This is a genomic window from Kitasatospora sp. NPDC114501, assembly GCF_055633695.1.
This window is the reverse complement of the sequence record NZ_JBVKDS010000002.1, coordinates 279,623-337,293: the sequence shown is the minus strand read 5'-3', so window position 1 is coordinate 337,293 and position 57,671 is coordinate 279,623. Positions and strand designations below refer to the sequence as shown.

Here is a 57,671-nt window from a genome sequence, read left to right as displayed (position 1 = left end):
GCCCGAGGTTTGCGAACCTCTACATGGCGATCGGGACACATCGCAGCGACGGCGACTCCGGAACCACAGGAGCACCGACCGCGGGGTGTCCCTCGAATCGCCGAATCCCCCTCAGCACAGACCACCCGGGCCCGGCGGGCCTTTGGTCTCTTTTGCTGTTGCGGGATTCGTGAAAGCGTTCACATTCACAAGCCATTCGATTATGCCGATCGGGCCACCCCCCGCGGCAGGAGGAGTTGGACGACCATGGACTGGCGCCACCGCGCTGTCTGCCGCGAAGAGGACCCGGAGCTGTTCTTCCCGATCGGGAACACCGGTCCTGCTCTGCTGCAGATCGAGGAAGCCAAGGCCGTGTGCCGCCGCTGTCCGGTGATGGAGCAGTGCCTCCAGTGGGCGCTCGAGACCGGTCAGGACGCCGGCGTCTGGGGCGGTATGAGCGAGGACGAGCGTCGCGCGATGAAGCGCCGCGCCGCCCGCAACCGCGCCCGCACCGCCTGATCGCGTCGCGATCACACGCCGTAGCACCCGCAGTAACCGCCGTACCGATCGACACATGATCAAAGGCTTCCCTGCACCTCCTGGTGAAGCCTTCCGCACCAAGGACCTCGCCCGGCCAGGTCCCGCGACACCGACGCGCCCCAGGCACTTGATACTGTTCACTTAGAGCAATATCGTGGAGCTGTGGCGCTCACCGTGTGCAACGCACCGGCGGGGTGTCGCACCACCCAGAGCCCCCGTTCCGGCCGACTCCCCCCGACGGCCGGAACGGGTTGAGAGGCCCTGTCGACCCACCCCCCCGGTCGACAGGGCCTCGTTTCTGTTTCCGCGCTCCGGCTCGCGGAGCGTGCACCCGGCGCTTCCGCCGACCGCACGCCCCCACCGCGCCTTCGTGCGACGGATTCCCAGCGAAATCTCAGCCGCGACCGGGGCCCGTGGACGGGGGCCGTGGGCCGGGGCTCAGCGGACCGGGATCTCCAGGATCACCTTGGTCCCGCCGTTCGGGCCCGCCACCATGTCGAAGGTGCCGCCCAGCTCGCCGGTGGCCAGCGTCCGGACGATCTGCAGCCCGAGGTTGCCCGCCGTCTGGGGGTCGAACCCCTCCGGCATGCCGCGGCCGTCGTCCTGCACCGTGATCAGCAGGTACTCCTCCGGCCGGGCGCCGCCGTTCCAGCTGTCCGACCAGCCCATCCCGGTCGCCGGGGCGCGCCCGCGCAGCGCGCTGACCTCCAGGTTGCCGGAGGCGGTCGGACCGAACGCGTGCTCCAGGGCGTTCTGGAGCAGTTCGGTCAGCACCATCGACAGCGGGGTGGCCACCTCGGCGGACAGGATGCCGAAGCTGCCGGTGCGGCGGGTCGCCACCCGGCCGTCCTGGGACAGCTCCATCGCCATCGCCAGGACCCGGTCGGCGATCTCGTCGAAGGCCACCTGCTCGTCCAGCGCCTGGGAGAGCGTCTCGTGCACGATCGCGATCGAGCCGACCCGGCGCACCGCCTCGTCCAGCGCGGCCCGGCCGGACTCCGAGTCCATCCGGCGGGACTGCAACCGCAGCAGGGCCGCGACGGTCTGCAGGTTGTTCTTCACCCGGTGGTGGATCTCCCGGATGGTGGCGTCCTTGGTCATCAGCTCGCGGTCGCGGCGGCGCAGCTCGGTGACGTCCCGGCAGAGCACCAGCGAACCGGTCAGGGTGCCCTTGGGCTTGAGCGGGATCGCCCGCAGGGTCACCACTCCCCCCTGCGCCTCCACCTCGGTCTGCCGGGGTGCCCAGCCGCTCGCCAGCTTCACCAGCGCCTCGTGGACGGCCGAGCGGGACGGCGGGGCGAGGTCGGCGGTGGCCCGGCCGAGGTGGCTGCCGACCAGGTCGGTGGTGAGGCCGAGGCGGTGGTAGGCGGAGAGCGCGTTGGGGCTGGCGTACGTGACGATGCCGTCCGCGTCCAGCCGGATCAGCCCGTCGCCGACCCGGGGGGCGGCGTCCATGTCGGCCTGCTCGACGCCAGGGAAGGGGAAGGAGCCGGCCGCGATCATCTGCGCCAGGTCGGAGGCGCTCTGCAGGTAGGTGAGCTCCAGCCGGCTCGGGGTGCGGACGGTCAGCAGGTTGGTGTTGCGGGCGATCACCCCCAGCACCTTGCCCTCGCGCCGGACCGGGATCGACTCCACCCGGACCGGGACCTCCTCGCGCCACTCCGGGTCGCCCTCGCGCACGATCCGGCCCTCGTCGAAGGCGGCGTCCAGCAGCGGGCGGCGGCCGCGGGGGACGAGGTGGCCGACCATGTCGTCCTGGTACGAGGTGGGCCCGGTGTTGGGCCGCATCTGCGCCACCGAGACGTAGCGGATGCCGTCCCAGGTGGGGATCCACAGCACCAGGTCGGCGAAGGAGAGGTCGGAGAGCAGCTGCCACTCCGCGACCAGGTGGTGGAGCCATTCCACGTCGGCCCCGGTGAGGGTGGTGTGGCGGCGGACGAGTTCGTTCAGCGAGGGCACATGGCGAGGGTAGCGCCGCCGGTCCGGGCGGGGCGCGGCGGACCGGGGGGCGGGCCTCGCCGGGGGTCCCGGCGGGAGGTTCGCCGGGACTGCCCACCGCCCGGAGTTGTTTAGACCAATGTGCCGAGCGGCCTGGACAACCGAGATTGGTCTAGTCCACAATGAAAGGGCACCAAGGAGAGGCCCCGCGCAACTGCCCTGACCGCGCGCGGCCCCTCCTCGGTCGGACGCCGCCGAACGAGGACCCCGCACAGTTCTCGATCGGTCCCGGTGCCCGACGACAGCTCCGGGCTGCGGTGCCGCATGGGTTGAGGGTCCCGTGTCGGCGCCGTGGCCCGTAGTGTTTTCGGCCCCCGCCGGCTCCTCCGACCTCGGCCCCCTCCGGCCCCCGGGACCATCTCTCCGCCGCTCGGAGACCGGCCCCCGGTCCACAAGCCTGTGGACCGGGGGCCGGCTCGCGTGCGGGACGGGCTACCGCGTCTCGGTGACCTTGGCCAGCGCGCGCGGGGCGTCCGGGTCCTGGCCGCGGGCGATGGTGACCTCGTAGGCCAGCAGCTGCAACGGCAGGATCTCCAGGATCGGCTGCACCTCCTCGGGCACGCCGGCCGGCAGCGCGAAGCCCGCCGAGGCGGCCTCCACCTGCGCCTGCTGGCCGACCACCACCAGGTCCGCGCCGCGCCCGCGCAGGCGGTCCAGCACCGGCTGGAGGGCCTCGCCGCCCTTGCCGTCCGGAACGATCGCGATGACCGGCGAGACGTTGTCCACCATGGCCAGCGGGCCGTGCAGCAGGTCGGCGCCGGAGAACGGGGTGGCCGGGATGTAGGTGGTCTCCATCAGCTTGAGCGCCGCCTCGCGGGCGGTCGGGTAGCCGTAGCCGCGCGAGGTGATGACCAGGCGCTGGGCGAAGCGGTAGCGCTCGGCGAGCGCCTTCACCTCCGCCTTGCGGGCCAGCACTCCGGCGGCCAGCCCGGGCAGTTCCTCGGCGGCCGAGCCGTCTCCCCCGCGCAGCCCCTCGACCAGCAGGTAGAGCGCCAGCAGCTCGGCGGTGTAGGTCTTGGTGGCCGGCAGCGCCTTCTCCGGGCCGGCCAGCACGTCGATGTGGAACTCGGAGACCTCGGCGAGCGGCGAGGCGGCGTTGTTGGTCACCGCGAGGGTGATGGCACCGGCCTCGCGGGCGGCCTTGGTGGAGGCCACCAGGTCCGGCGAGCCGCCGGACTGGCTGACGGTGACGACCAGGACGTCGGTGAGGTCCGGCTTGGCGCCGTACGCGGTGGTGGTGGACATCGAGGTCAGGCCGGCCGGCTTGCCGAGCAGGATCTCGATCAGGTACTTGGCGTACAGCGCGGCGTTGTCGGACGTGCCGCGCGCGGTGAGCAGGACGAAGCGCGGGCGGCGGGCGGCGATCTGCGCGGCGACCTCGCGGATCTTCGGGGCACCCTCGTCGAGGATGCGCTGGAGGACGGCCGGCTGCTCGGCCATCTCCGCCGCCATGATCCGGCCGGGAGCGGTCTGCGGGTCGGACATCTGGGTCTGCCTCCGATGGGACGGTTCGACCCCGCCCGGGCGGCTGCCCGGCGGGGACCTCCACGGCGGCGAGTCCGCACACTCGCTGCGGTTCTGCGTGCCGCAATCCTACGGGTGCGCCTGTCGCCGGGCACCTCCGTCGGCACGCCCTCGCGCCCCTCGGCGCGCCCCGCCGACCCGCCCTCGGCACCGCGCCCGCCGACGCGCCCCTCCTGAGACGGGAGAGGCGCGGCGGAGGGTCAGGACGCCTTGTTGATCAGCTGGTCGATCGCCGCGTCGGCCTCCTTGGTGGCCTGGTCCACCGACTTGCCCTTGAGGATCGAGACCAGCATGTCCGGGATGATCTTCTGCTTCTCGACCGCGCCCCAGCCCGGCGCCAGCGGGGTGAACCAGGCGTCCGGGACGGCGTTGGCCGCGGCGGCGGTGGTCGGCTTGCTCTTCAGCGGGTTCAGCTGGGCCAGGTTGTTCGGCAGGATGTCCTTGTCGGCCAGCGCCTGCTCGGACTTGCTGCTGGTGAACATCCGGATCCAGTCGGTGGCCAGCGCCAGCTGCGGGGACTTGGCGGTGACGGCGAGGTCGGAGCCGCCGATGAAGGTCGGCAGCGGCTTGCCGTCCGGGCCGGGCATGGTGGCCACCTTGACGGCGTCCTTGACGCTCGGGTCGCCGGTGACCGGCGCGGTGACGCTGGCCGCCTCGTAGCCGTTGCCGTAGAAGGACGCGGCGCGCCCGCGGGCCATCGCCTCGAACTGGTTCTGCTCGTTCACCGTCAGGTCGCCCTTGTTGTACTTGCGCACCAGGTCGACGAAGTGGCTGACGCCCTGCTGGGACTTGGGGTCGTGCAGGGTGCCGTGCCAGTTGCCGGAGCTGTCGAACTTGGCGATGCTGCCGCCGTACGCGGCCACGTAGCTCATCGCGGCGTACCAGTACGGGCCGGGCAGGTAGAGCGGGGAGAAGGTCTTGTCGGCCTTGTTCTTGTCCGCGATCTTGTCCAGCGCGGTCAGCAGGTCGGCCTCGGTCTTCGGGAAGTCGGCGCTGCCGGTGGCCTGCTGGAAGGTGGCGGAGTTGTAGATGGCCACCCGGGAGCCCGCGTAGTAGGGCACGCACCAGAGCTTGTCCTGGTAGGTGCAGGTGTTGGCGAGCGCCTTGATCCAGCTGTCGGAGTTGTCGAAGGTGCTGCGGTCCACCGGGGCCAGCGCGCCGGAGAGCACGTACTTCATGGTCTCGGTGTTGCCCAGCTCGACCACGTCGGGGGCGCTGCCGTCGGCGATGGCCTTGTCGAGCCTGCCCACCTTGTCGGCCCAGCCCTGGTAGACCAGCTTGAGGCTGACGTTGGGGTACTTCGCCGCGAACTCGTCGTTGACCCGCTGGACCAGGTCCGGCCAGTTCTTCTGGGCGTCGTCCATCAGCCAGACGGTGACGGTGCCACCGGCCGCCTTCGGGTCCGCGGAGCCACCCGCGCCGCCGTCGCCCGCGGGCTTCGCGGACGAGGAACAGGCCGTCAGACCGACCGCCAGGGCCATGGTCCCGAGCGTCGACACGAGCTGACGCTTCTTCACGCCATCCTCCGAGGGGTGTAGAGCCGTGTTGCCCGCCGGCAGCGTGATTGGCGCCCGCGCGGAGAGTCCGGACAGGGGGCGGCGAAGAGCTTGAGGGAGGGCCGATACCACATCCGGCGAGGTTGAATCTCGAACCGGATGCTTGGACTCTGGCCTAGACCATAGGTGGTGTCAACGATCAACGGCCTTACTCGGGGCCGCCGTTGCAGAGCTGTTGTACCGCGTGGCGGCCAGTCGCCACCCTGTCACCCTCAGTAGATCTTAAGGTGGATTTAAGGCCTACTTGAGGGAACACGGTCACTTGGCGAATCCGCAGGTCAACACCGGGAGAACGCGACGGGCCCGCCATGCGACATGCGCATGACGGGCCCGTGGGCCGACGTCCGCCGGACACGGCCGGTGACGTCTCGCCGGAGGGTTCAGCCGACCGCTCCCGGCTGCCCGGTGAGGACCTCCACGGCCGCCAGCCCGCAGACCCGGGCGGCACCGTGGGTGGCGATGTGGAGTGCGCCGACCGGCTCGGACTGGGGCAGGCCCATCTCGACCACGGCGGCGTCCGGCCGGGCCGCCACCAGGCGGCTCAGCGCGGCGGACATCCACGCGTGCCGGTGGGCGTCCCGGACCACCAGCACCAGGCGGCGGCCCTCGGCGCCGGCCACCAGCTCGCCGACCAGGGCGTCCAGCAGCTCCGGCGCGGCCTCGGCCGCCGACACCTCGCGGGTGCGGGTGCCGGGGAAGCGGTCGGCCAGCATGCCGGCCACGCCCCACGGGGTGACGTCGCCGACGGCGATGTTCGGCTCGTCCGAGAACGAGGCCACGTACGGGCGCTCGCTCACCGGCGGCACCACCAGGCCCGGAGCCCGGACCACCTTGAGCGCCCGGCGCGCGGCCCGCAGGCCGACCGCCAGGTCCGGCTCGATCCGCTCGCCCTGGGCCGCGATCCGGCCCCAGCTGCCCAGCGACCGGACCCGCGCGGCGGCGTCCGCCAGCCGCTCCTCGGCGAGCCGGCCGGAGCGCACGCCCGCCACGATGGCGTCGCGCAGCATCAGCACGGTCTCCTCGTCGGCGAGCCCGCCGCCGACGCAGATCGCGTCCGCGCCGGCCGCCAGGGCCAGCACGGTGCCCTCGCCCATCCCGAAGGTGTCGGCGATGGCGCCCATCTCGATCGCGTCGCTGACGATCAGGCCCTGGTAGCCGAGACCGCCGTCGGCCGGGGCGGCGCGCAGCAGGTCGCGCAGCACGGCCGGGCTCAGGGTGGCGGGCAGCTTCGGGTCCAGCGCCGGGATCATGATGTGGGCGGTCATCACGGCCTTGGTGCCGGCCGCGATCGCCGCCTGGAACGGGATCAGGTCGCGGGCCCGCAGCACGTCCAGGTCGACGTCGATGACCGGCAGGCCGTGGTGCGAGTCCACCGCGGTGTCGCCGTGGCCGGGGAAGTGCTTGGAGCAGGCGGCCACGCCGGCCGACTGGAGGCCCTCCACCCAGGCGGCGGTGTGCCGGGCGCACAGCTCGGGGTCGGCGCCGAAGGAGCGGACCCCGATGACCGGGTTGCGCGGGTTGGAGTTGACGTCCGCGGTGGGCGCCCAGTTGTAGTTGACGCCGGCCGCGGCCAGCGCCCGGCCCAGCTCGCGGGCGACGTCCCGGGTCAGCGCCGGGTCGTCGATCGCGCCGAGCGCGAGGTTGCCGGGCCAGGACGAACCGGAGCCCGCCTCCAGCCGGGTGACGTCGCCGCTCTCCTCGTCGATCGCGATCAGCAGGTCGGGGTTCTCGGCGCGCAGCGCCCGGGTGAGCGCGGACAGCTGGTCGAGGTCGACCACGTTGCGGTCGAACAGCGCGACCGAGCCGAGGCCCGCGGCGAGGTGGCGGCGCAGCCACTCCGGCGGCTCGGTGCCGACGAAGCCGGGCTGGAGGACGGTCAGGGCGTCGCGGTGCAGCTGGTCGCTGTCCGGCACGGTGGGAACGAGGATGCTCACGTGGACTCAGCCCTTCACGGCGCCGTCGGTCAGACCGCCGACCGCCTTGCGCTGGAGGAAGACGAACAGGATCAGCACGGGGATGGCGAACATCGTGGACGCGGCCATGGTGGCGCCCCAGTCGTTGCCGAAAGCCGTCTTGAAGGACGACAGCCACAGCGGCAGGGTCTTGCCCTCGTCCTTGTTGAGGATCAGGACGAGCGGGAACTCGTTCCACGCCGTGATGAAACCGAACAGCGAGGTCGACATCAGGCCCGGGGCCAACAGCGGGAAGATCACCTTCACGAAGGCCTGGGAGCGGGTGCAGCCGTCCACCATGGCCGACTCCTCCAGCTCCTTGGGCACCGCGGCGATGAAGCTGCGCAGCGTCCAGATGGTGAAGGGCAGGACCATCATCATGTAGAAGAGGGTCAGCGGCACCAGGCTGTTCAGCATGTCGTTGTCGCGGGAGATGATGTAGACCGCGATGGTCATGACCTCCCAGGGCGCCATCTGGGCCATCATGATGACCAGCACGAAGGCCTTGCGGCCGCGGAACTTCATCCGGGCGATGGCGAAGGACGCCAGGGTCGCGATCACCAGCGACCCGAGCACCGCGCCGACGGTGACGGTGACGCTGTTGAGGACGTACGTCCAGAAGTTCGGCGCGTTGACCGCGGTGGTGAAGTGCTCGAAGGTCGCGTCGAGCGGGATGAACACCGGCGTCGGGCTGATGATGTCGCTGTTCTGCTTGAACGCGGTCGCGAACATCCAGTAGACGGGGAAGACGAAGAAGACGGCGAGGACGGCCGCGATCGCGTTCAGCCAGGTACGTCCGAAGAGAGAGCGCCTCACAGCTCGTCCTCCTGCTTGATCATGATGCGGAAGTAGTACGCCATCAGCACGCCCAGCATCAGGATGGTGAGCACCGCGATCGCGGAGCCGATGCCGTAGTGCTGGCCGGCCGAGCCCTCCAGGAAGGCGTGCACCGGCAGGGTCCGGGTCAGCTTCTCCGGACCGCCGGCGTTGACCGCGTAGACCTGGGTGAAGGCCTTGAACACCCAGATGACCTCGAGGAAGGTCGTGGCCAGGAAGAACGGCTTCAGGTTGGGGAAGATCACCGCGGTGAAGATCTTGACGGCGCCGGCGCCGTCCATCCGGGCGGCCTCGTAGAGCTCCTTCGGGATCGTGGTCAGACCGGCGTACATGTTGAACGCCACGAACGGGATCGACATCCAGACGATCAGCAGGATGATGATGAAGAACGTCGAGTACGGGTCGCTGAGCCAGTTGTAGTCGCGCATCGAGTGCCAACCCAGCTGGTCCAGGATCCAGTTGACGACACCCCACTGGGAGTCGAACAGCCAGGTGTAGACGGTGGTCGCGGCGACCACCGGCATGGCCCAGGCCAGCAGCAGCGCGATCTGGAGCACCAGCCGCATCTTCTTGCCGAGCTGGTTCAGCAGCAGGCCGATCAGGGTGCCGCCGACCATGATCAGCACCACGTTGATCGCGGTGAAGGCGACGGTCCGGCCGGTGACCGCCCAGAAGTCCGGGTCGGTCAGCTGCTCCTTGTAGTTGTCGAAGCCGGTCCACTCGGTCAGGTGCATGACGAGCTGGCGCCTGTTGAGGTTCTGGAACGACAGCAGGACGGTCTTCAGCAGCGGCCAGCCGAGCAGGGCCAGGGTCGCCACGGTGGCCGGCAGCAGCAGCAGGTACGGCGCGAGGCGTGAGCCCAGGCTGGGGCCGCCCGCCGATCTCGCGCCCTTCGGCGCCGAAGCCTTCGAGCCGCCGCCCGACGCGCTCGTCTCCATACTGGCCACAGCAGCCTCCCCCGGCTCCGGGGACTGTGTCTGCACCCGCTCCGAATGCACAGCCATCGTTCTCACTTCCTCACAACCTGGCCACGACGGACAGGCGTCGCCCACCGGCCCCCCGCCGGGGGTCGGTGAGCGACGCCGCTCAGTGCTTACTGCTTCTGGTTGAGCTTCTTGGCGATCTCGTCGTCGTACTTCTTGGCCGTGGAGGCGAAGTCGCCGCCCTGGAGGGCAGCGGTCAGGAACTCCTTGATCGGGTTCGGGTTGTCCTCGACGCTCGCCCAGTTCGGGGTGTTCGGGGTGATCGCGCCGACCGCGGCGGCCGACTGGGCGGCCTTGGCGAAGTCACCGGTGATCTGGCTGTTCAGCGAGGCCTTGTTCGGGATGTTGCCCGCCGCGGCGACGACGCCCTCGTTCTTGTCGTTGAGGGCGATCTTCAGGAAGTCCTTCGCCATGTCGGTGTTCTTGCTCTGCGAGGCGATCGCGAGGTTCGAGCCACCGAGGAACACGCCGGAGGGCTTGTCGGCGGTCTTGCCCGGGAGCGGGAAGAAGCCGATCTTGTCCTTCGGGATGGCCTTCTCGTCCGGGAGCTCCCAGCCGAGGCCGATCATGGTGCCGACGTTGCCCTGGCCGAAGACGTCCTTCTGCTGCGGGGTGGCCTCGTCCTTGTCCTTCGGACCGGTGGCCGAGTAGCCCTGGAGCTTCTTGTAGGTCTCGAAGGCCTTCTGGCTCTCGGGCGAGCCCAGGCCGCCGACCCACTTGTCGCCGTCCTTCTTGGCGATCTTGCCACCCTCGCTGGTGAGCAGACCGAAGTAGACGTACCACTCCTGGCCGGGCATGTAGATCGGGTCGACGACGCCCGGGGCGGCCTTCAGCTTCTCCAGGTCGGCGTAGAACTCGTCCAGGGTCTTCGGCGTGTCGGTCAGACCGGCCTTGGCCCACAGGTCCTTGTTGTAGGCGACCACGCGGTTGGTGACGTACCACGGGGCGGCGTACTGCTTGCCGTCCAGGATCGTGGACTCGTTCTGGTTGGCGGCCCAGGTCTCGCCGCCCAGCGCGGCCTTGTCCTTGGTGATGTCGAGCAGACCGCCCGAGGAGGCGTAGCCGGCGGTCTGGGTGTTGCCGACCTCCAGGACGTCGACCGAGCCCTCGGACAGCGCGGCGGTGACCTTCGCGCCGATGCCGCCCCACTCCTGGGTCGCGAACTCGACCTTCGAACCCGGGTAGGTGGTCTCGAACTCGGCCTTGACCCCGTCGGTCCAGCCCTTCGGGGCCGAGCCGCTCATGGTCCAGACCTTCAGCGTCTTGCCCTTGTACTTGTCGGCCGCGGAGGCGGAGGACGACTTCGAGTCACCCTCGCTCTTCTTGCCGTCCGAGCTGCAAGCCGCCAGGCCGACGACCATTGCTGCGACGCCGACCGCCGCGATGAGCTGACGCTTCACGCCATCCTCCTGAGGGATGCCTGGGTTGCCCCCGTCGGGCGGCAGCGGCAGACCCACACAAAGCGGGGGGAAAGGTGCCGCGGACCCCTTCGAACGGGTGGGGGGATTCATAGTTACCGGTCTAGTGGTGTAGACCAGATGCCTGGAGCTTGGCCTAGACCAATGGGCCTGTCAACGGCTGTCCGACCGATCTCGACCACCCGTTATCAAGCCGACACCGCACATCGTTCATCGCGTGATGAGGTATTCGTTCCGTAGCCATACATGCAACGATGTGAGCCGTTAACGATGTGGCGGGGTCGCGGAAGGCCTCGCGAGAAGCGGGAGAACAGGTCCGATGAGCAGCGACGGGGGATCCACCGCCCAGGTCGACGACCCCGAGGTGAACAACCTCCCGACGCAGGCCGGCACCGACCCGACCGCGCGCGTCCCCAAGTACTACGGCCTGAAGCGGCACCTGCTGCAGCTCACCGAGACCCAGCCCGCCGGCACCCCGGTGCCGCCCGAGCGCGCCCTGGCCGCCCAGTTCGACACCTCGCGCACCACCGTGCGCCAGGCCCTCCAGGAGCTGGTCGTCGAGGGCCGGCTGGAGCGCATCCAGGGCAAGGGCACCTTCGTCGCCAAGCCCAAGGTCGCCCAGGCCCTCCAACTGACCTCCTACACCGAGGACATGCGGGCCCAGGGCCTGGAGCCCGCCTCCCGGCTGATCGAGATCGGCTACATCACCGCCGACGACCGGCTCGCCCCGCTGCTCGACATCAAGCCCGGCGGCCGGGTGCTGCGGATCGAGCGCCTGCGGCTGGCCAACGGCGACCCGATGGCCATCGAGGTCGCCCACCTGTCCGCCAAGCGCTTCCCGGCCCTGCGCCGCAACCTGGCCAAGCACAACTCGCTGTACGCGGCGCTGCGCGAGGTGTACGGGGTCACCGTGGCCGAGGCCGAGGAGACCATCGAGACCACCCTGGCCAACCCGCGCGAGGCCGGGCTGCTCGGCTCCGACCTCGGCCTGCCGATGCTCCAGCTCTCCCGGCACTCCTTCGACGCCGAGGGCGACCCGGTCGAGTGGGTCCGCTCGATCTACCGGGGCGACCGCTACAAGTTCATCACCCGGCTGAAGCGTCCGGAGTAGCCGCACTCCCCCACCGCACTTCGGGCACCGGCGCGCGCGACCTGCGCGCCGGTGCCCTTTCGCGTTCCGCTCTACGCACTGCCGCGCGTTCGGCTCTGCGCGCTGCGACGACCCGGCGCAGGCCTCCGGCGCAGGCCCGTTTCCGGCCCGTCGGCGGTGGACACCGGTCGGTTCCGTCCGACTGGTGGGAACTTCCGTCAATCCCGGTGACATGGATCACCCCATGCTCTAGATTGCGCAGCCGTAATGATCTGACTGCCGATCACCGATGGTGCTGCTCGGCGGGCCCGTACGGCGCTCGGCGCCGGCCGGGCTGCGGCGCCGACGGGGAACCCCTCCGGAGCGGAGCCGAAGATGCCCTCTGATCGTCCCTTCGTCGAAGATGTCATGCCCGAGCCACCCGGGAAACCCGTCCCGGCCGTGACGCCCGAGCGGGTGCTGGCCGGGCTCGCCCTGCTCGTGCCGATCGTCGCGATGCTCTGGGTGTCCTCGTACGACAAGAACGACCCGGCGGTGGCCGGGATGCCGTTCTTCTACTGGTACCAGCTGCTCTGGGTGCCCGTGTCGGCCGTGTTCACGGTCGCCGCCTACCTGCTGATCACCCGGGACGAGAAGGCCCGCGCGGCGGCCCGGAAGGGCGGTGCCCGATGAAGGACGTCAACGTGCCGGCCCTCGTGGTCTTCGTGCTGTTCTTCGCCCTGGTCACCGTGATGGGCTTCCTCGCCTCGCGCTGGCGCCGCGCGGACGACGCGGCGCACCTGGACGAGTGGGGCCTGGGCGGCCGCAGCTTCGGGACCTGGGTGACCTGGTTCCTGCTCGGCGGCGACCTCTACACCGCGTACACCTTCGTCGCCGTCCCGGCGGCCGTGTACGCGACCGGCGCGGCGGGCTTCTTCGCGGTGCCGTACACGATCATCGCCTACCCGCTGGTCTTCCTCTTCCTGCCCCGGCTCTGGTCGGTCTCCCGGGTGCACGGCTACGTCACCCCGGCCGACTTCGTGCGCGGCCGGTACGGCTCGCGGCCGCTGTCGCTGGTGGTCGCGCTCACCGGCATCCTGGCCACCATGCCGTACATCGCCCTGCAACTCGTCGGCATCCAGGCCGTGCTGGACGTGCTGGGGGTCGGCGGCGGGGAGAACGCCAACTGGTTCGTCAAGGACCTGCCGCTGTTCATCGCCTTCGGCGTGCTGGCCGCCTACACCTACTCCTCCGGCCTGCGCGCCCCGGCGCTGATCGCCTTCGTCAAGGACGCCCTGGTCTACATCGTGATCATCGTCGCGGTGATCTACATCCCGATCCGGCTCGGCGGCTACGGGCACATCTTCGACACGGCCGCGCAGCACTTCAAGGAGGCCAAGGCCGGCTCGCTGACCATCCCCGAGAACAAGCAGTGGACGTACGCCACGCTCGCCCTCGGCTCGGCGATGGCGCTGTTCATGTACCCGCACTCGGTGACCGGCGTGCTGGCCTCCAAGTCCCGCAAGACCGTGCGCCGCAACATGGCGATCATGCCCGCCTACTCGCTGATGCTGGGCCTGCTGGCACTGCTCGGCTTCATGGCGCTGGCGGCGGGCGTCGGCAAGGGCGTCAAGGGCTACAACTCCCAGCTGTCGGTGCCCCAGCTGTTCGCCGACATGTTCCCGGACTGGTTCACCGGCGTGGCCTTCGCCGCGATCGGCATCGGCGCGCTGGTGCCGGCCGCCATCATGTCCATCGCGGCGGCCAACCTGTTCACCCGCAACGTCTACAAGGACTGGCTCAAGCCCGCCGCCACCCCCGCCGACGAGACCCGGGTCGCCAAGCTGGTCTCGCTGCTGGTGAAGGTCGGCGCGCTGGTCTTCGTGCTCGGCATGGACAAGCAGGCCGCCATCAACCTCCAGCTGCTGGGCGGCCTGTGGATCCTGCAGACCTTCGTGGCGATCGTCGGCGGCCTGTTCACCCGCTGGTTCCACCACTGGGCGCTGTTCGCCGGCTGGGCGGCCGGCATGGTCTACGGCACCTGGGAGGCGTACGGGATCTCCAGCAAGGCCACCAAGCACTTCGGCGGCAACGCGGCCGAGATCCCCGGCATCGGCGAGATCGGCTACATCGGGGTGACCGCCTTCGCGCTCAACCTGATCGTCGCGGTGGCGCTCACCCTGGTGCTGCGGGCGGTCAAGGCGCCGGTGCTCCCGGACGAGACCAAGCCGTCCGACTACAGCGCCGAAGCCGGCGACGACGAGCTGAAGAACGCGCCGGAGCCCGTAGCGGCGCACTGATTCGCGCCGTACGCGCCCTGTGATCGCGCCGCCTTCTCCGTGAACACTGGAGAAGGCGGCGCGATCATATGTATGAACAGGCGTGCACGCCGGGCACCACCAGACCGGACCGGCAGACGGCCGGAACCTGATCGACCACGGGGAGCTCGCGGCCATGGCAGAACTCGGCACCACCCTCAACGGCCAGCACCAGTCCACCCAGAGCCAGCACCACCACGTCACCGCACCGGGGCAGCACGGCACCGCCCAGGGCCAGCACCCCGGCACCCAGGGGCAGCACCCCGGTCACGGGCAGCACGGCACCGCCCACCGCCCGGCGGCGGCCGGCCGGCTGCCGTCCGTGCTGATCGCCACCCGGCACGGGGAGTCCACCGCCAACGTCGAGTTCCAGCTGGCCGAGGCCGCCGGAGCGCTCAGCGTCCCGATCAGCTGCCGGGACGCCGACATCCCGCTGTCCCTGCACGGCCGCCGGCAGGCCCAGGCCCTCGGCCACTGGTGGGCCGGCCTGCCCAGCGCCGACCGCCCGCGCAGCGTCTGGTGCTCGCCGTACACGCGCACCGCCGAGACCGCCCGCATCGCGCTCGCCCAGGCCGCCGGACTGGGCGCCGTCCCGGTCACCCTGCCCGTCCGGTACGACGAGCGGCTGCGCGACCGCGAACTCGGCGTCCTGGAGATGCTGCCGAAGGCCGCGATCGAGGCCAAGCACCCGGAGGAGGCGGCCCGGCGGCGCAAGATGGGCGAGCTGTACTACCGCCCGCCCGGCGGCGAGTCCTGGACCGACGTCGCCCTGCGGGTGCGCAGCCTGCTGCGGGACCTCTGCGAGGAGGAGGCCGGACGGCCCGTCCTGCTGGTCGCCCACGACTGCACGGTGCTGATGCTCCGCTACGCGCTGGACCGGCTCACCGAGGACCAGCTCACCGCGCTCGGGCCGGTGGACAACTGCTCCACCAGCCTCTGGCGGGCCCAGGACGGGCGGCTGCGGCCGGACGGCTGGAACGGGGTCGGGCACCTGGCGGTCGAGGCGGACTGACCGCTCCCCGCCTCCCGTACGGCCGCGGCGGCGCCGGGCCCGGGCTTCCCGCGCCGGTCCGTTCGACCCCGGAGCACCGCCCGGCAGGGGGCTCCGGCACACTGGCCCGATGGACTTCCTCATCCGCCAGGCCCTCCCCGAGGACCTCCACGACGCCGGCCGGATCACCGTCGAGGCCTTCGTCGGCGACGGCTACACCAAGCCCACGAGCGGCTACGTCGAGCAGCTGCGCGACGCCGGCCGGCGGGCCCGCGAGGCCGAACTCCTGGTCGCCGTCGACCAGGCCGGAGCCGGCGTCCTCGGCTGCGTGACCTTCGCGGTCGGCGGCACCGAGTGGGCGGACATCGCCTCCCCCCGGGAGGGCGAGATCCGGATGCTCGCCACCGCCGCCGCCTCCCGCGGCCGCGGCGTCGGCGAGGCCCTGGTCCGCGCCACCGTCACCCGCAGCCGCGAACTCGGCCTGGCCGGCATGGCCTTCTCCACCCGCCCGGAGATGACCACCGCCCACCGGGTCTACGAGCGCATCGGCTTCCGGCGCACGCCCGAACGCGACTGGGCCCCGTACCCGGGGATGGACCTGATGGTCTACACCATGGCGTTCTGACGAACGGGCCCGAGCGCCCGTAGGGCGTCGCCGGCCGTCCCACCGGTCGGTGACCGACAGACGATCAACAGACGTCTTTTGATATAAACCACAGATCAAGTCATGCCCTCTGAGCATGTCGCGACAGTCGATCGACCCCGGGGGAACAGACCACATGGACGACGGGCCCGGCCTCGGCGCGCCCTCGAGCGGACCCACGCTCCAGGACATGCGCAGGAGCAGGGGCTACGAAGCCCCCGCCACCAGCCGCTACGCGATCCCCGCACCGACCCCGGAACCCCGCGGTCCGCTGCCGCCCTCCGTCCGCTTCAAGGCGGTCGACGGTCTGCGCGGCCTCGCCATCGCGTCGGTGCTGCTGTACCACACCAACTGGTTCCAGAACGGTCTGTTCGGGGTGGACGTCTTCTTCGTCCTCTCCGGCTTCCTGGTCACCCTGGTGCTGGTCCGCGAGCTGGACCGCACCGACGGCATCCGGCTCGGCGTCTTCTACCGCCGCCGGGCCAAGCGGCTGCTGCCCGGCCTGTTCGCCACCATCATCCTGGTGGTGGGCCTGTCCGCCCTGATCAGTCCGCTACGGGACGTCAGGGACCTCCGTCCGCAGGCGCTGGCCGCGCTCGCCCAGATCGCCAACTGGGCCCAGCTGTCGCGCGGTGACGCCTACTGGCAGCACTTCTCCTCGATCGACCCGCTCGCGGCCATGTGGTCGCTCAGCATCACCGAGCAGTTCTACGCGCTCTGGCCGCTGCTGCTGCTCGTGGTCTACGGGGTCTGCCGACGGTCCGTCCGCGCGGCCGGCCTCGTCACCGCCGGGCTGTTCGTCGTCGCCGCGCTGATCGCCCCGCTGATGTGGAACGGCGACAACAGCGACCGCCTCTACCTCGGCACCGAGACCCGTGCGGTCGGCTTCGCGGCCGGCGCCACCGCCGCCTTCGGGGTCTACCTGTGGCTGCGCCGCAAGGTCCGCGCCGAGTCCTCCGGCGGATCGCGCTCCCGCTCGCGTGTGTCGGCCGGCCCCGTCCTGCCCACCCTGGTGGGCACCGCGGCCCTCGGCGGCCTGGTCTGGGCCAGCCTCTCCGTCGGCAACTACCACGAGCCGTGGCTCTACCAGGGCGGGCTGGCCGTGGTCGCGGCCCTCGCCGCCGTCCTCACCGCCGCGCTCTGCCAGGAGCGGGGTCCGCTGGTGTGGCTGATGTCGCTGCCCCCGCTGCGGCTCACCGGCACCATCTCCTACAGCCTCTACCTGCTCCACCTGCCGGTGTACTGGCTGCTCCAGCACTACGTCGACGACATCTCGCCGAAGCGGCTGCTGCTCATCGGCGCGCCGGTCGCCTGGGTCCTGGCCTGGCTGCTGCACACCGGCACCGAGAAGCTCCGGGTGCTGCGCTGGCGGGCCTTCCCGGCCGTCCCGCTGGTGGCCGTCACCGCCGCGGTGGCCACCGCCGGCGCCTGGTACCTGCCCGCCTGGGTGTCACACGACATGAAGTCCGGGGCGGGCCGGCCGATGGTGCTGCTCCTCGGCGACTCCTTCTCCCAGGACCTCTCCACCGGCCTGTACCGGCACGGCGACCGCTACCGCGTCGTCGACGGCGGGATCAGCGGCTGCGGGGTGTTCGGCTCGGAGAAGGTCCGCACCACCTCCCAGGAGGAGTTCGAGACCAGCCAGGAGTGCCGCGACCGGGCCGCCGCCTGGGACCGGCAGCTCGGCACCGGGCCGCAGGCCGTCGTGGTCCACCTCGGCTGGGACGCCGCCGAGCAGTACCTCGACGGCAGCTGGCTCAACCCGTGCGACGAGGACTACCGGGCCCGGTACGGCACCCGGCTCTCCCAGGCCGTGGACCAGATCCGCCGCCGCGCGCAGGGCGCCCAGGTGCTGCTGATGAACGAGCGGGTCGAGAACGGCGCCATCAACAAGACCTGGGGCACCTGCTACAACCAGCAGGTGGGCGACTTCGTGAAGGCCTCCGGCGGCACCGTCCGGCTGCTCGACCTCAACACCTTCTACTGCCCGTACGAGACCTGCGCCTGGAAGGACAAGGCGGGCCACCTGGTCTCCCCGGCCAACGACGGGGTGCACCTCACCTCGGCCGGCATGCGGTTCGTCACCCCGTGGCTGGAGAAGGAGATCGCGGGCGCGCTGGCCGCACCCGCACCGACCCCCACGCCGACTCCCACCCCGACGGCCGCACCCACACCGACTCCCACGCCGACCCCCACCCCCACCCCCACGCCGACCCCGACGCCGACGCCGACGTCGACCGGCAAGCCGAGCAGCCACCCCCCGGCGAAGCCCACCCGGACCCCGACCGCCAAGGCGACCGCGACCCAGGGCGACGGGCGCTAGCGGGGCGGGACCCCGGGGGGGCGACGCGGCTCAGGAGGGCGGCAGCTCGTAGGTCTGCGCGAAGCAGGTGCGGATCGCCTGCTCGGACGCGGGGCGCCCGGCGAAGTCCATCCGCGGGGTGTCCTGGTTGGTCGGCAGGGTCGGGTCGATGCCGAAGTAGAGCGACCAGAAGTACACCCCGCCCAGCCTGCGCTCCTGCGCCACCTGGCAGACCGCGGTGAACCAGGCGGCCTGGACGGCCTCGTTCAGCTCGCGCTTGGTGTAGAAGTCGCCGGGCGTCTTGTAGGCGCCCTTCTGCGCCGGGATGCCGACCTCGGTGAGCTTGGTGGCCGGCTGCGGCCCCGCGCCCCGCTTGTCGAGCCAGCCCTGCCAGCTGGCCACCAGGTCGGCCACCGGGGCGTCGTCGCCCGCCGACTTGGCGGGGAAGTAGGCGTCCACACCGGTTCCGTCGGTCGGCAGCGGGAGCGGCCCCTTGGACCAGTTGTCCCAGTTGGCGTCGTACACCAGCTGGCCCCGGAAGGTCTTCCGGGCCTGCTCGATCAGGCCGGGCCAGTGCGGGTCGTTCTCCAGCGAGTTGAACTCGGTGCCGATGGTGAACTCGGTCGCGGAGTGCTCCTGGGCGGTCTTCAGGTACGGCGCCAGGAAGGTGGCGTAGCTGGCGAACCAGGCCTCCTTGTCGGCGGGCGCGATGTTGCCGCGCCACACGCCGGTGGCGGAGTAGTTGAACACCTCCTCGTCCAGGATCGGCCGCACGGTGGTGCGCAGACCGGCCCGGTGGGCGGCGTCCAGCAGCAGCGCCAGCCGGTCCGGGGACGGGGTGGTCGGCCGGGCGGCGACGGCGTTCGACTTCGGCCCGGTCGTGTAGTACGGGAACGTCACCGAGAGGGAGTTGGCGTTCAGCCCGACCACGTACTTCACGATGCGGTCGACCTTGCCCTGGACGAAGCTGTCCGGGTCCGCCGGGTCGTCCAGCCAGTACACCTGCACGCCCCACTCGGGGCTGCCCTTGGTCCACGGCCTGGCCACCTTGGGGCCGGTGTCCTCCACCGGCGGCGCGTCCTTGCCGAAGCCCCAGACCCGGCCCTGCTCGGTCGGTGCGCCGGCCCAGCGCACCGTGGTGGGACGCTGGTGGTCGAACTTGATCGGGTGGTCCCCCCAGACCAGCGGGATGCCGACGGTGAGGGCGACCACCACGGTCGGGAGGATGAAGATGACGGGGCGCTTCACTGTCGTGACTTCCGATCAGGCCGGCTTGGCGATGACGACGAACTTGTTCTCCTCGCGCTTCAGGAACTTGATCAGTCCCCTCAGCCCTCCCCAGCCCTCCAGGAAGGAGAACAGCGGAATGCCCGCCACCACCACGATCGGCTCCCACCACTTGCGCCGGTGGTTGGCCGAGGCCACCACGTTCAGCCGCAGGCCCTCCCAGTACGTCCAGATGACGTAGGCGAAGTTGATCGCCCAGACCAGCACCACGGACTGGGTGACCGGCGAGGTGTTCCAGGTGCCGGTGAACCACGCCACCAGCAGCACCAGTCCGACGTGCTGCAACGGGCCCAGCACCCAGCTGACCATGCCCATCCCGATGAACAGCCGGTACCGCAGCGGGATGGTCTTGTTGAAGCAGAGCGCGACCAGGCCCCAGGCCCAGCGCTCGCGCTGCTTGAGGAAGTCCTTGACGCCGGCCGGCGAGGCGCCGTAGCAGCGGCCGTTGAACCAGTCGCTGCGGCCGGGGTAGCGCTGGCAGAAGTTGAGCGCCATCTGCGCGTCCTCGACGATGGTCTTCGGTCCGAAGTCCCAGCCGATGGTGGCCTCCACCGAGGAGCGCACGATCAGCAGCTCGCCGTGCACGCCCGCGATCGGGGTTCCGGTGCCGGTCATCGCGCGGAAGCGGGCGATGTCGTCGGCCGGACGGATCGCGTCGGCGAGCCAGGTGAAGGTGGAGACGGCGTTCTCGCGCGGGTACGTCAGGATGCCCTGCGCCATGTGCTTGGCGTCGTCCCCGGCCCGGCGCTGCCGGTTGACGAACTGGGCGACGGCGGCGGCGGTGTCCGGGCCGACGCCGGTGTCGTCGTCCATGTGCAGCACCCAGACGTCGTCCTCGGCCTCGCCCTCCTCGATCCGCAGCTCGTGCGAGTAGTGGTTGGCGCGGGCCTTGAACTTGGTGCCGTTGGGCGTCTCGTACGCCTTCGGCACGGTCACCACCCGGATCAGCGGGTGGCGCTCGGCCAGCTCGTCGATCTTCTCCGCGGCGGCGCAGCCCTCCTCGGTGAGGATGTCCACCCGCATCCACGGGAAGTACGGTGGCAGGTGCTCGACGTACGAGAGCACGGAGCGCTCCAGCGCCGGGTAGGTGTCGTGGCGGCCGATGGTCGGCACCAGCACGATCAGGAAGTCGTCCTCGACGGGTGCGGCCGGGGTCATCCGGCTGACCTGGCGCAGCCGGCGGCGGACCATCAGCACGCCCTGGAAGCCGATCAGCACGCCGAACACCGGCATGCCCCACAGGATGGTGATCGCCCAGCCGAGCGGGGTGGGGTTGGGCACGTACGCCCACACCGAGAACGCGAAGATGATCACGAAGGAGATGTAGAACGGCGCCACCCGGGGCTTCCACGACATCTGTCGCTCGGCGAGCCGGGCGGCCTCGCGGGACGTGGTCAGCACCGTCCGCTCGGCGGTTGTCGATGACATGGCGAAAGTGGTTCCTCGTCTGGTGTCGGCTCAGCCCCGAGCGGGGCAAGGGTCGTTCGTGAGCGGTCGGTCCGGTGGCGTCAGCCCTGTGGCGTCAGTCAGCCCTGTGGCGGACGGTCCGCGGGCGGCGGCACGACCGGGCCGGGCTGCGGCTGGACGCCGGGCCACGGCTGGGCGGGCTGCTGCTGTTGCTGCGGGTACGGCAGCGGCGCCGACGGCTGGCCCGGACCGGGCTGTCCCCAGCCGGGCTGGGGCTGTCCGGGCAAGGGCTGCGGCCAGCCGGGCTGCGGGTACGGCTGCGGCTGCCCCCAGGCGGCGGGCTGGGGCTGGAACGGCAGCGGCGCCGGGGCCGCGGCCGGCTGCTCCCGCCAGACCGACCGGCCCAGCAGCGCGATCAGCACCGCGGTGACCACCACCCCGACCCCGAAGGTCGCGAGCTTGAGCCAGCCCTCGGTGGTACCGGTGAACCACTCCCGCTGCGGCGCGTCCAGCAGTGCGCCGACCAGGCTGCGTACCCGGTTGTACCCCTCGACCAGCGCGACACCGGCCGCCACCCCGAGCGCCCAGTTGCGCCCGCGCAGCAGCAGGACGCCCGAGACCAGGTAGAGCAGGCCGTAGTTGAGGCTGCCGGTCTCGGCGTACACCGAGGAGCCGCCGTAGTAGAAGACGCCCTTGAGGTACGTGGCGACGCCGACCTGGCCGAAGCAGTTGTACCCGGCCCAGCCGAGCAGCACCGCGCCCCAGCCGACGGCCACGCCGCCGGCCACGCGCATCGGACCCGTCCCTGTCATCCCGTATCCCCCGCCCCTCCGGGCCCGTCCCGGCCGTTCGCCCGCCCTCGGCTTCGCCGCCACAGGATGCCACACGCCGCAACGGAGCCGGAATTCCACCCGTTCAGCGCAGCCCCGCAGTGCGGCCCACCTCACACCGCCGACCACCGGGCCGGCGGCGGCGCCGGCTCAGCGCACGTGCAGACCGCTCCAGTCGACGTTCGCCCCGAAGGTGCCGGAGCCGCCGGTGAGCGCCAGCGGACTGCGGTACGTCGCGGTGACGTCCGCGGCCGAGTTGCGCGGCTGGTCCGGCGTCAGGTTGTTCGCGGTGAGCGACTGCCCCCAGACCGTCCAGATCGTCCAGGGCGTGCGCCGCAGGGTCTCCGGCTGGCGGGAGTTGACCGGGACGGCGAAGGACTCGGCCAGCATCCGCGGCTTGCCGTAGGCGGACAGCCCGTCGTAGTACCGCTTGGTCCACACCTCGCCGGTGCCGATCGGGTGCGCCGGGCTGCCGCTGTAGTCGTCCACCCCGACCACGTCCACGAACTGGGCGCCCGGGTAGTAGTCCCAGGGGTCCATGCCCGGGGCGCCGTCCCAGGACACCGGCGTCCAGACGAACAGCAGGTTGTGCAGCCCCCGGGTCTCCACCAGGTACCGGTAGGTGATCTTCCACAGTGCCTGGTACTCGGCCGGTTTCTGGCCCGCCCACCAGAACCGGCGGGAGCAGTCCAGCACGTTCATCTCGTGGTACGGGCGCAGCAGCACCGGCACGTCGTGGGCGGCCAGGTACTCCAGGTGGTCGGCCAGGTAGGAGAGGTCGGTGATCAGCGCCCGGTACTCGGGGGTGTCGTGGGCGCCGTCCACGACCCGGCCGAACCAGTCGGGGTCCTTGGCCGCCGGCGAGTTCGAACAGAGCACCCGCTCGAAGGACTTGACCTCCGACCCGGGGTAGGGCTGGTGGAAGGACATGCCGACGATCCCGGCCGGAGCGCCGCCGTTGTCGGGCAGTTCGGTGCTGCTGCCGTCGCAGTTCTGCTGCGCGCCCGCCGCGCCGTAGCCGCCGTCCTCGGCCCGCGGGTGGCCGCTCCAGACGGCGGACAGCAGGTCGACGGCGTCGTCGGTGTACTGCCAGCCGGCCCGGCAGGTGGGCCAGCGGCCGGCCGAGTAGGAGCGCGGGTTGCCCACGCCCCAGCCGTTCTGGCCGTAGCCGGGGCCGAGGTCGGTCTCCACGAAGCCGGGCAGCTTGCCGGTGATGTCGGCGGCCTTCTTGTAGTAGTAGCCGACCTGCTTGGTGCCCCGGTAGTCCCCGTACTCGGGGTTGTTGCGCTCGTTGTGCGCCTCGACGTGCTGGCCGATCACCGTGCCGCCGCTCTGCCCGGTACGGGCCTGGGCCTCCAGGTCGGCGAGGAACTGCTGGACCGCGCGGGCGTTCGGCGAGGCCTGCGGGTCCCGGGCGAGCAGGTCCCGGCCGACCTCCGGCGGCAGGGTGCGCCCCGGAAGGCCGACCGACACCGGGACCCTCGGGGGCTGTTCGCCTTCGGCCCTGCCGTCGTGGTCGAGCAGGAAGACCGCTCCCGCGGCGACGACGGCCCCGGCCGCGGCCAGGACGGCGGGCTTGCCGCGCAGGGCTCTGGGCAGGGCCACGGACCGCTCCTCCGGTTGCTCGCCGGCGCCGCCCCCCACGGACGCAACCGGAACACGCATACGAAATGACTGTCCCGAGAGACTGCCACACTCCCCCGGCCCCCGCGAACGATCCACCGGGGCCGGAGTGTCCCGGCGGGCCGACCCGCCGGGGTCACCGGCGGGGGCGTCCCGGCTGGTCAGCCCGCCGGAGCCGGCGGGGTGCCCTGGACGCCGGGCGCGGCCGAGGACGCGGCCTTGGCGCGCTTGAGCAGCTGCCCCTTGACGTGCTCGGCGAACCCGGAGGCCGCCGCGGTCGCCGTGGCGTCCGGGGCGTTGCCGCCCTTGGCCGAGCCCTCGACCGTGAAGTAGGCGTACCGGCCCAGGCTGTTGTGGGTGCCCGTGCAGCCGGCGGCGGCGCAGAACGCCGGCGATCCGGCCGCGGGCGCGCCCTTGAGCTGACCGGCGAAGTTCTTCGTCGCGGTCTCGGCCTGGATCCTGTGGTCGAAGACCGCCACCCCGACCGTGACCGCGCTCTCACCGGACACGTACGTCGCCCGGAGCACCTGCTGGCACCCCTGGTCGCCGAGCACCTTGCCCAGCCCGCCGGTCGTGGAGTTCCCGTCCCAGCAGGGCGAGTCCAGCGCCACCACGGTCCGGTTCCAGGTGGCACCGTTGATCGTCACCTGGAGCGCGGAGAACAGCGCTCCCGCGTCCTGCGGTGCCGGGTCGGTGGCGGCCTCCCAGATCGGCTTCGACGGGTCGTCCGGCTGGCCCGGCGTGCCGGAGGCGCTCGGGACGACCGTCGGCTGGGCGGTGGTGGCCGTCGTGGGGCCGTCGACCTTCTTGCCCTTGAACAGCAGCACGCCACCGGCGGCCAGGCCACCGACCACGGCGACCGCGGCCACCACGCCGATGACCTTCATCCGGCGACGGCGCTTGCCGTCGGCCTCGTTGCGGTCCGCCAGCGCGTCCCAGTCCGGCTCGGCCCGCCGCGGCGGGCCCGGCTGCTGGGGCTGCTGCTGGAGGTGCCACTGCGGCTGGGGGTTCGGCTGCGGCTGCCCGACCGGGTGCGGCTGGGGGTTCGGCTGCGGCTGCCCGACCGGGTGCGGCTGGGGCTGCGGCTGCGCGACCGGCGGAGCCGGCTGCGGCGGAGGCGCCACCGGATGCGGCACCGGGGGGATGGGCTGCGCGACCGGCTGCGCCGACGGCACGACCGGCCCGTACGAGGCGGGCGGCGGCCCGAAACCCCCACTCGGCGGCGGTACCGGACCAGGTACCACCGGCTGCTGACTCTGTGCGCCCCCCGGCCCGGCGGGAGGCGTTCCCTGCGGCCCCTGCCCAGGTACGCCAGTTCCGTCGCTCATGCGCCCAGATCGTAGGGCATCCGCGTGACCACCGATCCTCCCGGTGGCCATTCCGTATCGAAACCAGGACGCCCCGGCCCCGTTCCGGAGTCGCCGACGGCCCCCGTCCGCCATGGTTCCGGTACGACCGGTTATCGCCCCGACACGCGGCGCCGCACTACATCTGGGGTCGCTTCAGGGAGACACCACTACATGTATGCTCACTCCTGCTGTCGATGCAGGGGAACCCGGTGCGAATCCGGGACTGCCCCGCAGCGGTGAGCGGGCGGTTCCAGCAGCCGTACCCGCGAGTCCGATGACCTGCCGACGGCGTGCGCCACGGCCCTCCCGCAGAGGCCGCGCGAGCACGAGCAGTACCCCTCCGGGCCTCGCGGGCGGGCCGGGGAGTCACCGTCGCGCGACGCCGTCTGCGTTCGTGCCGTGCTCCCCTGCCCCGATCGGCCCGGTGGCCCCCGATCACCGCCGCCGATCGCCGCCAGGAGAGAGCGCCTTGACCACCGCTGCCTCAGCCACCCTGCCCGCCCAGGGCTCCGGTACCGCCTTCACCGACCCGACGGTCTCCGACCCCGGCGGCGCCCTGCTGCGGCTTCTCACCGACCGCAGCACCGACCTCACCGAGGTGGACCCCGGCCACGTCGCCGCCGCCGCGCTGCGCGGCCGCCACGCCGGCTCGGACTTCGCCGAACTCCGCGGGCTGGCCGTGGACGCCGCCGCGTCGATGATCGCCGAGGACCCCCAGTACTCGAAGCTGGCCGCCCGCCTGCTCGCCCTGGAGATCGTCGACGAGGCGAACAGCCAGGGCTCGACGTCCTTCTCCGCCTCGATCGCCGTCGGCCACGCCGAGGGCCTGATCGGCGACACCACCGCGGCCTTCGTCACCAAGCACGCCGCCGCCCTGGACGCGCTGGTCGACACCTCGGGCGACGACCGCTTCGAGTACTTCGGCCTGCGCACCGTGCAGTCCCGCTACCTGCTGCGCCACCCGATCACCCGCAAGGTGATCGAGACCCCGCAGCACTTCCTGCTCCGCGTCGCCTGTGGCCTGGCGGTCGGCGACAGCGAGCAGTCGGTGCGCGAGGTGGCCGAGCTGTACGGCCTGATGAGCCGCCTGGAGTACCTGACCTCCTCGCCGACGCTCTTCAACTCCGGCACCCGGCACCCGCAGATGTCGAGCTGCTACCTGCTCGACTCGCCGCTGGACAACCTGGACTCGATCTACAACCGCTACGCGCAGATCGCCCGCCTCTCCAAGCACGCCGGCGGCATCGGCCTGTCCTACTCGCGCATCCGCTCGCGCGGCAGCCTGATCCGCGGCACCAACGGCAAGTCCAACGGCATCGTGCCGTTCCTGCGCACCCTCGACTCCTCGGTCGCCGCCGTCAACCAGGGCGGCCGCCGCAAGGGCGCGGCCTGCGTCTACCTGGAGACCTGGCACGCCGACATCGAGGAGTTCCTGGAGCTCCGCGACAACACCGGCGAAGAGGCCCGCCGCACCCACAACCTCAACCTGGCGCACTGGATCCCGGACGAGTTCATGCGCCGGGTCAACGCCGACGAGGACTGGTCGCTGTTCTCCCCGGCCGACGTGCCCGAGCTGGTCGACCTGTGGGGCGCCGACTTCGACGAGGCGTACCGCAAGGCCGAGCAGGCCGGCAAGGCCGTGCGCACCATCCCGGCGCAGACCCTGTACGCCCGCATGATGCGCACCCTGGCGCAGACCGGCAACGGCTGGATGACCTTCAAGGACGCCTCCAACCGCGCCGCCAACCAGACCGCGCTGCCGGGCCGTACGGTGCACTCCTCCAACCTGTGCACCGAGATCCTGGAGGTCACGGACGACTCCGAGACCGCCGTCTGCAACCTGGGCTCGGTCAACCTGGGCGCCCACGTGGCCCCCAGCGCCTCCGCCGCCGACCTGCTCGGCGCCATGGACTGGGAGCGGCTGGACGCCACCGTGCGCACCGCCGTCACCTTCCTCGACCGCGTGGTGGACATCAACTTCTACCCGACCACCGAGGCCGGGACGTCCAACTCCCGCTGGCGGCCGGTCGGCCTGGGCGTGATGGGCCTCCAAGACGTCTTCTTCAAGCTGCGGATCGACTTCGACTCCGCCGAGGCGAAGCAGTTGTCCACGCTGATCGCCGAGCGCATCATGCTCACCGCCTACGAGCGCTCCGCCGACCTGGCCGAGCAGCTGGGCCGCCACGAGGCGTACGGCGAGACCCGCGCCGCCCGCGGCGAGCTGCACATCGACCACTTCCCGAGCGCCGCCCCGCAGTGGGCCGACCGCTGGACCGCGCTGCGCGCCCGGATCGCCGAGACCGGCCTGCGCAACTCGCTGCTGCTGGCCATCGCGCCGACCGCGACCATCGCGTCCATCGCCGGCGTGTACGAGTGCATCGAGCCGCAGGTGTCCAACCTGTTCAAGCGCGAGACGCTGTCCGGCGAGTTCCTCCAGGTCAACCCGTACCTGGTGCGCGAGCTCAAGGACCTCGGCGTCTGGGACCAGCAGACCCGGGACGCGCTGCGCGACGCCAACGGCTCGGTGCAGGAGCTGAACTGGCTGCCCGCCGAGGTCCGTTCGCTGTACCGGACGGCCTGGGAGCTGCCGCAGCGCGCGCTGATCGACCTGGCGGCGGCCCGCATGCCGTACCTGGACCAGAGCCAGTCCCTGAACCTGTTCATGGCGGCGCCGACCATCGGCAAGCTCAGCTCGATGTACGCCTACGCGTGGAAGGTGGGTCTCAAGACCACCTACTACCTGCGTTCGCGCCCGGCCACCCGCATTGCCCAGGCCGCGTCCGGCACCGCGCGTGCGGCCGCGCCCGCGCCCGTGCCCGTGAACACCCCCTCCCTCACCCCGGAGCAGGAAGCCGCCATCGCCTGCTCCCTGGAGAACCCCGAGTCCTGCGAGGCCTGCCAGTGAGCACCCCCGAAGACCGCAAGATGCTGCTCGACCCCGGCTTCGAGCTGACCCTGCGCCCGATGCGGTACCCGTCGTTCTACGACCGGTACCGGGACGCCATCAAGAACACCTGGACGGTGGAGGAGGTGGACCTGCACTCGGACGTCGCCGACCTGGCGAAGCTGAGCGAGGGCGAGCGGCACCTCATCGGGCGACTGGTCGCGTTCTTCGCGACCGGTGACTCGATCGTCTCCAACAACGTGGTGCTGAGCCTCTACAAGCACATCAACTCCCCGGAGGCGCGGCTGTACCTGTCGCGCCAGCTGTTCGAGGAGGCCGTGCACGTCCAGTTCTACCTGACGCTGCTGGACACCTACCTGCCCGACCCGGAGGACCGCAACGCGGCCTTCGCCGCGGTGGAGAACATCCCCTCCATCCGCCAGAAGGCCCAGTTCTGCTTCAAGTACATGAACGCGGTCGACCACATCGACTCGCTTCGGACGAAGGAGGACAGGCGGGCGTTCCTGCTCAACCTGATCTGCTTCGCGGCGTGCGTGGAAGGTCTGTTCTTCTACGGCGCGTTCGCCTACGTGTACTGGTTCCGGAGCCGGGGCCTGCTGCACGGCCTGGCCACGGGGACGAACTGGGTGTTCCGCGACGAGTCCATGCACATGGACTTCGCCATGTCGGTGGTCGACACCGTCCGCGAGGAGGAGCCCGACCTCTTCGACGACGAGATGGCCAAGCAGGTCACGGAGATGCTGGAGGAGGCCGTCGAGGCCGAGCTCCAGTTCGCCCAGGACCTGTGTGGTGACGGTCTGCCCGGCATGAACACCGCGTCGATGCGGGAGTACCTGCAGGCGGTGGCCGACCAGCGCCTCGCGCGCCTCGGCCTGCCGATCCGGTACGGGTCGACGAACCCGTTCGGCTTCATGGAGCTCCAGAACGTCCAGGAGCTGACCAACTTCTTCGAGCGCCGGGTGTCGGCGTACCAGGTCGCCGTCGAGGGCTCGGTCGCCTTCGACGACGACTTCTAAAACGAGAAGAACGAACGACAGCGGTGCCCCGCACGGCCACAGCCCGTGCGGGGCACCGCTGTGACATCAGTCGGCCCTCCCGATCCTCTGGGAGCGCATCCGCGCCCTCCCCGTCCGCGAGGCGCACCGGGACGTCATCCGGATCCGCATCGGCCCCGGCGGGGGCGAGGGCGTCGCCAACTGCCTCGCCCGCAACGGCACCTGGAGCACCACCCTCCACGTCGGCGACATGACCGACTGGACCGCCCACCCGATCACCGTCACCGCCGCCTCCCGGCCCTGAACTCCCCCGCCCCGCCCGGCGTGAACGCCGGGCGGGGCGGCCGCAGGTCCGCGCGCGCCCGTCCGGATGAACTCCCGGGCCGCACCGGCATTCCACGCTCACGGACGACCGAGCCCCGACTACGGTCCGGCGCACAGCCGAACGAAAGGGGTACACCGTGGCGACGACCGGCATCCTGGACTACGAGAGCGACGCGATCGTCCAGCTCATGAACATCACCGAGGAGGACTGGACCGAGCAGGAGCTCAAGGACGCCCTCCAGCGGGCGATCATGCTGGAGCTCTCCACCATCCCGCCCTACGCCACCGCGCTCTGGTCGATCACCGATCCGGACGACGGCAACCCGGTCCGCCGCACGATCCGCGAGATCGTCTTCGACGAGATGTCGCACTTCGGCCTGGTCTGCAACATGCTCACCAGCATCGGCGGCCGCGTCGTCCTCACCGACCCGCTCACCGTCCCCAAGTACCCCGGCGAGCTGCCCGGCGGAGTCAACCCGGGGCTGGAGGTCTTCCTCAGCGGGCTGACCCGCGAGTCGGCCGCCCTCTTCTCCGACATCGAGAAGCCCGAGAACCCGCTGGCGTTCGCCGCCGACGGGAACACGATCGGCGCCTTCTACCAGCGCATCGCCGATGTGTTCCCGAGGTTCGCGCACCTGCTGACCGGGAACAACCAGGTGACCTTCCCGCTGGGGGCGATCGGCCACGGCGCCGGCAACGACGTCGTCGCGATGAACACCATCGACGACGTCCTGCGGGCGCTCGACGTCATCCGGACCCAGGGCGAGGGCACCGACACCTCCCCGGACAACCCCTTCTTCGGCGAGCCGGGCGAACTCGCCCACTACTACGCCTTCAAGGAGATCGCCGTCGGCAGGAAGCTCGTGAAGGACCCCACGACGGGGAGGTTCGAGTTCACCGGCCCCGACGTCCCGCTCCCGCTCGCCGCGCCCGTCGCCCGCGTCCCGGCCGGCGGCTGGGCCAACGACCCCGCCAACGTGCCCGACCAGGCGACCGCCGCCCGGCTGCACGAGTTCAACACCACGTACAGCACCATGCTGGACAATCTCCAGAAGGCCTGGGACGGCGAGAAGGACCGGCTGTTCGACGCGATCGGGAACATGACCGATCTGGGCGTCACGGCGAGGGAGTTGAACACCGTCGCACTCCCCGGCGACCCCCACCGCACCTACGGCCCGGAGTGGCTCCTCGTCCCGTAGGAATCCAGGACCAGGACCAGGACCAGGGGCCGGTGCGGGCGGTGGGTCCGCCCCGGCCCATTCCCGTCCGCCCGATATTTCACCCGGACGGACGCGGTTCCGCAGGCCTGGAGCGCGGTCGTATTCAAGGGCTGATATATCGAATATATGCTCGAAGAATACGACAAGGTATTGGTGTCGGGCGGATTGGGTTTCGTCGGCAGGCACCTGACCAACGCCCTCCTCTTCCTGGGCAAGGAAGTGGCGATCATCGACAACGCCCGGACCGCTACGAGCATCTCGGCGCCGTCCGGGACCACCCTGCACATGCTGGACATCCGCGAGGTCGACGCCATCGCCGAGGCCGTGGACGACGCCGACCTGGCCTTCCACGTCGCCGCGAACGCCAACGGCACCCTGTCGGTGACCCAGCCCCGCCTGGACTTCGAGATCAACGCGCTCGGCACGCTCTCCTTCGCCGAGGCCCTCCTCAAGGCGTCCGTACGCCGGGTCGTCTACGTCTCGTCCGCGTCCGTCTACGGCATCCCCCGGCGGTTCCCCATGGACGAGGACCACCCCACCCGCCCCTTCGTGCCGTACGGGGCGTCGAAGCTCAGCGGTGAGATCACCTGCCTCGCCCTCCACCGGGCCTGCGGCCTGCCGGTGGTGGTCGGCCGCCCGTTCTGCGTCTACGGGCCCGGGGAGAACCCGCACGAGGCGATGGTCGAGGTCGGACGCTTCCTGCGCTGGCACCTCAACCACCGGCCCATCCAGATCGTGGGCGACATCGACCGCAAGACCCGCGACTTCGTCCACGTCACCGACCTGGTCCAGGGGCTGCTGACGATCGCCGACCGGGGCGACCCGGGCGAGGTGTACAACATCGGCTCCGGCACCGAGGTGTCGATGCGCGACCTCGTCAACGTGATCGGGGAGGCCACCGGCGTCGCACCCGAGGTCAGCGTGATCCCCGAGATCGAGGACGACACCTACCGGCTGGTCGGCGACATCGCCAAGCTCACGGGCCTGGGGTACCGGCCGGCGGTCACCCTGGCCGAGGGGGTGCGCGACCTGGCCGACCACCTCGGCGCGAATCCGGAGCTCCCCGGCAGCCCGACCATCTTCTCCCGCGGCCAGCACGGCGAGTCCTGATCCGCGCACCCGGCTCACGGCAGGACGGAACGCCACCGCCCGTACGGAACCCGGCTGTCCCCGCCCCGCGCGTGGACGCCGGGCGGGGACCAGGCCATCGGCTCACCCCTGCGCGACGGCCTCCAGCGGGCCGAGGGCGGCCGCCCGGCGGGCGGGCAGCGCGGCCGCCACCGCGCCGGTCGCCAGGGAGGCCAGGCACACCAGCGCCAGCGTCCCCCACGGCAGCGCCAGCGCGTACCCGTCCACCGCGCCGCCGGCCAGGGCACCGACCGCCCAGGCGCCGAACAGGCCGCCCGCCAGGCCCAGCAGGGTGCCGAAGGCGGCCACCGTCACCGCTTCCAGGCGGATCATCTGACGGATGCCGGGACGGTCCATGCCGAGGGCGCGCAGCATCCCGATCTCCCGGGTCCGCTCGGTGACCGACACGGCCAGGGTGTTCACGATGCCCAGCGCGGAGATCACCGCGCCGATGCCGAGCAGCCCGTACATCAGCGTGAGCAGCTCGCCCGTCGTCCCCGCCGCCTCGCGCACCAGCTGGGCCCGGTCCTGCACCTTCAGCAGCGGGTTGTCGCCGACCGCCGTCCGCAGGGCGTCCGTGGACGTGCCCTCGCCGCGCACCAGGATCCGCTGGACGGAGCCGGGCTTGTAGCTGTCGCGCTGCACCTCGTCCCGGACGCCGACGACGTCCCGCGCGGTGGGGTTGTCCCGGTAGACGCCCGCCACCGTGTACGTCGCGGGCTGCTCGCTCCGGCCCATCCGGACCGCGATCCGGCCACCCGCGCCCACCCCGCTCTCCTCGGCGGCGGTGCGCGACAGGGCGATCCGGCCGGGCCCGAGGTCCTCGACCGAGCCGCTGACGAAGTCGAGCTTCATGAACCGGGAGACGGCGGCGGGATCGACGCCGGAGACCTCCCGGACCCGGCCCCCGACGACCGCCGTCGAGTCCGCGACCGCGCTCGCCTCCCGCACCCCGGACACCCCGGCCACCCGCCCGACGGCCGCCGGATCGATGCCCCTCATGGTGTTGCCGGTGCTGATCACGTAGTCGGCGCCCAGCCCGGCCGCCGCCTGCCGGTCCAGGGCCCGGGCGGTCGAGTCGCCGATCGTGGCGAGCCCGCTGACCAGCGCGGTGCTGATCAGCAGCGTGGCCGCGGTCGCGGCGGTACGCCGGGGGTCGCGCAGGGCGTTGTCCCGCGCGAGCCGCCCGGGGAGCCCGAACCGCCCGGTCAGCCGCCCGGCCAGCCGGATCGCCGGGACGGCGAGCGAGGGCGCCAGGACGAGCAGGGCGACGACCAGCACCCCGCAGCCGAGCATCGCGCTGCGCAGGTTCTCCTCGGAGGCGTCCTTCGCCGAGCCCGACAGCGAGACCAGCAGACCGGTGCCGAGCAGCAGCAGCGCCGTACCGGCCACCGGGCGCAGCCGGGAGCCCCCGGCGGGGCGGGAGACCGAGCGCAGCGCCTCGACCGGCGCGATCCGCGCCGCCCGCCGCGAGGGCAGCCAGGCCGCCAGGACCGTCACCCCGACCCCGACGAACAGCGCCGCCGCCACCGGCCGGGCCCCGATCACCAGCGGGCCCTCGGGCAGCCGGCTGCCGTCGGTGCTCAGCAGGTCGGGCAGGACGGTCGCGATGCCGAGCCCGAGCGCGAACCCCACCGCCGACGCCGCCAGCCCGACCAGGACGGCCTCGGCCAGCAGGGAGCGCACCACCTGGCGCCGGGTGGCGCCCACCGCCCGCAGCAGCGCGATCTCCCGGCCGCGCCGGGAGACCAGCATGGTGAAGGTGTTGACCACCAGGAACGACCCGATGAACAGCGAGACCGCCGCGAAGACCATCGGCATCTTCTGGTAGCCGCGGGTCAACGTGCGGACGTAGAGCGCCTGTTGCTCGGCCTGCGCCTGCCCGGTGGTGGCCTCCGCCCGGTCCGCGGGGAGCACGGCCGTGACGCGCCGCGCCAGTTCGTACTGGCCGACGCCGGGAGCGGCGACGAGGTCGACGCCGGTGTACTCCCCCGGCGCCGCGAACAGCTTCTGCGCGGTGGCCCGGTCGAACAGGGTGAGCGTGCCGCCGGCCGTGACCCGGGTGTCGGCGGTGGCCACGATCCCGACCAGGCGGGCCGTCATCACCGGGCCGTCCGTGGCCAGCGTGACCGGGTCGCCCAGGCGGTAGCCGCCCGCGGCCGCCGTGCCCCGGTCGACGGCGATCTCGCCCTCGGCGGCCGGGGCCCGGCCCTCCACCAGCGGGTGGCGCCCGGGTTCGTAGGCGGCGGCGAGGTTGGCTCCCCGCTTCACCCGCAGCGGGTGGCCGTCCGACGCGCTGAGGGTGGCGCTCCCGTCCGCGGTCGGCCGGACCGCCGCGACGCCGGGCACCTCCGCGAGCCGACGGGCGAGGCCGTCGGTCAGCACGGCGGGCTCGCTCGCGGTGACGGTGACCGCGACGTCGGCGAAGTTCCGTGTGGCGGAGGCGCGTTGGGCGGCGGCGGTGGAGTCGGCGAAGACGAGGGTGCCGGAGGCGAACGCGACCCCGAGGCAGACCGCGAGCACGGTCATCAGCAGCCGGGCCTTGTTCGCGAGGACGTTGCGCAGGGCTGTGGTCAACATGAGTGGCTTTCGGAAGGAGAAGGGGGGAACGGGCTCAGCCGGCGGAGGCGGGGGTCCCGGGGGCGCCCCCGGAAAGACGCAGCATGACGTCCAGCACCCGCTCCGGCGTCGGGTGCGCCATCTCGTCGACCAGCCGCCCGTCGGCCAGGAACACCACCCGGTCCGCGTACCCGGCGGCCACCGGGTCGTGGGTGACCATGACCACCGTCTGCCCCAACTCCCGTACGGAGTCCCGCAGGAAGCCCAGCACCTCGGCCCCGGCGCGGGAGTCGAGGTTGCCGGTCGGCTCGTCGCCGAACACGATCGCGGGGCGGGCGACCAGCGCCCGGGCGACCGCGACGCGCTGCTGCTGCCCGCCGGACAGCTCGGCCGGGCGGTGGCCGAGCCGCTGGGAGAGCCCGACCGTCGCGACCACCCGCTCCAGCCACTCCCGGTCCGGCCGCCGCCCCGCCAGCGACAGCGGGAGGGTGATGTTCTCCAGCGCGGTCAGCGTGGGCAGCAGGTTGAACGCCTGGAAGACGAACCCGACCCGGTCCCGGCGCAGTCGGGTGAGCTGCCGGTCCCCCAGGGCGCCCAGCTCGGTGGTCCCGATCCGGACCGAACCGGAGGTGGGGGCGTCCAGCCCCGCGGCGCAGTGCACCAGGGTCGACTTGCCGCAGCCGGACGGGCCCATGATCGCCGTGAACTCGCCCTCCCGGAAGGCGATGCTGACCCCGTCCAGGGCGGTGACCCGGGTGTCGCCGCTGCCGTACACCTTGGTCAGGTCGGCGGTGGCGGCGGCGATCCCGGGTGTCACGAACGGGGTGAGGGCGTGGGCGGTCACGGGGAGGACTCCTGTCGAAGGGCGAATCGGTGCACTTCGAAGGGTGTCCGGAGCACGTATCGGGGCCCCGCACCGCCGGGTATCGGTGCCCGCTCCACTTCGCAGCGGTTCTGTAGCAGCCGACCCGCTACTCAGCCGGACCCCCGCTCGGGCCGGGCCGGACGCCCAGCCGGGCCGGCCGCTCAGTCCGGCAGCCGCAGGGTGGCCACCGCGCCGCCGTCCGGCGCGTTGTCGAACCGCAGCTCGGCGCCGAGCAGCCGGGCCTGCCCCGCCGCGATGGTCAGCCCCAGTCCGTGGCCCGAGCCGCGCTCGGCGGCGCCGGTGTGGAAGCGGCGCGGGCCGTGGCGCAGCAGCTCGGCGGGGAAGCCGGGGCCGTGGTCGCGCACCACGACGGTGCGGCCCTCGACGGTGACGCGTACGGGGGCGGCGCCGTGCCGGTGCGCATTGAGGACGAGGTTGCCGACGATCCGTTCCAGCCGCCGCGGGTCGGTCTCCACCGGCAGGGGCTCCCCGACGCGGACCTCGGCGTCGAACCCGGTGCGCGCCACCGCCTCCCGCACGACCTCCCCGAGCGGCACCCGGACGTGCACCGGCCGCTCCGCTCCGGCGTCCAGGCGGGAGACCTCCAGCAGGTCCTCGACCAGCCCCCGCAGGTCCCGCACCCGGGCCCGGATCAGGTCCTCGGTCTCCCCGGCCGGCAGGAGGTCGACGGCGGCGAGCAGCCCGCCGACCGGGGTGCGCAGCTCGTGCGCCACGTCGGCCGTGAACTGCCGTTCCGTGCGCAGCCGCCGGCCGAGGCTGTCGGCCATCGCGTCCACCGTCGCGGCGATCTCGGCCACCTCGTCGCCGCCCCTGGTGGGGCCGGTGCGGGCGTCGACGTCCCCGGCGGAGATCCGGCCCGCGGTCTCGGCGACCCGCCGCAGCCGGCGGGCGAGCAGCCCGGCGCCGTACCCGGCGAGCGGCACCGCCACCGCGAGCGCGAGCAGCGAGGCGACCGCCATCGCCACGTCCAGCCGGGGCAGGTCGGACAGCTCCGACGCCATGTTGGCCTGTACGGCCAGCACCGGGCTGCCCGGCCCCCCGGTGCGCTGGGCGGCCCAGTAGCTCGGGCCGGCGTTGCCCTCGACGCGCCCGTCGTAGGCGGTGTGCCGCTGGTCGTCGGCCGGGTGCCGCAGTCGCGCGGGCAGCTCGGGCGGGTCGAGTTCCGCGCCTTCGGACAGCGAGCCGGTGCGCCGGTAGACGTCCATGGCGGCGTACACGGCGTTGAAGGCCCGCGCCTCGGCCCGGGCGTGGATGTCCTGGGCGGTCCACAGGTGCACCAGCACCCCGACCGCCACCGCGACCAGGCAGGCGGTGGCGGCGGCCAGCGCGGCGATCTTCCGGCGCAGCGAGGCCCGGCGCCGCGGGAACCCGCGCACGGCGCTCAACGCCTGAGCTTGTAACCGAAGCCGCGGACCGTCTCGATCCGCTCCCGGCCGAGCTTGCGGCGCAGCCGCTGCACGCAGAGGTCGACGACCCGGCTGTCGCCGTCCCAGCCGTACTCCCAGACGTTGCGCAGCAGGGTGTGCCGCTCCAGCACCACCCCGGGGTGGGCGGCGAACTCCAGCAGCAGCTTGAGCTCGGTCGGCGTCAGGGCCACCGCCGCCCCGCCGACGGACACCTCCATGCCGGCGGTGTCGACGGTCAGGTCCCCGAAGACCAGCACGTCGCCCGCGGCCTCGTCCGGCGACGGCGAGGAGGCCGGCACGGGCGGGTACGTCGCCCGCCGCAGCAGCGAGCGGATCCGCGCCACCAGCACGTAGGTGTCGACCGGCTTGACCACGTAGTCGTCCGCCCCGGCCTCCAGGCCGGCGACGACGTCGAGGCCGTCGCCGCGCGCGGACATCATCAGCACCGGCACCAGGCTGGTCTCGCGGACCCTGCGGCACAGGCCGATCCCGTCCAGGCCGGGCAGCATCACGTCCAGCACCAGCAGGTCGAACGGCTCGTCCCGGAACAGCTCCAGCGCGGTGAGGCCGTCCGCCGCGGCCCGCAGCTCGTAGCCGTAGCGCTCCAGGGCGACGGTGAAGGAGCGGCGCATCAGCTCGTCGTCCTCGACCAGCAGCACGCGGACGGGGCGCGGGGAGGGTACGGGCGAGGACACGGGGGGAAGGCTCCGGTTCGTGGGGCGGCGGACAAGGGAACGATACGGCAGATACCGGACCCGGCCGCTTCGCCGCCCGTGGTGACGGCCGGTCGAGCGCTCCCCGATACCCGACCGATACGAAGAGGCGGGGGCCGGTCCGGATATCCCCGGACCGGCCCCCGACCGACCTCGGCGGGTTACTCGTTCGGCACGGTCGCGTACTTCGGGGTGCCCTCGGCCATCTGCCGCAGGGCGTCCTTGCGGTCCCGCTTCGACAGCTTGTCGATGTAGAGGGTGCCGTAGAGGTGGTCGGTCTCGTGCTGGAGGCAGCGGGCGAAGAAGCCGGTGCCCTCGACCCGGATCGGCTTGCCGTCCTTGTCGACGCCGGTGACCGCGGCGTAGTCCGGGCGGGGCAGCTCGGCGTAGGCGCCGGGGACGGAGAGGCAGCCCTCGTTGCCGTCGTCCAGGCCGCGGCGGCGGTCCGCCGGGTACTCCTCCAGCTTCGGGTTGATCACGTGGCCGATGTGGCGCACGCCCTCGTCGTCCGGGCAGTCGTAGACGAAGACCTTGAGGTCGACGCCGATCTGGTTGGCGGCGAGGCCGACGCCCTCGGCGGCGTACATGGACTGGAACATGTCGTCGACCAGCGCGGACAGCTCGCCGTCGAAGGCGGTGACGTCCTTGACCTCGCGGTGCAGCACCGGGTTGCCGACGACGGTGATCGGGCGCGCGGTGCCCTTGCCGAGGTCGGGCTCCTCACCGATCACCTTCACGGGCGTCTCGGGCGCCGCCCCCTCCACGTCGTGCTCGTGCTCGTGCTGCTCGGCCTGCTCCGCCATGTCTTCCGCTTCCGTCGGTGTACGCGTTACCTCACCAGGGTACTCAGCACACTTCTTCGAGATCGCGGTAAGCCCGGCTTGCCGGGGCGGCCGCGACCCAGCGGTCCAGCAGGGTGCGCACCAGGTGGGCCGGGGCGGCGATCCCGCACTCGCGCTCGACGAGCCAGGACATCCCGGCCGCGCCGCCCTGGCTGAGGTGGCTGAGGTGGCCGGGGTGGGCGGCGTCGCCGTCGTCGTGCGGGTCGTGGTGGGCGGCGACGCCGTCGTCGGAGGCCATCCGGCTCTCCGAGCAGGCGCGGCACAGCAGCCGCACCGAGGAGGTCCAGTCCTCGGCCGCGTAGCCGGCGTCGGCGACCAGCCGCTCCAGCGCGTCCCGGTCCCCGGCGGTGGCGGCCTGGAGCAGCACCACGTAGGTCGGCACCGGGGACGGCGCCCACAGCTCGATCTCGTCGAACACCGGGTAGGCGACGCCGTCGGTGACCCGCTCGCCGTGCGGGGCGCCGTCGTGCAGCACCACCTCGCCCCAGCGGCGGCCGGAGGACGGCAGCGGGATGGACAGCACCTCGATCCGGGCCGGGTCCAGCCGGCGGCCCCAGACCACCTCGGACTCGCCGTCCGGGGAGAGCCGCACCGGGGTGGTGCCGAGGTCCAGGCTGACCGGGCCGTCCTGCTGCCCGCCGGGGCCGCCGGGCAGCTTCAGCCCGTACGCCTGCCAGGCGCGGCGGGCCAGCGGCCAGTCCTGGAGGGCGGTGGCGGTGATGCCGAGGTTCCACCAGTCCGGGGCGCCGTGCTCGCGGTCCAGCAGGGCCACGGCGCGCAGGCCGGCCGAGCGGGCCTGCTCCCAGTCCCGGCGGAACTTGTGCAGGAGGGCGAGGTTGAACCAGGAGTCGGAGAGCCACGGCTCCAGGTCGGCGGCCATCACCAGCAGCGCGCCGGCGTCCTCGTAGCGGCCGTCGCCGATCAGCGTGAAGGCCCGGTCGGTCGTCTGCCGCCAGGTGGCGGACGGCCGGTGCCGTGCCCGGTGGAAGATCCTCACGTTCGTCCCTGCCGTCGTCGTCCGCTCAAGTCCCGTGCCACCGTGCCCGTACCGCCTCGGGCGGCGTGCGGGCCCGGTGCCCCGGGTCGGTGTTCCACGCTACGACCGCATCCAACCACGCCCGCCCCCGCCCGCGCTCCCCACCGCCGAGGTTGGGGCCCGCCCCTCCCCAGCCTGCCCGTCCGATCCCGCCCGCTCAACCCCTGGGGCCCGGAGCCCGGTTCCCGGGGCGCGCGGCGGCGGTGGACGGCCCGGGCCGCGCGGGCCCCGGGCGCCCCCGGACCGCCTCTCAGCGGCGGGCCTGCCCGCCCACCCGGGCCAGGGCGTCCACCACGCGCGCGTCGTAGACCCGGCCGCGGCCCAGCCGCAGCGCCTCCAGCGCCTCCAGCCGTCCGACCGCCTCGCCGACGCCCCGGCCGCGGGCCGCCGTGAGCAGGTCGTCGTGGGCGTTGGCGACCCGGATGATCCGGGACGCGAGCGGCACCGGGCCCTCGGCGGCGGGCCCGGTGCACGGGTCGGCCAGCCGGGCGACCTGCTCGGCGACCTGCCGGGGCACCCCGGTGCGGCTGATCACCTCGCTGCCGAGCCGGGCGATCCGCTGCTGCTCGGCGCAGGGCAGCAGCGCGGTGGCGCCGTCCGGCACCGGTTCGACCAGGGACAGCTGGCCGACGTCGTGCATCAGCGCGGCGTACTCCAACAGGGCGAGCTCGCGGGTGCCCAGACCCAGCTCGCGGCCCAGCGCGCACGCCGTGTCCGCGACCCTGCGCGCGTGCCCGTGCGGGGTGTAGCCGGCCACCTCGGTGGCCCGGGCGAGGCTGGCGATGGTCTGCCCGGTGGTGGCCCGCACGGCGGCGGCGCGCCGGAAGGACACCTGGGCGAGCAGCAGCGGGCTGCAGAACAGCGGCAGCGCCCAGAGCCCCACCTCCCCTGCCGCGAGGCTGACCAGCATCCCGGTGGCGACGATCGCCGAGCCGATGCCGAACAGCGAGCGCAGCTCGTCCTCCAGCGCCGCCGGGAACCGCGGCCCCCCGCCGGAGCGGCGCAGCAGCGCCGCCAGGGTCGCGTCGCAGAGCGCGGCCAGCGCGGCGACGGTGGTCAGGAACGCCCCGTACGCCGGGCCCTCGGGCGAGAAGCGGTCGACCGCGCCGCCGTTGTAGAGCGGCTGGAAGACGGCGGCGGCGAAGCCCACGGCGAGCAGCCGGCGGGCGGCGCCGTCGCGGCGGGCCGGGTCGGCCCAGGCCGGACGGCGGTCCGGGCGCCCGGGGCCGTCCGGCAGGACGCGGCGCGGCAGGACGAGGCCGGCCAGCCACGCCAGCACCAGGCCGGTCCCGGTCACCGCGACCACCTGGAGCGTCCCGTGCGCGGTCGGCACCCCGCGCAGCGGCCCGAGCAGGGCGTACGCCAGCGCGCCGGCCGCGCCGATGGGCGCCTGCTCCCGATCCCCCGGAAGGGTGATCCGGACGCACTCGCCGAGCGCGATCAGCGTAGTGAACGCCAGTGCGACCCCGGGCTCCGCGACCCCGCGCACCGCGACCGCGCCCAGCGCGAGCGCCAGCAGGGCGGCGGCCGCCGCGTGCACGGCGCGCGCGCTGCGCCCGCAGGGCGCGCGTCCCCGGGCCACACGCCCGGGAGGCCTCACGGCTGCCCGGCCGTGGGGACGCTCCCGCCCTGGGTCGGCACCCGGCCCGGCGCCGCCCGGACCGGCTCCGGCACCCCGAGCGGGATGTCCGGCACCGCCTGGATGCAGTCCTCGGGGTGCACCACCGGCTGCCAGTCGTGCCCGGCCAGCGCGTCGATCAGCGCCCGCACCATCACCGGGTCGAACTGGCTGCCCGAGCAGCGCTCCAGCTCCGCGACCGCCTCGCCGACCGGGCGACCGCGCCGGTAGGAGCGGGTGGAGGTCATCGAGTCGAAGGCGTCGGCGACCGAGATGATCCGGGCGAACTCGGGGATCTGCTCGCCGGCCAGCCCGCTCGGGTAGCCCCGGCCGTCCATCCGCTCGTGGTGGTGCAGGATCCCGGCGTGCGCCTCGCCGAGGAAGTCGATCCCGCGCACCAGCTCGTACCCGTACACGGGGTGGATCTCCACCGCCCGGCGCTCCTCCTCGGTAAGGGGACCGTTTCTGCGCAGCAGCTCGGTGGCCACCCCGAGCTTGCCGACGTCGTGCAGGATGCCGGCGAAGCGCAGGGTCCGCAGCCGCTCGTCCTCCATGCCGAGCTGAGTGGCGATCAGCACCGACGCCCGGCCGACCCGTTCGCTGTGGCCCCGGGTGTAGGAGTCCTTGATCTCCACGGCCTGCACCAGCGACTGCACGGTGGCCTGGTGGGCGTCCCGCTCCCGCTGGCCCTGGGCGAACACCCAGGCCGAGATGGACAGCGGCAGCAGCGTGAGCAGCGCCGCGAACGCGCCGTACGGGCCCTGCCAGAGCACCGCGACCATCAGCCCGCCGGCCGCGTGCACCAGCACCGGCAGCCCGCACGCCGAGTGCGCCCCGCGCAGCAGCACCCGGGGCCGGCGGCCCTCGCTGAACACCAGCATCACGCCCACCACCACCCCGTTGACCAGGCAGAACACCGCGACGGCGGCGAGTCCGGGCAGCAACGCGGCGGGGAAGCGGGAGCCGAGCAGCAGCTGCGGGCCGTGCAGCAGGTGGAAGGCGACCGAGGAGGCGAAGGCGCACAGCGCGAGCTGGGAGCCGTTGAACAGCTGGCGCGGGCGGCAGCCGGGCCCGCTCGGTCCGCCGAGCAGCGCGGCCGGGGCGGCCACCAGGGCGGCGGCGGCGGGCGGGAGCATCAGCACCCCGGCGAACAGCACCGGGAAGAAGGCGTTCGCCCCGGGCCGGGCGGGTGTGCGCTCGGGCAGCGCCGACCGCCGCAGCAACCGGCGCACCAGCACCAGGCAGGGCGTGGGCAGGCCCTGGGCCAGGGACTCCCAGCAGCCGTGCAGGAAGGCCAGCAGCCCGACCTTGGGCCAGTCCACCGGCGCGCCGAGCCAGTGCGGCACCCCGGGGGCGGCCGCGGCGGGCAGCAGCGGCACCAGGCAGCACAGCGCCGCCACCGGGACGGCCACCAGGTAGCGCGCCGCCCCTCGCGGCAGGGTCGGTCCTCCACAGTCGGTAGCGATCTCGACCTCCCCGCCGTACGAACCCCGTGTTGCCTCAACACGTCGGGCGGACCGACGGTGAGTGTCCGTCAGGAGAATAGGCCGCCACCCCCGCGCGGGGACGCATGATGGGGCAACGGCGCAGTTGGCGCACCGCCAACTCACTCGATCGAGTGAGGGCGCATCCGGGCGGAACGGGAGCGGCCCCGGGAGCTCGCACTCCCGGGGCCGCTGCCCTCCTTGCCCGAACCGTCCGGCCCGCCCTCACCGGCGGACCGACGGACTACCGCACCCGGTGGTCGACCGCCCGGCCGACCGCCGTACAGAGGTTCGCCGTACGGGCGTCCGCCCGACGGGCCGTCACTCCACCTGGGCGCCGGCCTCGACCGGAGCGCCGGAGCGCCCGGCCGGCTTCGCCTCGGCGGCCCCGCCCGGCTTGGGCGCCGGCCGGGCCGACTCGGTGTGCAGTTCGACGGTGGTCTCCACCGCGACCACCACCTGCTCGCCCGAACGCTGCCCGGCCCGGATCGAGTCGATCCTGGCCAGCACCTTGCTGCGCAGGTCGGTCGGGGTGTCGTCGCACCCGCAGGAGCGCTTGATCAGCGCCTTGATCGCCTGCTCCAGCCCGTACTGCTTCAGGCAGGGCGAGCACTCCTCGAAGTGCACCCGCAACTTCGCGCAGTCGCCCTCGGGCATCTCGTTGTCGAGGAATTCATAGAGGTGGTCGAGGACCTCGCCACACTCGGTTTCGTGCGGATCGCCGCAGCTCATGAGCCCGAGCCCTTCGCTTCCTGCCCTGCCCCGCTGCCGGCCGGGACCAGCCCGCGCTCACGGGCGTAATCCTCCAGCATGCCGCGCAGCTGACGGCGGCCGCGGTGCAGCCGGGACATCACCGTACCGATGGGAGTACCCATGATGTCCGCGATCTCCTTGTACGCAAAGCCTTCTACGTCCGCGAGATAGACGGCGATCCGGAATTCCTCCGGGATGGCCTGGAGCGCGTCCTTCACATCGCTGTCGGGGAGGTGGTCGAGCGCCTGGGTCTCGGCCGAGCGCAGACCGGTCGACATGTGCGACTCGGCCCGGGCCAGCTGCCAGTCCTCGATCTCCTCCGCCGCGGTGCGCTGGGGCTCCCGCTGCTTCTTGCGGTACGAGTTGATGAACGTGTTGGTGAGGATGCGGTACAGCCAGGCCTTGAGGTTCGTACCCTCACGGAACTGGTGGAAGGACGCGTACGCCTTGGCGAACGCCTCCTGGAGCAGGTCCTCCGCGTCGGCCGGGTTGCGCGTCATGCGCAGCGCCGCCGAGTACATCGGATCCAGGTAGCCCAGGGCGTCGCGCTCGAAGCGCTCCCGCCGGGCCTCCTCGCTCTCCTCCGCCGACACCCGGTAGGTGTCCTCACCGATCGCCTCGGCCAGCTCCTCACCGGTGAGCGCCTCGCCCGCGGGCAGCGCCTCGTCCGGGCCACGGCCCGGCTCGGCCTCGTGCTCGGTCCCGACGACCGGACCCACCTCCTCGGCATGACGGGTACGGCCCACGGCGGGCCGCCCAGAAATGGAGGATATCGGGCTGACGGGCTTCTCGCCCGCGTCGAGCCACTCCGACCAGGAGGGGGCGAACGCCGTGGTGGCCTCGCGCTCCTCAGGTCGTTCGGGGCACGCGATCGAACCCATCTGCCCTGCCTCTCACCGGTGACTCGTGCTGACGGACACGACAACCACCCGGACCCGGCCCGCATTCCCGGCCGCACCAGGCATTCACTCGCACGAGTGATCGAGTGGAGACTCCCCGCTCACGGCCTCACACCAGCCCCAGCACCCAGTCCCCCACCGACGAACAGATCAGGTCCAGCACCTCCTGCTGCCCGATCGGCGCCCGCTTGGGCACCTCGAAGCCGTGGCTGCCGTACGGCACCGCCACCAGCTCGTGCCCGGCCGGCAGCTCCGGGAACTCCGCCGGCCCGCCGAACGGGTCCGCCGCGCTCTGCACCACCAGCGTCGGCAGCCCGGACTCCAGCAGCTCCCCGGCCCGGCTCTTCTCCGGCTTGCCCGGCGGGTGCAGCGGGAACGCCAGCGCCACCACCCCGACCGCCCCGGTCGCCGCGCCCATCCGGCAGGCCACCCGCGCCCCGGCGCTGCGCCCGCCCACCACCAGCGGCAGCCCCTGCCCGGCCAGCCGCTCGGCCACCGGCCGCCAGCCCAGGTCCAGCGTCCTCGGCGCCGGGCCGAGCTTCCGGCCGGCCACCCGCCAGGGCTGCTCGACCAGCGCCACGGTGATCCCCCGGTCCGGCAGCCGCCCGGCCAGCGCCACCAGGTCCCGGGCCTCGATCCCGCCGCCCGCACCGTGGCCGAGCGCCAGCACGGCCCGCGGCCGCGCGGCCCGGTGGTAGCTGATCCGGGCCTCCCCGGCCTCGGTGGGGACGAGTTCGGTGGTGCTCATCGCGGTGACTCCAGGAGTGTTCAGAACAGGGTGGTCTCGTACTCGGCCTCGGCCCACGGCTCCTTGAGCTCCGGGCCGTTGTTGCGGATGCTGCCGACCGCCGGCGACACCGGGGTGGCCAGCAGCGCGCCCGGCGGCGGGGGCGTCAGCAGCCGGCGCACCGCGTCCGGGTCGGTCAGCCGAGGGTCCAGCCACTCGTCCCAGTCCCGCCGGTCCAGGAACAGCGGCATCCGCTCGTGGATCGGCGCCAGCGCCTCCTCGGCGTCCGTGGTGACGACGGTGAACGTCACCAGCCAGGCCTCCGGATGCCCCGGCGGCACCGCCCGGTTGCGCCAGAACTCGTACAGTCCGGCCAGCGCCAGCGGGCTGCCGTCCGCCCGGGAGACGAAGTACGGCTTCTTGCGCGCCCTGCCGCGCTCCCCCGGCACCGTCTGCCACTCGTAGTAGCCGTCCACCGGCAGGATGCACCGGCGCGCGGCGAAGGCCTGCCGGTACGAGGGCTTCTCGTGCACCGTGTCCGACCGGGCGTTGATCATCTTCACCGCCGTCTCGGCGGAGTTCGACCACTGCGGCACCAGCCCCCAGCGCAGCACCCGCAGCTGCCGCACCGGCTCCGGCCGCTCCCTGCCCAGCCGCTCCAGCACCACGAAGGCGCTGTCGGTCGGCGCGACGTTCCAGTTCGGGTCCAGGGTCTCCGCGGGATCCCAGTGCTCGACCCCGAAGAGCTCGACGACGTCCTCGGGCTTGCTGCTGGCTGCGAACCGACCGCACATGCGGGCCAGCTTGCCATGCCACCGGTCCTCCGCACCTGTCCGTCCCCGGACCAGAACCGCCCGCCCCCTCCCGCCCGTCCCCCGCATGGGAGGCTGCCCCGAACGGCCCAACGCGACGGCCCGACGAGACGGCCCAGTGCGGCGGACGGAGGCGGAGAGACACCGATGAACGCGAACCACCAGACCTTCGGCGACCTGTGGAACCAGGTGACCGGCACCCAGACCGCCCCACCCGGCTGGCTGGTCCTGGCCACCGGCGCCGCCGCCCTGCTCACCGTCCTGGCCCGCCCGCTCTGGCACGTCGCCCGCAACGCCGTGACCATCGCCCACGAGGGCGGCCACGGCCTGATCGCCCTGGCCACCGGCCGCAAGCTGGCCGGCATCCGGCTGCACTCGGACACCTCGGGGCTCACCCTCTCCTACGGCCGCCCCACCGGCCCCGGCATGGTCCTCACCGCCGCCGCCGGGTACACCGCCCCCGCCCTGCTCGGCCTCGGCTGCGCCGCCCTGCTCGCCGCCGACCGGATCACCCTGCTGCTCTGGCTGGCGATCGTGCTGCTGCTCGCCCTGCTGCTGCGCATCCGCAACGCCTTCGGCTTCCTCACCGTGCTGGTCGCCGGCGGCGCCTTCTTCCTGGTCTCCTGGTTCGGCAGCGCCGAGGTCCAGGCGGGTTTCGCCTACCTCGGCTGCTGGTTCCTGCTCCTCGGCGCCGTCCGCCCCGTCCTGGAGCTCCAGCACCAGCGCCGGATCGGCTGGGCCCGCGACTCCGACGCCGACCAGCTCGCCCGCCTCACCCACGTCCCCGCCCTCGCCTGGGTCACCGTCTTCCTGCTCGTCGCCCTCGCCTGCCTCGCCCTCGGCGCCGCCTGGCTGCTCCAGCCGCTCTCCTAGCCCGCCCCGCCGCAGGAGTGCCCGGAGGCGAGCGGGCGAGTCCCCGCCCCGAGCCGCGACCGGAGGCGGGCTGGCGAGTCCCCGCCCCGAGCCGAAGGGCGCGCCGGTGCCGAAAGGGAGAAGCGACCAGCGAGGCACGAGCGCCGGAGCGCCGACCGTCGGCACCGGGCCGGAGCGCCCGGAGGCGAGCGGGCGAGTCACGTTCCGTTCCCGTACGGCCCCTAGACTTGCCCCATGACCGAGACCCTGTGGCCCGCCCCCGTCGCGACCAGCCCCGTCGACGCCACCGTCACCATCCCCGGCTCCAAGTCGGTCACCAACCGGGCCCTGGTGCTGGCGGCACTCGCCGACGGGCCGGGCTGGGTGCGCCGCCCGCTGCGCAGCCGCGACTCCCAGCTGATGGCCGACGGCCTGCGCGCCCTCGGGGTCACCATCGAGGAGAAGGTCAACAACGACTCCGGCGGCACCGGCGGCGGCGAGGCCTGGCGGGTCATCCCCGCCCCCGCCCTGCTCGGCCCCGCCTCGGTCGACGTCGGCAACGCCGGCACCGTGATGCGCTTCCTGCCCCCGCTCGCTGTCCTCGCCGACGGCCCGGTGCACTTCGACGGCGACCCGCGCTGCTACGAGCGCCCCCAGCACGGCGTGATCGACGCCCTGCGCGCGCTCGGCGCCCGGATCGAGGACGGCGGCCGCGGCGCCTTCCCGCTCACCGTGCACGGCACCGGCTCGCTGGACGGCGGCCCGGTCGAGCTGGACGCCTCCTCCTCATCCCAGTTCGTCTCCGCCCTGCTGCTCTCCGGCGCCCGCTACCACCACGGCATCGAGGTCCGCCACGTCGGCGGCCCGGTCCCGTCGCTGCCGCACATCCGGATGACCGTGGAGATGCTGCGCCTCGCCGGCGCCCAGGTCGACGCCCCCGAGGACGGCGGCGAGAAGGACGTCTGGCGGGTCACCCCCGGCGCCCTGATCGGCCGCGACCTGGTGGTCGAGCCGGACCTCTCCAACGCCGCGCCGTTCTTCGCCGCCGCCCTGGTGACCGGCGGCCGGGTCACCGTGCGGGACTGGCCCCGGCACACCACCCAGCCCGGTGACCAGCTGCGCGAGATCTACACCCGGATGGGTGGCGCCTGCGAGTTCACCGACGAGGGCCTCCAGTTCACCGGCACCGGCCGGATCCACGGCATCGAGGCGGACCTGCACGACGTCGGCGAGCTCACCCCGGTGATCGCCGCCGTCGCCGCGCTCGCCGACTCCGAGTCCCACCTGTACGGCATCGCCCACCTGCGTCTGCACGAGACCGACCGGCTCGCCGCGCTCGCCAAGGAGATCAACGACCTGGGCGGCGACGTCACCGAGACCGAGGACGGCCTGCGGATCCGCCCGCGCCCGCTGCGGGGCGGCATCTTCCACACCTACGAGGACCACCGCCTCGCCACCGCCGCGGCCGTGCTCGGCCTCGCCGTGCCCGGCGTGGAGGTCGAGAACGTGGCCACCACCGCCAAAACCCTCCCGGACTTCCCCGGGATGTGGGCCGAGCTGCTCGGCGAAGCGCCGGAAGCGGCGGAAGCGGCGGAAGCGGCGGCGGACCTCTGAGCGGAGACTGAGCACATGCGCCGCTACGGCAAGGACGCCGACGAGGACGACATCCGCAACCGCCCGGCCCGCCGGGGCTCCCGGCCGCGGACCAGGATCCGGCCCAAGCACGACGACGCGGCCGAGGCGATGGTGCTGACCATCGACCGCGGCCGGATCACCTGCCTGGTCGACCCGGGGACGAAGCAGGAGCGCGAGGTCGTCGCCATGAAGGCCCGCGAGCTGGGCCGCAAGGGCGTCGTCGTCGGCGACGTGGTCAACCTGGTCGGCGACCTCTCCGGGGACGCCGACACCCTGGCCCGGATCGTCCGGGTCGAGGAGCGCAGCTCCGTGCTGCGGCGCACCGCGGACGACGACGACCCGTACGAGCGGATCGTGGTCGCCAACGCCGACCAGCTGGCCATCGTCACCGCCCTGGCCGACCCGGAACCGCGGCCCCGGCTGATCGACCGCTGCCTGGTGGCGGCCTACGACGCGGGCATGGAGCCGCTGCTGGTGCTCACCAAGTCGGACCTCGCCCCGGCCTCGACGCTGCTGGACTCCTACGCCTCACTGGGCGTCACCTACGTGGTCACCCGCCGCGACGAGCTGGAGACCACCGGCGCCGAGGCCGTCCGCGCGCACCTGCGGGGCCTGTCCACGGTGTTCATCGGCCACTCCGGTGTCGGCAAGACCACCCTGGTCAACGCGCTGGTCCCGGACCGCCAGCGGCAGACCGGGCGGGTCAACGCGGTCACCGGCCGCGGCCGGCACACCACCGTCTCCGCCCTGGCGCTGCGGCTGCCGCCGCCGCCCGGCGCCAAGCCGGGCTCGAAGAAGGCGCTGGATCCCGGCTGGGTGATCGACACCCCCGGCTTCCGGTCCTTCGGCCTCTCGCACATCGACCCGTCCCGGGTCATCCACGCCTTCCCCGACCTGGAGCCCGGTACCGTCGACTGCCCGCGCGCGTGCAGCCACGACGAGCCGGACTGCGCCCTGGACGCCTGGGTCGAGGACGGCCACGCCGATGCCGCCCGGCTCTACTCGCTGCGCCGTCTGCTGGCCAGCAAGGAGGGCGAGGCCGACTGAGCCCGCGGGCGCCGTGCCCCTCCTCGGGGTCGGTGGCCCGTTCGAGGTGTCGGAGCGGCCCCGCCTGGTGATCATAGGAAAGTCGGCCCGTCCTCGGCCCGACCGTCGATCGACAGGGAGGGCACGCGATGGCATGGGCCCTGGTGGTCCTGGCCGGCCTGCTGGAGACCGGCTTCGCGATCAACCTCAAGCTCAGCGAGGGCTTCACCAGGCTCTGGCCCACCATCAGCTTCTGCGTGTTCGCCCTCGGCAGCTTCGGCCTGCTCACCCTCTCCCTGAAGAGCCTGCCGGTCGGCCCCGCCTACGCGGTGTGGACGGGCATCGGCGCGGCCGGCACCGCGATCTACGGCATGGTCTTCCTCAACGAGACCAGCTCGGTGCTCAAGCTGGTCTCGATCTCGCTGGTGATCGCCGGCGTCATCGGCCTCCAGCTCAGCGGCACGGCGCACTGAGCGGCCGCACGCCCGCATCCGGCCCCGGCCCGATCCGTCCCGGTCGGTCCCGCTCCGCGAGCCCGGCTGTGCCGATCGGGGGAGGCTCGCTAGGGTTTCCGGCATGGCCGACTACCACGACGACCTCCGACTCGCCCATGTCCTCGCCGACTCGGCCGACTCGGTCACCCTGGAGCGCTTCCGCGCCCTCGACCTGAAGATCGAGACCAAGCCCGACCTCACCCCGGTGAGCGACGCCGACAAGGCCGCCGAGGAGCTGGTGCGCAGCGTGCTGCAGCGCGCCCGCCCGCGCGACGCCGTCCTCGGCGAGGAGTTCGGTCTCCAGGGGTCGGGCCCGCGCCGCTGGGTGATCGACCCGATCGACGGCACCAAGAACTACATCCGCGGCGTCCCGGTCTGGGCCACCCTGATCGCCCTGCTGGAGGACGGCCCGGACGGCGTCGAGCGCCCGGTGGTCGGGATCGTGTCCGCCCCGGCGCTGCAACGCCGCTGGTGGGCCGCCAAGGGCCTGGGCGCGTTCGGCGGCCGCAGCCTGGCCAAGGCCTCCCGGCTGCACGTCTCCGGCGTCTCCCGGATCGAGGACGCGTCCTTCTCGTACTCCTCGCTCAGCGGCTGGGAGGAGCGCGGGCGCCTCGACCCGTTCCTGGACCTCACCCGCGCCTGCTGGCGCACCCGCGCCTACGGCGACTTCTGGTCCTACATGATGGTCGCCGAGGGCGCCGTCGACATCGCCGCCGAGCCGGAGCTGTCGCTGTGGGACATGGCGGCCAACTGCGTCATCGTGGAGGAGGCCGGCGGCCGCTTCACCGGCCTGGACGGCGTCCCCGGCCCGGGTGGCGCCGACGCCGTCGCCTCCAACGGCCTGCTGCACGAGGAGGCCCTGCGCCGACTCTCGGTCTGAGGCGTGGCGCGGCCCCCGTGACCGGTGGGAACCGGTCACGGGGGCCGCCGCTCTCCGGCCCGGTGCTACCGCTTGCGCAGCTCCCGGACCGCCGCGTCCAGCCGCTGCCCGAAGTCGGCGTCGGCCTTGCGGAAGTTGTCGACCGCCCGCTCCACGATGTCCTCGCGGTCGGCGGAGACCTTGGCGATGAAGCCGGCCAGGTTGGCGACCAGGCGCTGCTTCTCCTCCTCGGTGAACAGCCGGTACAGGTCGCCGGCCTGCACGAAGTCGTCGTCCTCGGCGTGCGAGGGCGTGACGTGGTTGCCGGTGAGGCCGTCGACGGCGGTCGCGGCCCACAGCGGACGGCCGGTCTGCACCGGGCCGCCGAAGCTGTTCGGCTCGTAGTTCTTCTGCCGGCCGTGGCGGCCGTCGTACAGGGCGCCGTCCCGGCCGTTGGTGCGGGCCTCGGTGGCGTGCGGGCGGTTCACCGGCAGGTGGTCGGCGTTGATGCCGACCCGGTAGCGGTGGGCGTCGGCGTACGCGAACAGGCGGCCCTGGAGCATCTTGTCCGGGGACGGGCCGATGCCGGGCACGAAGTGCGCCGGGGAGAAGACCGACTGCTCGACCTCGGCGAAGACGTTGTCGGGGTTGCGGTTGAGCTCCAGCTTCCCGATCTCGATCGGCGGGTAGTCGGCGTGCGGCCAGACCTTGGTCAGGTCGAAGGGGTTGAAGCGGTAGTTCGCCGCGTCGGCCGCCGGCATGATCTGGACCTGCACCGTCCAGCTGGGGAACTCGCCGCGCTCGATCGACTCGCGCAGGTCGCGCTGGTGGCTGTCCGGGTCCTCGCCGGCGAGGGCGTTGGCCTCGGCCTGGGTGAGGTTGCGGATGCCCTGGTCGGTCTTGAAGTGGTACTTGACCCAGAAGTGCTCGCCGGCCTCGTTCTGCCACTGGTAGGTGTGCGAGCCGTAGCCGTTCATGTGCCGGTACGAGGCCGGGATGCCGCGGTCGCCGAACAGCCAGGTCACCTGGTGGGTGGCCTCGGGCGACAGGCCCCAGAAGTCCCAGACGTTGTCCGCCTCCTGGGAGCCGGTGTACGGGTCCCGCTTCTGGGTGTGGATGAAGTCGGGGAACTTGATGGCGTCCCTGATGAAGAACACCGGGGTGTTGTTGCCGACGAGGTCGTAGTTGCCCTCCTCGGTGTAGAACTTCAGCGCGAAGCCGCGCGGGTCGCGCACCGCGTCGGCCGCGCCGAGGTTGCCCGCCACGGTGGAGAAGCGCAGGAAGACCTCGGTCTGCTTGCCGACCCCGGACAGGAACGCCGCCCGGGTCCAGGGCGTCACGTCAGCGGTCACGGTGAAGGTGCCGTACGCGCCGGCCCCGCGGGCGTGCACCACGCGCTCCGGAATGCGCTCGCGGTTGAAGTGCGCGAGCTTCTCGAACAGCAGCTGGTCCTGTATGAGCGCGGGGCCCCCGACGCCTGCCGTCTCGGTGTTCTGGTTGTCGGCGACGGGGGCACCCGCCTCCGTGGTCAGGGTCGGGCGCAGCTCGGCCTGGGTCGTCATGGGAGTGCCTCCGCGGTATCCGGTCTCGATGACACGATCCTAACTTGGACTTTGTCCAAGTCAATACTGGAACCAGTATCGGAGCCTGACCTACTCTGGATGGCATGAGCGACCTGCTGGAGAGACTGCGCGCAAGAGGCTGGCGACTGACCTCGCAACGCCGGGTCGTCGCCGAGGTCCTGGCCGGCGACCACGTCCACCTCACCGCGGACGAGGTACACGCCCGGGCGACGGCCCGACTGCCCGAGATCAGCCGCGCCACCGTCTACAACACGCTCGGCGAACTCGTCGGCCTCGGCGAGGTCCTGGAGGTCACCACCGACGGCCGCGCCAAGCGCTACGACCCCAACGCCCACCGCGCCCACCAGCACCTGATCTGCTCGGGCTGCGGCGCGATCCGCGACGTCCACCCGCACGGCGACCCGCTCGCCGACCTCCCCGCCGCCGAACGCTTCGGCTTCACGGTCACCGCCGCCGAGGTCACCTACCGCGGCCTATGCCCGAACTGCCGCCCCTGACCGAGGAGTCACGCGCTCAGCTCGGCGTTCAGCGCGCCCAGCAGACGCCCGGCCCGCTCGGCCACCTCGGCCGGCCCGGAGTCGATCGCCCGCCGGCACCAGTTCTCCGCGTGCACCGGCTCCCCGCGGCGCAGCGCCAGCAGCGCCAGGCGCAGCGCCGCCCGGCCGTGCCCGGCGTCTGCGGCCCGGGTGTACCAGAGCATCGCCTCGGCCTCGCTGTCCTGCCGGGCCAGCAGCAGCCCCAGGTTGAACGCCGCGCTGCGGCTGCCCGCCTCCGCGGCCCGCCGGTACCAGCTCTCGGCGATCTCCAGCGCCCCCCGCTCGGCCGCCCGCACGCCCATCCGCACCTGCGCCCGGCGGTGCCCGGCGTCCGCCGCCACCGCGTACCAGTGCTCGGCCTCGGCATCCGCGTCCCCGCGCCGGTCCAGCAGCGAGGCCAGCCGGAACGCGCCCTCGGCCGAACCGCCGGCCGCCGCCTGCCGGTAGCGCTCCAGCGCCCCGGCCAGGTTGCCGCGCTGCTCCTGGACGACCGCGAGCTGCAGGGCCGCCTCGCCGTGCCCCTCGGCCGCGGCCCGCGCGTACCACTCGTGGGCCTGCCGCTGCTCGCCGCGCCCGGCGTGCAGCACGCCGAGGTTGAACGCGCCGTCCACGCTGCCGGCCTCGGCCGCCTTGGAGAACCAGGGCTGGGCGCCGGACTCGTCGCCGCGCTGCAACAGCACCACGGCCAGCGCGTTGCAGGCCTCCCGGTGCCCGGCGTACGCGGCCCGCCGGTACCACTGCTCGGCCTGCTGCTCCCGGCCGGTGCCGGCGCAGAGCAGACCGAGGTTGAAGGCGCCGTTCTGGTCGCCCGCGTCCAGCGCCACGCGGTACCAGCGCTCGGCCGCGGCGGCCTCGCCCCGGCTCGCGTGCAGCGCGCCCAGCGCGTTGGCGGCGTTGCCGTCCCCGGCCTCGGCGGCCTCCTGCCACCACTCGGCGGCGGCCGCCTGGTCCCCGGAGTCGCGCAGCAGGAAGCCCAGCGCGCAGGCCGCGCGCGGCTCCCCGTTCTGCGCGGCCTGCCGGTACCAGCGGGCCGCCTCCTCCAGCAGCGACCGGTCGGCGCGGGCGCGCTCCTCCAGCAGCACGCCCAGCCGCAGCGCGGCGCGGGCGTGACTGCGGGCGGCGGCCGTGCGGTACCAGGTCTCGGCGGTCTCCTTGTCCCCGGCGGCCTCGCGCATCCGGGCCAGCCGGTAGGAGGCCTCCCGGTGCCCGGCGTCGGCGGACACCTTGAACCAGCGCTCGGCGCGCACGTCCCGCCGGTGCTCCATCAGGTCGCCCAGGGCGTACGCGCCCAGCGGGTGGCCGTGGTCGGCGGCGAAGTGCAGCCAGTACTCGGCGGCCTCCTCCTCGCCCTGGTCGCGCAGTTGCAGCCCGAGCGCGTGCGCGGCCGGCGCGCTGCCCGCCACGGCCGCCTGGCGCCACCACTGGCCGGCCTCGGCCCGGTGGCCCTGCTGGTGCAGCAGCACGCCGAGGTTGTTCGCGGCGGCGCGCACCCCGGCGGCCGCGGCGGCGCGCAGGTAGGGCTCCGCGTCCTCCAGTTCGCCGCGGCGCAGCAGCAGGGTGCCGAGCCGGCCGGCGGCCTCCGGGTCGCCGTCGTCGGCGGCCTGCCGGTGGCGGGCCTCCAGGGCGGCGGACTCGCGGGCGGCGAGGGCGGTCTCGAAGCTCGTCGAGTCGAGGCCGGCCGGGTCGAGCGCGGCACCGGCGGCCTGCTCCCCGCCGGGCTGCTCCCCGTACGCGCCGACGGCGGCGGCGAACTGACCGGTCGACACGTGGACCAGGCTGTCGGGCCCGTAGCCCGCGGTCGGGGGGCGTTCGGACAGTCCACTGGTGCGCTGGGCGGGCAGGGCTCCGGGGCGGCTGGCGGTGCTCTCCGCCCAGGCGTCGGTGTCCGCCTCGGCGGCCGCCGAGGACCTGGCGCCTGACTTGCCGATCAGCCTCATGCCGACTCCCGCTCCCCCAGAGTGTCGCGGCATCGTGCCCCGGCCCGCGACCGGGGGGACTCCCAGGAGAGGCGCCGGACCCGACGGCCGGTCAGCGGCCGTGCACCGTCCCCCATGTGTCCCATCGTCGCATCACCCAGTACCCGCGTACACCTGCCCCGGCCGAATTCCGGCGGGGCCGACCCGAAGCCGACGAAATTGCTTCGGCGCTTTGTCGATTTCCCGACACTTCAACCTCACAAACCCCGCTGCCGTCCTCCTTGGCGACGGTCGATAGTACCGGAGCGGTTCCCGCCGCTTCGGGACGAGAACGCCGCGGGACGGCGGGCGAACGGAACGGCGGGGAAACACCAGAGGCCCGGAGGAAGGATCCTCCGGGCCTCTGGCCTTTGTAGCGGGGACAGGATTTGAACCTGCGACCTCTGGGTTATGAGCCCAGCGAGCTACCGAGCTGCTCCACCCCGCGTCGGTAGTTGAACCTTAGCACGGACGCGGGGTGGAACGGAAAACGGTTGCCGCAGCTCAGCGGCTACGGCTGCGGGCTGGGCGCTCCGCCGCCCGTGGCACCCGGGGCGGGGGTACCGGACGGGGCGGGCGCCGGGCTGCCGCCGCGGGCCGCCTCGGCGGCCTTCAGGGCGTCGCCGAGCGCCTTCTGGGCGTTGCCGTAGGCCACCCAGTCGCCGTTCTTGAACGCGGTCTGGCTGTCGCTGTACGCCTTCTCCGCGTCCGAGAGCGCCTTCTGGAGCTCCGGCGAGATCGTCCCGCCCGGCGCCGGCGTGGCGGGCGCGGTCGGGGTGGTCGGAGTCGTCCCGGTGCCCGGAGTGGACGGCACGGTCGGGGTGGTCGACGGGGCCGCCCCGCCGAACACCTTCTTCAGCGCGGCCTCCAGGGTGTCCTCGAACGCCACGTTGTCGTCCCCGTACACCGCCAGGACCTTCTGCATCGTCGGGTACTTGGCCCCGCGTCCGCGCACGTACACCGGCTCGATGTTGAGCAGCCCGCCGCCGACCGGCAGGGTCAGCAGGTTGCCGTACTCCAGCTCCGCGTCACCGCCGCTCTTCAGCGCGAAGATCTGGTTGGCCACCTCCTGGCGGGAGTTGAACTTCGACTGCACCAGGCCGGGGCCGGGGGCGCCGCTCTCGCCGGTCATCTTCAGGACGCGGATCTTCCCGTAGTCGTCGCCCGGGTCCGCGTTGACGGCCATGAAGGCCGCCAGGTTGGGCCGCTGGTTGGGCACGAAGGTGCTGGTGAGCGAGAAGCTCGCGGTGTCGGTGTCCGGCATCCGCACCGTCACGTAGTACGGCGGCTGGACCTGCTTGGTGTCGCTGGTCGGGTCCACCGGGACCTGCCAGATGTCACTGCCGTTGAAGAAGGAGTTGGCGTCGGTCACGTGGTACTGGCCGAGCAGGTCGCGCTGCACCTTGAACATGTCCTGCGGGTAGCGCAGGTGCGGCAGCAGAGTCTGCGGGATGTCCGCCTTCGGCTCGACGGTGCCCGGGAAGGCCTTCATCCAGGTCTTCAGGACCGGGTCCTTCTCGTCCCACTGGTAGAGCTTCACCTCGCCGGTGAAGGCGTCCACCGTGGCCTTGACCGAGTTGCGGATGTAGTTGACCTGGTTGGCGACGGTCAGCAGCTCACCGCGCTGGTTGGTCAGCGAGTCCTTGGTGGCGGCGCCCAGCGTCGTCTTCGAGGAGAACGGGAAGCCGTCCGAGGTGGTGTAGCCGTCCAGCACCCACACCACCCGGCCGTCCTGCACCACCGGGTACGGGTCGGCGTCGATCGACAGCCACGGGGCGACCTTCTCCACCCGCTCCTTCGGCGTCCGGTTGTAGATCACCTTGGCGCCGTCGGTGATCGCCCCCGCGTAGAGGATCTGCGGCTCGGCGAAGCGCACCGCGTACGCGGCCCGGGTCAGCGGGTTGTCCAGCGAGACCCCGCTGCCGCCGGAGTAGGTGTACTCGGCGTTCTGGCCAGTCTTGGGATCGGTGTAGTCGATCTCCTTGTTCGCGCCGCCGACGATCGAGTACGTGGTGGTCTTCTCGCCGTAGTAGATCCGCTGCTGGTAGTCGCCCAGCGTGCCGGTGGCCGGCAGGCCCGACTCGGTGAACACCGGCTGGCCCTTGTCGTCGACCTGGTTGCCCTTGGCGGCCACCGCGCCGTAGCCGTGGGTGTACTTGAAGTGGTCGTTGATCCAGTTGCGCTGCACGCCGTTCAGGTCGAGCTCGCGCAGGCCGATCACGCTGTCCTGCTTGCCCTGCCCGGTGCCGTAGCGGTCCACGTCCAGCGTGTTCGGGAAGGCGTAGTAGTTGCGCTGCTGCTCCAGCGACTGGAACGCCGGCGAGACCACGTTCGGGTCCAGCAGCCGGATGTCCGCGACGGTCTGCGCGTCCGGCTTGAGCGCCTCGGCGTTGGTGGTGCCCTGCGGGGTGTACTGGGTGGTCTGCGCGTCCGCGATCCCGTACGCCTGGCGGGTGGCGTCGATGTTCTTCTGGATGTACGGCGTCTCCTTGGCCTGCTCGTTCGGCTTGACCTGGAACTGCTGCACGATCGCCGGGTACAGCCCGCCGATCAGCACCGCCGACAGCACCATCAGCCCCAGGCCGATCAGGGCCGGGGCCCAGGTGCGGCGGATCGGGGTCAGGAAGAACAGCACCGCGCAGATGATCGCGACGAAGAACAGGATGGTCTTGGCCGGCAGGAACGCGTTGGCGTCCACGTAGCGCAGGCCGGTCCAGCCGGAGACGCCCTTGTAGGCACCGGTCTTCACCGCCAGCGCGTACCGGTCCAGCCAGTACGCGACGGCCTTCAGCAGCACGAACACGCCCAGCAGCACCGCCAGGTGCCCCTGCGCGCCCGCGCTCGCCCGGCGCCCCGGGCCCTGGAGCCGCAGCCCGCCGTACAGGTAGTGCACCAGCGCCGAGGTCAGCAGCGAGACGATCACCGCGCTGAACGCGAAGCCCAGCACGAACTCGTAGAACGGCAGGTCGAAGGCGTAGAACGAGACGTCCATGCCGAACTGGGAGTCCTTCTCACCGAAGGAGGTCGAGTTCGTCCACATCAGCCAGGTCCGCCACTGCCCGGAGGCCGCGGCCCCGGCCACCAGGCCGATCACCAGCGAGATCCCGATCAGCGCCCAGCGCTTGAACGGCGCCAGCCCGGCCCGGTAGCGGTCGAGGCTCTGCTGCTCCACCGACATCGCCGACAGCGGCGGCCGCAGCCGGTGCGCCAACCAGATGTTGAAGCCGACGATCACCGCCATCAGCACGCCGAACACCGCGAACAGGCCGACCTTCGTCCACAGCTGGGTGGTGAAGACCGAGGAGAAGTGGACCGACCTGAACCACAGCCAGTCCGTCCAGAAGCCCGCGAACATGACGAACAGCAGGAAGAGCACCGCGAGCACGCCCAGGGTCAGCAGGGCCACCCGCGCCCGCCGGGAGGGCGGGCCTACCCTGCGCCGGAAACCCGGCCCTGAGCGTTCGGGCATCTGGAAGACCACGGTGGCACCTCGGCTGTGTCGTCTGAATGGGTCCGGTCGTCAGAGAAACTTAACCAGGCTTTGGCCGAGTTCCCACCGTTAGCAGACGGTTACGACATCCGCCCGCGGCCGGCCGCCTCCCCGCCGTCCTCCCGACCGCCCTCCCCGCCGCCCTCCGGCGCACCGTCCGGCGAGCGCCGCCCGCCCGGCGTGTGAGGATTGAGGCATGTCCGACGCGTCTGATCTGAACAACTCCCCCGACGACGTCTCCAAGCTCCCGGCCGCCACCCCGCTGACCCGGGCCGCGCTGGAGATCGACGAGTACGCCGCCACCCTCGGCTGGGACCTCCCCGCCCGG

The 57,671-nt window shown here is 72.6% G+C and carries 45 protein-coding genes, 1 tRNA gene and 1 riboswitch (1 of these 47 cut by a window edge); of the genes, 18 read left to right on the top strand and 28 right to left on the bottom strand.

The window, feature by feature from the left end:
* The first annotated feature begins 246 nt into the window (after positions 1-246).
* Positions 247-498 carry a WhiB family transcriptional regulator gene (locus ACZ7RU_RS05005; RefSeq protein ID WP_014138019.1) on the top strand — a complete coding sequence of 84 codons (252 nt, stop codon included), beginning with the start codon at positions 247-249 and terminating at the stop codon, positions 496-498.
* A 459-nt stretch (positions 499-957) separates the two neighbouring features.
* Here ACZ7RU_RS05005 and ACZ7RU_RS05000 read toward each other — a convergent pair whose 3' ends face one another.
* The 7 genes from ACZ7RU_RS05000 to ACZ7RU_RS04970 form a co-directional block, all read right to left on the bottom strand.
* Positions 958-2,478, bottom strand: a complete 1,521-nt coding sequence (locus ACZ7RU_RS05000; RefSeq protein WP_470339539.1) for a sensor histidine kinase — start codon at positions 2,476-2,478, stop codon at positions 958-960.
* Between the two features lie 471 nt (positions 2,479-2,949).
* Positions 2,950-4,002: an SIS domain-containing protein gene (locus tag ACZ7RU_RS04995; RefSeq protein ID WP_470339538.1), complete on the bottom strand. Its 1,053-nt coding sequence runs from the start codon at positions 4,000-4,002 to the stop codon at positions 2,950-2,952.
* 239 nt (positions 4,003-4,241) lie between these two features.
* On the bottom strand, positions 4,242-5,522 hold the full coding sequence (locus ACZ7RU_RS04990; RefSeq protein WP_470339761.1) for an extracellular solute-binding protein: 1,281 nt from the start codon (positions 5,520-5,522) through the stop codon (positions 4,242-4,244).
* A 455-nt stretch (positions 5,523-5,977) separates the two neighbouring features.
* Complete coding sequence (locus ACZ7RU_RS04985; protein WP_470339537.1) at positions 5,978-7,531, bottom strand: glycoside hydrolase family 3 protein; 1,554 nt, start codon at positions 7,529-7,531, stop codon at positions 5,978-5,980.
* 6 nt (positions 7,532-7,537) lie between these two features.
* On the bottom strand, positions 7,538-8,365 hold the full coding sequence (locus ACZ7RU_RS04980; protein ID WP_470339536.1) for a carbohydrate ABC transporter permease: 828 nt from the start codon (positions 8,363-8,365) through the stop codon (positions 7,538-7,540).
* Complete coding sequence (locus ACZ7RU_RS04975) at positions 8,362-9,390, bottom strand: carbohydrate ABC transporter permease (RefSeq protein ID WP_470339535.1); 1,029 nt, start codon at positions 9,388-9,390, stop codon at positions 8,362-8,364. Before ACZ7RU_RS04975 ends, ACZ7RU_RS04980 begins: the two co-directional genes overlap by 4 nt.
* 89 nt (positions 9,391-9,479) lie before the next feature.
* Positions 9,480-10,769, bottom strand: coding sequence for an extracellular solute-binding protein (locus tag ACZ7RU_RS04970; protein ID WP_470339534.1), 1,290 nt, complete (start codon positions 10,767-10,769; stop codon positions 9,480-9,482).
* A 337-nt stretch (positions 10,770-11,106) separates the two neighbouring features.
* Here ACZ7RU_RS04970 and ACZ7RU_RS04965 point away from each other — a divergent pair, with 337 nt between their 5' ends.
* The 6 genes from ACZ7RU_RS04965 (at position 11,107) to ACZ7RU_RS04940 (ending at position 18,131) form a co-directional block, all read left to right on the top strand.
* On the top strand, positions 11,107-11,898 hold the full coding sequence (locus tag ACZ7RU_RS04965) for a GntR family transcriptional regulator (protein ID WP_387750122.1): 792 nt from the start codon (positions 11,107-11,109) through the stop codon (positions 11,896-11,898).
* 387 nt (positions 11,899-12,285) lie between these two features.
* Positions 12,286-12,549 carry a DUF3311 domain-containing protein gene (locus ACZ7RU_RS04960; RefSeq protein WP_470339533.1) on the top strand — a complete coding sequence of 88 codons (264 nt, stop codon included), beginning with the start codon at positions 12,286-12,288 and terminating at the stop codon, positions 12,547-12,549.
* Positions 12,546-14,156, top strand: coding sequence for a monocarboxylate uptake permease MctP (gene mctP / locus ACZ7RU_RS04955; protein ID WP_470339532.1), 1,611 nt, complete (start codon positions 12,546-12,548; stop codon positions 14,154-14,156). Before ACZ7RU_RS04960 ends, mctP begins: the two co-directional genes overlap by 4 nt.
* A gap of 154 nt (positions 14,157-14,310) precedes the next feature.
* Positions 14,311-15,186 carry a histidine phosphatase family protein gene (locus ACZ7RU_RS04950; protein WP_470339531.1) on the top strand — a complete coding sequence of 292 codons (876 nt, stop codon included), beginning with the start codon at positions 14,311-14,313 and terminating at the stop codon, positions 15,184-15,186.
* Between the two features lie 109 nt (positions 15,187-15,295).
* Positions 15,296-15,790, top strand: coding sequence for a GNAT family N-acetyltransferase (locus tag ACZ7RU_RS04945; RefSeq protein ID WP_470339530.1), 495 nt, complete (start codon positions 15,296-15,298; stop codon positions 15,788-15,790).
* Between the two features lie 208 nt (positions 15,791-15,998).
* Complete coding sequence (locus ACZ7RU_RS04940) at positions 15,999-18,131, top strand: acyltransferase family protein (RefSeq protein ID WP_470339529.1); 2,133 nt, start codon at positions 15,999-16,001, stop codon at positions 18,129-18,131.
* Positions 18,132-18,161: 30 nt separating this feature from the next.
* Here ACZ7RU_RS04940 and ACZ7RU_RS04935 read toward each other — a convergent pair whose 3' ends face one another.
* The 5 genes from ACZ7RU_RS04935 to ACZ7RU_RS04915 all read right to left on the bottom strand — a co-directional run bounded on the left by ACZ7RU_RS04935 (position 18,162) and on the right by ACZ7RU_RS04915 (position 24,381).
* Positions 18,162-19,358: a glycoside hydrolase family 113 gene (locus ACZ7RU_RS04935; protein WP_470339528.1), complete on the bottom strand. Its 1,197-nt coding sequence runs from the start codon at positions 19,356-19,358 to the stop codon at positions 18,162-18,164.
* A gap of 15 nt (positions 19,359-19,373) precedes the next feature.
* On the bottom strand, positions 19,374-20,825 hold the full coding sequence (locus tag ACZ7RU_RS04930; protein ID WP_387750102.1) for a glycosyltransferase family 2 protein: 1,452 nt from the start codon (positions 20,823-20,825) through the stop codon (positions 19,374-19,376).
* A 98-nt stretch (positions 20,826-20,923) separates the two neighbouring features.
* Positions 20,924-21,616 (bottom strand): hypothetical protein, encoded by a 693-nt coding sequence (locus ACZ7RU_RS04925; RefSeq protein ID WP_470339527.1) that lies wholly within the window; start codon positions 21,614-21,616, stop codon positions 20,924-20,926.
* Between the two features lie 168 nt (positions 21,617-21,784).
* A complete protein-coding gene (locus ACZ7RU_RS04920) occupies positions 21,785-23,239 on the bottom strand; it encodes a glycoside hydrolase family 26 protein (protein WP_470339526.1) in 1,455 nt (484 codons plus the stop codon).
* Positions 23,240-23,418: 179 nt separating this feature from the next.
* A complete protein-coding gene (locus ACZ7RU_RS04915; protein ID WP_470339525.1) occupies positions 23,419-24,381 on the bottom strand; it encodes a hypothetical protein in 963 nt (320 codons plus the stop codon).
* A gap of 400 nt (positions 24,382-24,781) precedes the next feature.
* Positions 24,782-24,907, top strand: a riboswitch (cobalamin riboswitch).
* 192 nt (positions 24,908-25,099) lie between these two features.
* On the opposite strand from ACZ7RU_RS04915, the gene ACZ7RU_RS04910 reads away from it, so the two are divergent.
* The 4 genes from ACZ7RU_RS04910 to ACZ7RU_RS04895 all read left to right on the top strand — a co-directional run bounded on the left by ACZ7RU_RS04910 (position 25,100) and on the right by ACZ7RU_RS04895 (position 31,160).
* On the top strand, positions 25,100-27,511 hold the full coding sequence (locus tag ACZ7RU_RS04910) for a ribonucleoside-diphosphate reductase subunit alpha (RefSeq protein WP_470339760.1): 2,412 nt from the start codon (positions 25,100-25,102) through the stop codon (positions 27,509-27,511).
* Positions 27,512-27,531: 20 nt separating this feature from the next.
* On the top strand, positions 27,532-28,527 hold the full coding sequence (locus ACZ7RU_RS04905) for a ribonucleotide-diphosphate reductase subunit beta (RefSeq protein WP_470339759.1): 996 nt from the start codon (positions 27,532-27,534) through the stop codon (positions 28,525-28,527).
* Positions 28,528-28,967: 440 nt separating this feature from the next.
* Complete coding sequence (locus tag ACZ7RU_RS04900) at positions 28,968-30,029, top strand: ferritin-like domain-containing protein (RefSeq protein ID WP_470339524.1); 1,062 nt, start codon at positions 28,968-28,970, stop codon at positions 30,027-30,029.
* Positions 30,030-30,176: 147 nt separating this feature from the next.
* A complete protein-coding gene (locus tag ACZ7RU_RS04895; RefSeq protein ID WP_470339523.1) occupies positions 30,177-31,160 on the top strand; it encodes an NAD-dependent epimerase/dehydratase family protein in 984 nt (327 codons plus the stop codon).
* Positions 31,161-31,262: 102 nt separating this feature from the next.
* Here ACZ7RU_RS04895 and ACZ7RU_RS04890 read toward each other — a convergent pair whose 3' ends face one another.
* From ACZ7RU_RS04890 to ACZ7RU_RS04835, 12 genes are all read right to left on the bottom strand, one after another.
* A complete protein-coding gene (locus ACZ7RU_RS04890) occupies positions 31,263-33,758 on the bottom strand; it encodes an ABC transporter permease (RefSeq protein WP_470339522.1) in 2,496 nt (831 codons plus the stop codon).
* Between the two features lie 34 nt (positions 33,759-33,792).
* Positions 33,793-34,581 (bottom strand): ABC transporter ATP-binding protein, encoded by a 789-nt coding sequence (locus ACZ7RU_RS04885; protein ID WP_470339521.1) that lies wholly within the window; start codon positions 34,579-34,581, stop codon positions 33,793-33,795.
* A gap of 182 nt (positions 34,582-34,763) precedes the next feature.
* Positions 34,764-36,008 carry a sensor histidine kinase gene (locus ACZ7RU_RS04880; protein WP_470339520.1) on the bottom strand — a complete coding sequence of 415 codons (1,245 nt, stop codon included), beginning with the start codon at positions 36,006-36,008 and terminating at the stop codon, positions 34,764-34,766.
* Positions 36,005-36,724: a two-component system response regulator CseB gene (gene cseB / locus ACZ7RU_RS04875; RefSeq protein ID WP_470339519.1), complete on the bottom strand. Its 720-nt coding sequence runs from the start codon at positions 36,722-36,724 to the stop codon at positions 36,005-36,007. The genes ACZ7RU_RS04880 and cseB overlap by 4 nt, the downstream gene beginning before the upstream one ends.
* A 179-nt stretch (positions 36,725-36,903) precedes the next feature.
* Entirely contained in the window at positions 36,904-37,545 is a 642-nt protein-coding gene (def, locus tag ACZ7RU_RS04870; RefSeq protein ID WP_470339518.1) for a peptide deformylase, read from the bottom strand.
* Positions 37,546-37,588: 43 nt separating this feature from the next.
* A complete protein-coding gene (locus ACZ7RU_RS04865; RefSeq protein WP_387750078.1) occupies positions 37,589-38,581 on the bottom strand; it encodes a tetratricopeptide repeat protein in 993 nt (330 codons plus the stop codon).
* Between the two features lie 289 nt (positions 38,582-38,870).
* Positions 38,871-40,160 (bottom strand): HD-GYP domain-containing protein, encoded by a 1,290-nt coding sequence (locus ACZ7RU_RS04860; RefSeq protein ID WP_470339517.1) that lies wholly within the window; start codon positions 40,158-40,160, stop codon positions 38,871-38,873.
* 56 nt (positions 40,161-40,216) lie between these two features.
* Positions 40,217-41,650: an HD-GYP domain-containing protein gene (locus ACZ7RU_RS04855; protein ID WP_470339516.1), complete on the bottom strand. Its 1,434-nt coding sequence runs from the start codon at positions 41,648-41,650 to the stop codon at positions 40,217-40,219.
* 393 nt (positions 41,651-42,043) lie between these two features.
* Positions 42,044-42,454, bottom strand: coding sequence for a mycothiol system anti-sigma-R factor (gene rsrA, locus ACZ7RU_RS04850; protein WP_470339515.1), 411 nt, complete (start codon positions 42,452-42,454; stop codon positions 42,044-42,046).
* Positions 42,451-43,194 (bottom strand): sigma-70 family RNA polymerase sigma factor, encoded by a 744-nt coding sequence (locus ACZ7RU_RS04845; RefSeq protein ID WP_387750071.1) that lies wholly within the window; start codon positions 43,192-43,194, stop codon positions 42,451-42,453. The genes rsrA and ACZ7RU_RS04845 overlap by 4 nt, the downstream gene beginning before the upstream one ends.
* A 289-nt stretch (positions 43,195-43,483) precedes the next feature.
* Complete coding sequence (locus tag ACZ7RU_RS04840) at positions 43,484-44,122, bottom strand: alpha/beta hydrolase family protein (RefSeq protein ID WP_470339514.1); 639 nt, start codon at positions 44,120-44,122, stop codon at positions 43,484-43,486.
* Between the two features lie 20 nt (positions 44,123-44,142).
* Entirely contained in the window at positions 44,143-44,895 is a 753-nt protein-coding gene (locus ACZ7RU_RS04835) for an SOS response-associated peptidase (protein WP_470339513.1), read from the bottom strand.
* A 165-nt stretch (positions 44,896-45,060) separates the two neighbouring features.
* On the opposite strand from ACZ7RU_RS04835, the gene ACZ7RU_RS04830 reads away from it, so the two are divergent.
* The 5 genes from ACZ7RU_RS04830 to hisN all read left to right on the top strand — a co-directional run bounded on the left by ACZ7RU_RS04830 (position 45,061) and on the right by hisN (position 49,800).
* Positions 45,061-45,786 carry a M50 family metallopeptidase gene (locus ACZ7RU_RS04830; RefSeq protein WP_470339512.1) on the top strand — a complete coding sequence of 242 codons (726 nt, stop codon included), beginning with the start codon at positions 45,061-45,063 and terminating at the stop codon, positions 45,784-45,786.
* A 234-nt stretch (positions 45,787-46,020) separates the two neighbouring features.
* Complete coding sequence (gene aroA / locus ACZ7RU_RS04825; protein WP_470339511.1) at positions 46,021-47,379, top strand: 3-phosphoshikimate 1-carboxyvinyltransferase; 1,359 nt, start codon at positions 46,021-46,023, stop codon at positions 47,377-47,379.
* A 15-nt stretch (positions 47,380-47,394) separates the two neighbouring features.
* Positions 47,395-48,447, top strand: a complete 1,053-nt coding sequence (gene rsgA, locus ACZ7RU_RS04820) for a ribosome small subunit-dependent GTPase A (protein ID WP_470339510.1) — start codon at positions 47,395-47,397, stop codon at positions 48,445-48,447.
* A gap of 128 nt (positions 48,448-48,575) precedes the next feature.
* Positions 48,576-48,899, top strand: a complete 324-nt coding sequence (locus ACZ7RU_RS04815) for a DMT family transporter (protein WP_396303874.1) — start codon at positions 48,576-48,578, stop codon at positions 48,897-48,899.
* 103 nt (positions 48,900-49,002) lie between these two features.
* Positions 49,003-49,800, top strand: coding sequence for a histidinol-phosphatase (gene hisN / locus ACZ7RU_RS04810; RefSeq protein ID WP_470339509.1), 798 nt, complete (start codon positions 49,003-49,005; stop codon positions 49,798-49,800).
* Positions 49,801-49,865: 65 nt separating this feature from the next.
* Here hisN and ACZ7RU_RS04805 read toward each other — a convergent pair whose 3' ends face one another.
* A complete protein-coding gene (locus tag ACZ7RU_RS04805; RefSeq protein ID WP_470339508.1) occupies positions 49,866-51,341 on the bottom strand; it encodes a catalase in 1,476 nt (491 codons plus the stop codon).
* Between the two features lie 104 nt (positions 51,342-51,445).
* Here ACZ7RU_RS04805 and ACZ7RU_RS04800 point away from each other — a divergent pair, with 104 nt between their 5' ends.
* Positions 51,446-51,859: a Fur family transcriptional regulator gene (locus ACZ7RU_RS04800; RefSeq protein WP_470339507.1), complete on the top strand. Its 414-nt coding sequence runs from the start codon at positions 51,446-51,448 to the stop codon at positions 51,857-51,859.
* A gap of 8 nt (positions 51,860-51,867) precedes the next feature.
* Here ACZ7RU_RS04800 and ACZ7RU_RS04795 read toward each other — a convergent pair whose 3' ends face one another.
* The 3 genes from ACZ7RU_RS04795 to ACZ7RU_RS04785 all read right to left on the bottom strand — a co-directional run bounded on the left by ACZ7RU_RS04795 (position 51,868) and on the right by ACZ7RU_RS04785 (position 57,322).
* Entirely contained in the window at positions 51,868-53,835 is a 1,968-nt protein-coding gene (locus ACZ7RU_RS04795) for a tetratricopeptide repeat protein (RefSeq protein ID WP_470339506.1), read from the bottom strand.
* A 392-nt stretch (positions 53,836-54,227) separates the two neighbouring features.
* Positions 54,228-54,301: transfer RNA gene (locus ACZ7RU_RS04790), tRNA-Met, on the bottom strand.
* A 63-nt stretch (positions 54,302-54,364) separates the two neighbouring features.
* Positions 54,365-57,322, bottom strand: coding sequence for a UPF0182 family membrane protein (locus tag ACZ7RU_RS04785; protein ID WP_470339758.1), 2,958 nt, complete (start codon positions 57,320-57,322; stop codon positions 54,365-54,367).
* A 217-nt stretch (positions 57,323-57,539) separates the two neighbouring features.
* On the opposite strand from ACZ7RU_RS04785, the gene ACZ7RU_RS04780 reads away from it, so the two are divergent.
* A protein-coding gene (locus tag ACZ7RU_RS04780; protein WP_401110628.1) for a PPA1309 family protein crosses the window boundary here: on the top strand, positions 57,540-57,671 show its start. Its footprint extends 441 nt past the window's final position; 132 of the gene's 573 nt are visible here — the first part of the coding sequence; its start codon is at positions 57,540-57,542; its stop codon lies beyond the right edge, outside the window.

What these genes read in the sequence shown, in the direction of transcription:
- ACZ7RU_RS04945 (WP_470339530.1), top strand. Translation starts at nt 15,296, where the DNA reads ATGGACTTCCTCATCCGCCAGGCCCTCCCCGAGGACCTCCACGACGCC.
- ACZ7RU_RS04895 (WP_470339523.1), top strand. Translation starts at nt 30,177, where the DNA reads ATGCTCGAAGAATACGACAAGGTATTGGTGTCGGGCGGATTGGGTTTC.
- ACZ7RU_RS04930 (WP_387750102.1), bottom strand. Translation starts at nt 20,825, where the DNA reads ATGTCATCGACAACCGCCGAGCGGACGGTGCTGACCACGTCCCGCGAG.
- ACZ7RU_RS04795 (WP_470339506.1), bottom strand. Translation starts at nt 53,835, where the DNA reads ATGAGGCTGATCGGCAAGTCAGGCGCCAGGTCCTCGGCGGCCGCCGAG.
- ACZ7RU_RS04830 (WP_470339512.1), top strand. Translation starts at nt 45,061, where the DNA reads ATGAACGCGAACCACCAGACCTTCGGCGACCTGTGGAACCAGGTGACC.
- ACZ7RU_RS04990 (WP_470339761.1), bottom strand. Translation starts at nt 5,522, where the DNA reads ATGGCCCTGGCGGTCGGTCTGACGGCCTGTTCCTCGTCCGCGAAGCCC.
- ACZ7RU_RS04805 (WP_470339508.1), bottom strand. Translation starts at nt 51,341, where the DNA reads ATGACGACCCAGGCCGAGCTGCGCCCGACCCTGACCACGGAGGCGGGT.
- mctP (WP_470339532.1), top strand. Translation starts at nt 12,546, where the DNA reads ATGAAGGACGTCAACGTGCCGGCCCTCGTGGTCTTCGTGCTGTTCTTC.
- ACZ7RU_RS04840 (WP_470339514.1), bottom strand. Translation starts at nt 44,122, where the DNA reads ATGAGCACCACCGAACTCGTCCCCACCGAGGCCGGGGAGGCCCGGATC.
- ACZ7RU_RS04835 (WP_470339513.1), bottom strand. Translation starts at nt 44,895, where the DNA reads ATGTGCGGTCGGTTCGCAGCCAGCAGCAAGCCCGAGGACGTCGTCGAG.
- ACZ7RU_RS04940 (WP_470339529.1), top strand. Translation starts at nt 15,999, where the DNA reads ATGCGCAGGAGCAGGGGCTACGAAGCCCCCGCCACCAGCCGCTACGCG.
- ACZ7RU_RS04975 (WP_470339535.1), bottom strand. Translation starts at nt 9,390, where the DNA reads ATGGCTGTGCATTCGGAGCGGGTGCAGACACAGTCCCCGGAGCCGGGG.
- ACZ7RU_RS04800 (WP_470339507.1), top strand. Translation starts at nt 51,446, where the DNA reads ATGAGCGACCTGCTGGAGAGACTGCGCGCAAGAGGCTGGCGACTGACC.
- ACZ7RU_RS04890 (WP_470339522.1), bottom strand. Translation starts at nt 33,758, where the DNA reads ATGTTGACCACAGCCCTGCGCAACGTCCTCGCGAACAAGGCCCGGCTG.
- ACZ7RU_RS04785 (WP_470339758.1), bottom strand. Translation starts at nt 57,322, where the DNA reads ATGCCCGAACGCTCAGGGCCGGGTTTCCGGCGCAGGGTAGGCCCGCCC.
- hisN (WP_470339509.1), top strand. Translation starts at nt 49,003, where the DNA reads ATGGCCGACTACCACGACGACCTCCGACTCGCCCATGTCCTCGCCGAC.
- ACZ7RU_RS04925 (WP_470339527.1), bottom strand. Translation starts at nt 21,616, where the DNA reads ATGACAGGGACGGGTCCGATGCGCGTGGCCGGCGGCGTGGCCGTCGGC.
- ACZ7RU_RS04905 (WP_470339759.1), top strand. Translation starts at nt 27,532, where the DNA reads ATGCTGCTCGACCCCGGCTTCGAGCTGACCCTGCGCCCGATGCGGTAC.
- ACZ7RU_RS04815 (WP_396303874.1), top strand. Translation starts at nt 48,576, where the DNA reads ATGGCATGGGCCCTGGTGGTCCTGGCCGGCCTGCTGGAGACCGGCTTC.
- ACZ7RU_RS04950 (WP_470339531.1), top strand. Translation starts at nt 14,311, where the DNA reads ATGGCAGAACTCGGCACCACCCTCAACGGCCAGCACCAGTCCACCCAG.
- aroA (WP_470339511.1), top strand. Translation starts at nt 46,021, where the DNA reads ATGACCGAGACCCTGTGGCCCGCCCCCGTCGCGACCAGCCCCGTCGAC.
- rsrA (WP_470339515.1), bottom strand. Translation starts at nt 42,454, where the DNA reads ATGAGCTGCGGCGATCCGCACGAAACCGAGTGTGGCGAGGTCCTCGAC.
- ACZ7RU_RS04965 (WP_387750122.1), top strand. Translation starts at nt 11,107, where the DNA reads ATGAGCAGCGACGGGGGATCCACCGCCCAGGTCGACGACCCCGAGGTG.
- ACZ7RU_RS04995 (WP_470339538.1), bottom strand. Translation starts at nt 4,002, where the DNA reads ATGTCCGACCCGCAGACCGCTCCCGGCCGGATCATGGCGGCGGAGATG.
- ACZ7RU_RS05005 (WP_014138019.1), top strand. Translation starts at nt 247, where the DNA reads ATGGACTGGCGCCACCGCGCTGTCTGCCGCGAAGAGGACCCGGAGCTG.
- ACZ7RU_RS04960 (WP_470339533.1), top strand. Translation starts at nt 12,286, where the DNA reads ATGCCCGAGCCACCCGGGAAACCCGTCCCGGCCGTGACGCCCGAGCGG.
- rsgA (WP_470339510.1), top strand. Translation starts at nt 47,395, where the DNA reads ATGCGCCGCTACGGCAAGGACGCCGACGAGGACGACATCCGCAACCGC.
- def (WP_470339518.1), bottom strand. Translation starts at nt 37,545, where the DNA reads ATGGCGGAGCAGGCCGAGCAGCACGAGCACGAGCACGACGTGGAGGGG.